The organism is Desulfonatronum sp. SC1, from assembly GCF_003046795.1.
Lineage (GTDB): Bacteria > Desulfobacterota > Desulfovibrionia > Desulfovibrionales > Desulfonatronaceae > Desulfonatronum.
Genome location: NZ_PZKN01000030.1, coordinates 1 through 53,134, shown reverse-complemented (window position 1 = coordinate 53,134; position 53,134 = coordinate 1). Strand labels below are relative to the sequence as shown.

Here is a 53,134-nt window from a genome sequence, read left to right as displayed (position 1 = left end):
GGGTGGGGAGGGGTGCCTGACGTTGTTGGTCATGTGTGGCTTGGAACAAAAAAAATGAGTGACATCGGAAACTGAATGGAAGCGGCACAGGAGAGTTCAAACGGTGACGGATATAAAAATGATGTTATTTTTGATACCTATAGTTGATCATAACTGCTGAAGTTTGATTTAATTGATTCATGTTCGTTTAGAATTTTTGGGAGACTTGTTTGCTCAGTTTCGATTAGTGTATTTCTTGAAAAGAAAGAAATGAGTTCACTGCTATACACTTCAAGTGGATAATTTGAGCAGTTTTTGTATTCTTGATAGTGTTCAATTTTTGACAATTCTAGTGCATCATGCTTTATGTTGTATTGAAATTTTGGATAATCTGAAATCAAATTTGTAAAAATTGAAAGAAAAGCAACACAATTGTAATTTTTTTCAGAATTATTGCTTATAATTCTTAATGTGTCAATTGTTGCATATACGAATAAAAGAATATCAATATATGCAAATTCATTTACATAAAGTTCATTATTTATTCTCAATTTAAATGTCGCTAAGAGAAAGCCAAGTGTGTCTCTAAATGATGAATCCTCACTTAGTTGCTCGCGGAAGCTTTTCCACTGGCCTTTCCACACTCTGTTGACAGCTGTGTATCTATTATAACGTCGAACTTCATATGCTTGAGCATGTTTGTTTGAGAAAAGTTTGTAGCCTTTTTTGTAAACCTCTTGAGAAAACCATATGTCTTCTGACAGTATACCTTTGAACTTGCTGAATCCTCCAGAAATATTCCAGACATCTTTTTGAAAGAGCCATGCTCCTCCATTGTTCAGTTTTTCAGTATATTCGGTTGCTGGATATCTTATGTAAAATTTTATGTATCTATCGACAATAGTTTCATGAAAAAAATAGGCTATTCCAGACGTGACGATGCCGATATCTTGACGAGCCGCAAATTGAATATTGTTATATAACCATTCTGTATTTAAACGTATATCGCAATCCAAAGAAAGCACAAATTTTCCTGTGACAGCTGAAATTCCAGCCTGTTTTGCCTCTGCAAATCCATGATTGCTTGAAAGCCTGATGACGGTTGCTTTGTCAGTTAAATAGCTTGGAGTGGAACCATCATCGACAACAATGATTCGAGATGGCCGCAGTGTCCATGAGCTAATGCTTTCAAGCAAATCATCAACTAAAGCATGGTCATTATAGGTGTATGTCACCATTGTGACATCAGGTGGAAAGGATTTCGATTTCAACGAATGTCCCATCAAAAAGAAAAATATTGATCAAAGTCCTGTATTCGCAGGGTGATCATGGCTCAAGGCTTCAGCTATTGTCCTGTGGGGCCGCGAAGAGAGCGAGATCTGGACGTGCTGTTTACTGCCTTCCCGTGATCATCCCTTCTTGGCCCGAAGCACAGCCCGTAAACGATCACGCTCCGCGGTGGCTCGGAGCAGTTCAAGGTCGATCTCGTCCTTGCGGGGAGGTGAGGCCTGTTCCAGTTCATGACTCAGGCGTTCCACCTTCCGCTCCAGGGCGTAGAGTTCTTGGGCAAGGGTGCGTACGGACATTCCGGGAGGTTATCGGTCAAGTGATCATCAAGCCGGGGCGCGCCGTTCCGGCACGTATTCGTGTGGAATCCTTTCTTCGTTCCAGTCCTGGGAGACGTAGAGGCCGCAGTAGCAACTGCCGTACTCCTTGACGTCCGGTTCCCGGTAGACGCAGGGGCAGATGATGTCCTTGTCCTGATCCTGGTCTCCGGAAGCCAGGCGGCAGGGACAGACCATGTAGCCGTGGCGCTCTTTGTTGGCCAGGAGAGAGGCCATCAGTTCCAGGATCATTTCCTTGTCCTTGTTGAAGAAATAGCCTTTGGGCTCCTGGATCTTGCGCAGGGTTTCGTAAAGCTGCTCGGGGGTCATGACGCGGAGGGCTCCCTGCCCAGGGCTTTTTCGATTTCTTCCTTCTTGAAGCCGACGATCACCGTGTCGCCGATGAGGATGGTCGGGAAACTCTGGGCCGGGTTGTGTTGTTTCATTTCCGTCAGGGCGTCGGTGCGTTCCTGGCCGGTCATCCAGTCCAGATGGACCGGGGTGTATTCCACGCCGCACTGGTCCAAAAATTCCTTGGCGCGTTTGCAGTGGATGCAGGTACTCAGGGCGTAGACGCGAATGGGGTCGGACATGAGGGAGGCTCCTTGTTGAGGTCGTTTTAACGTCAGACAATGGCTGGGCTGGGGCTTTACTCCGATGAAACGGGCTGATTGACCACGTTGGTGGGCCGACCTGACAGAAAGGCCTTGATGTTTTCCACCGTGGCTTCCAGGAGGCGTTTGCGGGAACTCAGGCTGGCCCAGGCCATGTGCGGGGTGATGAGGCAGTTTTTGGCGGAGAGCAGCGGGTTGTCCGGGCGGATGGGCTCCTCGGAGACCACGTCCACCGCGGCTCCGGCCAGGGCTCCGCTGTTCAGGGCTTCGGCCAGGTCGGACTCGCTGACCAGAGCGCCTCGGGAGGTGTTGATGAAAAATGCCGATTTTTTCATTCGGGCCAGCAAGGTTTTGTCAACAAAGCCGACGTTGTCTGGCTTCAGGGGGCAATGCAAGCTGATCACGTCCGCTTCCGCGAACACGTCCTCCAAGGCCTTCCAGGCAAAAGGCTTGTAAGAAGGTGTTTCCCTGATCCGAGGGGTGTAGACCTGGATGTCCATGCCCAGGGTGTGGGCCAGTTCGGCCACCAGGCGTCCGGTGCGGCCAAAGCCGATGATGCCCATTATCAGGCCGGAGAGTTCGATCTGCGGGGTCTTCCAAAAGCAGAAGTCCCTGGCCTTGGTCCATTCGCCGGCTCTGACCTCCCGGTCGTGCAGGGCCACCTGGTGGCAGTGTTCCAGGATCAGGGCCAGGACGAACTGAGCCACGGATTGGGCGGCGTAGCTGGGCACGTTGGAGACGGGAATACCGCGTCTAGAAGCGGCGTCCAGGTCCACCACGTCGTAGCCCGTGGCCATCACGGCGATGAATCGCAGCTTGTCCAGCTTGGCCAGGGTGTCCGCCCGTAGCGGGGTCTTGTTGGTCAGGAGGATGTCCGCGGACAGGGCCCGGGGCAGGATGTCTTTTGCAGCGGTGCGGTCATGGACCGTCAATGCGCCCAAGGTTTCCAGGGGCGTCCAGGGATTATCGCCGGGATTGATGGTCTTACCGTCCAGCACGACGATGTTCATAAGCGATCTCCAGGTTAGGTAAGGGCTTCAGGCGTATTGGAAGTTCGGAGCTCTGTTGTTGCTCGGCGTTCTATAATTGGGCTACCATCGATGAATGGTGAATATCAAGCGTCGGTGGATCGAGCGGCGGGGTAATACGACCAAGCTCTCAAATTACCAGGAAAATATTCCGCGGTTCGAACCCAAGCCCGAACGACCTCGATTCCTGGGGGTTGTGCCCGGTATGCGGGGGCGGTAAGAAAGCGTCGCCTTTGGCGCGATTGCCATGGATGCAAGGAACAACACTTTTGTGAAGGAGATCAATTCGTCATGAATTTATGTATTGTCGGTACGGGATACGTGGGGTTGGTGACCGCGGCTTGTTTCGCGGAAATGGGCAACAACGTGGTTTGCGTGGACGTGAACCCGGAGATCGTCAAAAATCTGACTCAGGGCAAAATCCATATCTTCGAGCCGGGGTTGGAAGAGATCGTGCAGCGGAACACGGAGCAGGGCCGGTTGCGCTTCACCACGGAACTGACGGATGGTCTGGATTCGGCCTTGTTCGTGATGATCTGCGTGGGGACCCCTTCCCGGCCCGATGGCAGTTGCGACCTGCGTTTCGTCCACCAGGTGGCCCGAGACGTGGGCAAGCTCATGAAGGAGTACAAGGTCGTGGTGAACAAATCCACGGTCCCGGTGGGCACGGCCGATCAGGTGCGGGCGCTGATCCTGGAAGAACAGCAGGCCCGCGGGGTGAGCATCGAGTTCGACGTGGTCTCCAATCCGGAATTCCTCAAGGAAGGCGACGCGGTCAACGATTTCATGAAACCGGATCGGGTGGTGGTGGGCACGGACAACGTCCGGGTGGGCGAACTGCTCAAGGCCCTGTACGCGCCGTTCGCTCGCAGCCGGGAAAAGCTGATCATCATGGGCGTGCGTAGTTCGGAGATGACCAAGTACGCTGCCAACTGCATGCTGGCCACCAAGATTTCGTTCATCAACGAAATCGCCAATATCTGCGAACGGGTCGGCGCGGACGTCAACGACGTACGCATGGGCATCGGTTCGGATTCGCGCATTGGTCGGCACTTCATCTACCCGGGCCTGGGGTACGGCGGCTCCTGCTTTCCCAAGGACGTCCGCGCCCTGATCGACACGGCCGCTAGCAGTGGCTACGAACCCGGGGTGCTCAAGGCCGTGGACGGGTTGAACATGCGTCAGAAGCGGAGCTTGGTGGACAAGATTTCCGCTTACTTCGCTCAGCAAGGCGGGGTGCGGGACAAGACCCTGGCCTTGTGGGGCGTGGCCTTCAAGCCGAACACGGACGACATCCGCGAGGCCCCGGCCCTGGAACTGATTGCGGAATTGACCTCGGCCGGGATGCGGGTCCGGGCCTTTGATCCGGCGGCGGGGGAAAAGGCTCGCGAGGCCTTGGCGGACAATCCGCTGGTATCCTTTCATGCCAACCAGTACGAAGTGCTGGACGGCGCGGACGTGTTGGCCGTGGCCACTGAGTGGAACCAGTTCCGCAATCCGGATTTTCAGCGGATTCGCAAAAACCTGACCGAGGCGATTATTTTCGACGGCCGGAATCTGTATGATCCGGAATTTCTGAAGCGCTTCGATCTGGAGTACGTCTGCATCGGACGGGGGCACTTGGCAGGCAGGGCGGTGTCGTAGTGCTATGCTGATGGAAGCACGGCACGCCAACGTAGGGGCACGGCGCGCCGTGCCCCTACTACGTTGCGTGCCGTTTCATTGAGGATGAGTGCACCGGGCAAGGCAAACCCGGAGTGGGCAATTAAGGCGGATTCAGAATGGGCAGGGCGTTTCGATTCGTGGATGGGTGGCGAAGGGTTGGCCTCGCTGGCAGAAGCGTAGCTGCAGTTCCTGCAAAATGAGCCGTTCATAATTCTCCACCGGCAGTTCCGGGTAGATGTCGTGCTCGTGAAAAAAACCTTCCATGAATTGGCTTTCTTCCCAAAAATCCAAAAGATCCTCATCGCCGAGCATCTTGACGTGTTCGTCCAGGGAGACAGATACGGCGGAATGTTCGTGGTAATAAGCCATGCTGCTGGATGACCTCCGATGGGTTTTGCTGGGCGCGCGGCGACGCTCCCGGATCGCGACAGGGCGCAGTTGTAATGAACTGGGAGATTTTTGCAACCGGGAAATTTTTGGGAACCGCTCGCTTCGCTCAGGGCGCAAAGCGAGCCAAGGTAACTGTTCAGCACAGAGTAATGCCATTGCCGGGGTCGGAGTCGGAATCGGAATCGGGATCGAAAACGCTGGGGTGTGTTCTTATTTTTTTCTGTTCCGATCCCGATTCCGACCCCGATTTCGATTGCCGGAGTAAGAGCAGACACAAAATGTGCAAAGTAGATACCCGCCAAGAAGAGATTTCTCCAGAAATGATGGGCAATGTTTTGGAAAGAAAGTGCTTTCGACGATGAACAATAGAGGTGACGGTTCGTGTATTTGACCAAGGACGTTCAAGAGTTTTTACGAGGGCGGAAGGATGCGCTGTACGTGCACAAAAGCGGTCCGGCGACCCAGGCCTACCTGGCCGAGTCTTTGTTGGCCAAAGGGCAAAACGTTGTGTTGGTGGTGCCGGAGGCCAAGCAGGTTCCGGAAATGGAGGCCCTGGTCCGATTGTTTTCCCGGGACGAGCAGGACCTGTTCTGGAAGCGGCGTTGGTTCTCCCTGCCCGCCTATCCGCCCGAGGACCCGTTGCACGCGGACCCCGGCGCTTGGAGCAGGCGATGGTTGACCCTCTTCGCGCTGCACGGCGCGGTGCGTCCCTTTGGCCTGGTGCTGAGCGTGGAGAATTTTTTGTCCAAATGGCCGCCCCGGGAGGAGGTGGAGAACGCGTTTCTGCACCTGAGCGTGGGCGAGGAAATCTCTCCGGACCTGATCCTGGAACAACTGATTTCCTGGGGCTACCGCCGGTCGTCCATGGTTGGCGCCGTTGGCGAGATCGCCCGACGCGGCGACATCCTGGACGTGTTTCCGCCGGGCTTCGAGATTCCGTTGCGGATGGAGTTTTTCGGTGAGCACCTGGAGAGCATGCGCCTGTTCGAACCCTTGCGCCAGCGCTCCATGGAGGATGTTCCGGACGCGATCATCCTGCCGGTGGCCCCGGCTCTGCTGAGCCCGGAGTCCATGTCCCGAGCCCAGGCTTGCTGGCAGCGCTTCGACGCCACCGGCGAGGTCTCGGACCGTGGCCACGGGGCCTTGCTGCGGGCTTTGGAGCGCGGCGACGGGCGGATGGCGCCGGGGGTGTACTACGAGCGGTTTTCGACCCTGAACCAATGGATACCCGAGAATACCACGTTTCTGCTTTCCGGGTCGTCCCAACTGCGGCCGCGACTGGAAGAGGGCGAGTGGGCCTGGCAGGCGTTTCTTGAGGAGACGGCACGGGAAAACGACTGCGAAGCCGAGGTCCGCTGGCTGCGGTCCAGTGTGATCCAACCCGCTTCCTCGGCCAGACTGGCGTGGCACAACCAGCCCCAGATGGTTTTCGAGGACTTGCTCATCGGTGTGGATCGCCAGGGCGTCGATCTGCCGGAAAAGACTTTCGGCTCGTTCCAGGAACTGTTCTGGCGTCCCGAGGCCCGGCAACGTCCTTGGAGCACGCTGATGCAGGCCCTGCGCACGTGGCAAGATGAGCGGCCCCAGGTGCTGATCGCATTTCATTCGGATCATTCCAGGAACCGGTTCGGCACGCGGTTGGCCGAAGAAGGTATCTCCTTTGGTGAATCCTTCGATCCCCGAGGGCAGGGGGTAGCCCTGGTTCGCTCCTCCCTGCGCAAGGGACTGGATCTGGAATGGAACGGCCTGTTGCTTTTGGCCGAGGACGTACTTCAGCCCGACGAAAAGAAAGGCCCGGCCCGCCAGGCCCATAAAAAGGGCTTTGCCGGGCTGGACTCCTTTGACGAATTGTCCGCCGGGGATCTGCTGGTGCACCGGGATTACGGCCTGGGCCGCTTCGACGGGCTGCACCGGGTGCGGATCGGGGACGCGGCCAACGATTATCTGCTGATTGAATATGCTGGGGAGGACAAGCTGTATTTGCCCGTGGACCGCCTGAACCTGGTCCAGCGCTACAAGGGGCCCGAGAGCGCGTCCCCGAGTCTGGACCGGCTGGGCGGGGCGCAGTGGTCCAAGACCAAGGAACGGGCGCGTAAGGCCATTGAAAAGATCGCTCAGGATCTGGTGGAAATCTATGCCTATCGTCGGGTCGCCAAGGGCTACGCCTACAGTCCGATGAACGAGATGTACCGGGATTTCGAGGCTTCTTTTGGGTACGAGGAGACTCCGGACCAGTCCCGGGCCATCGACGACGTACTTGCGGACATGGATTTGCCTCAGCCGATGGACCGTCTGGTCTGCGGGGACGTGGGCTTCGGCAAGACCGAGGTGGCCATGCGCTCGGCCTTCCGGGCGGTGATGGACGGCAAGCAGGTGGCCCTGCTCTGCCCGACCACGGTCCTGGCCGAGCAGCACTACCAGAATTTCCGGATGCGCATGGAACACTTTCCGGTCCAGGTGGCCATGCTCAGCCGCTTCGTGCCCAAGGTCCGCCAGAAGCAGGTTCTGGAGGCAGCGGCCCGGGGCCGAGTGGACATTCTCATCGGCACCCATCGGCTGATCTCCGACGACGTGCACCTGCCCAACCTGGGCCTGCTGATCCTGGACGAGGAACAGCGTTTCGGGGTCAAGCACAAGGAAAAGCTCAAGAAACTGCGGAAGAACGTGGACGTGCTGACCCTCACGGCCACGCCCATCCCCCGGACCCTCCAGCTTTCTCTTTCCGGAATCCGCTCTCTGAGTGTCATCGAGACCCCGCCCGTGGACCGCAAACCGGTGCAGACCTTTCTTCTGGAACGCGACGCCGGAATGCTCCGCCGGGCTCTGGCCCAGGAACTGGAACGCGGCGGCCAGGCGTTCTGGGTGCACAACCGGGTCCAGGGGCTGGAGCAGGTGGTGGAATACGTGCGTTCCTTGGCCCCGGAGGCCCGAATCGGCATGGCCCACGGTCAGATGAGCGCGACCATGTTGGAGGAGGCCATGCATAAATTCTGGCACGGCGAGCTGGACATCCTGGTCTGCACCGCGATCATCGAGTCCGGCCTGGACTTTCCCCGGGCCAACACATTGATCGTGGACCAAGCTCAGATGTTTGGGCTGGGACAGCTCTATCAGTTGCGGGGGCGAGTGGGCCGAAGCGAGCGCCAAGCCTCCGCCTATTTCGTGGTGAATAACCTGAACGGCCTGCCGGAATCCACCCGCAAGCGGCTGCAGGTCATCCTGGACATGGATTATCTGGGCGCGGGCTTTTTCGTGGCCATGGAAGACCTGCGGCTGCGCGGGGCCGGGAACATCCTGGGCGAGACCCAGTCAGGGACCATTTCCAAGGTTGGGCTGGAGTTGTTTTTGGAGATGCTGGAGAACGAAGTCCGACGTCTCAAGGGCGAAGCTCCCCGGGAGGATGCGCAAACCGAGATGAACGTCCTGTATCCGGCGCATATTCCAGAGGGCTATATTCCAGAAGCCCGGGACCGGCTGCATTTCTACAAGGCCTTATCTTCGGCGGGCACGAACCAGGCGGCTTTGGAGATCGAGGGGGAGGTCAAGGACCGATTCGGGAGTTTTCCCGAGGAACTGCGAACCTTTTTGGAGGTCGTCCGGCTGAAACGGTTGTTGTCCTCCCTGAAAGCGGTCAAGGCCGACCTGCTGCCGGGCAAGGTGGTCGTGGCTTGGCCGGATGGGACCAATGGGAGAAAGGACGAGCCCGGCGATTCAGGTGGGTTGGACTTGGCCGTCCTGGATGCCATCGTTCCCTGGGTTCTTCAACACCAGGACCAGGCACGGCTGCTCCCGCCCAATCGGGTGGAGTTGCGCTTTGCGGACAAGGCGGCTAACTATAGGCATTTGCAACAAGCCACGACCTTGCTTTCCGAGCTGACGCCGTCGCGTCCCGCTTCGTCATGATCTCCATGCGTCAATACTCCTTGCACCCCAACGCCTACCAGGCTTCAGTCCCACCCGTCTTCCCGACCGCTTCTTTGGTTGGATTTCGGGGCGCCTTTTCTGCCGCTTCCCTGGCTGCTTTCTTGGGCATGATCATGCTGTTGTTCCTGATTTTGGGATGCTCCGCGCCGTTGGACGAGCAGGGCGTCGTGGCACGGGTCAACGGCGAAGCCGTGTTCCTCTCTGAAATCGAGGCCGTGCATGATCTGAAATACTTGGCGGGCATGACACACCAAGTGAACTCTTTGCCTCGTCTGCGGGAAGAGTACGGCGCCGTGCTGACCGAGATTCTGATCCAGCGCTTAGTGGCCCGTTATCTGGCTGATCACGGCCTGGCCGTGACCGACGAGGAAATGGAAGCGGCGGAGATGGTGGTCCGTGCCGACTATCCGGAAGGGGCTTTCGAGCAGATGCTGATCGAGGAATATATTCATCTGGATCGCTGGCGGGAGCAGCTCCGGGCCGGACTGAATCAAAATAAGCTGGTCCAGAAGGTGCTGCGGCCTTCCATATCCATTGATTATCTGGAAGTGGACGCCTATTATCGGGAGCGTATCGCCGACTTTTACCTGCGACCCCGGGTGCGGTTTTTGTTGGTCCAAGGCCAGGAACGGGACTTGGTGGAGAAGGTGCTGGAACTCTCCGCCACCGAGCCTGATCCTGACGTGCTGGGGCAGCGCTTTGACAGGGTGGACGTGCATGCTTATGCCTTGAGAGAGGACAACATCCCTGGAGACTGGCAGGCGTTGCTGTCCGGCTTGGAACCCAAGCAGGCGACGAGCATCCTGTCGCGCAACCCGGACGGATACCAGGTTCTGGTTTTACTGGAGCGAACCGAGGGGCGAATTGTCGATCCGGCCCAGGCCTATCCGTTGGTGGAACGGATTCTGCTCGAGAGCAAACTTCGGGAGGCCTTTGACGCATGGCTCACCGAGGCGTTGCGGTCCGCCAGCATTCAGGTCAACCATCAATTATTGGCACGGGAATGATCCAACTCTGAACTGAAGTCTCTGCGTGGAGAAACGGAATGCGATATTTTTGGGAGATTGTGATACTGTGTGCTGTTTTCTTCCTGTCGGCAACCGCTGGAACTGCTTCGGCTCGAGACGTGGTGGACCGGATCGTCGCCGTGGTCAACGGCGATGTCATCACCTTGTTTGAGCTGAATCAACGTTTTCGGCCTTTCGTTGAGCAATTTCAGGGGCAGGAGCTGGGCGAGGCGGAGAAGCGCATGCTTCTGGACGCTAAGCGCCAACTCTTGGATCGAATGATCGACGAAGTTCTTTTGCGCCAGGAGGCCCAGCGCCTGGAAATCACCGTGACGGACCTGGAGGTCCAGACCCAGGCGCGACAGTTGCGCGAACGGGCGGGGTTGAGCGAGCGTCAGTTTCAGGAGCAGTTGACCATTCAAGGGCTTAACCGGGAGCAGTACGAGCGCCGGTTGCGGGAAGAAATGCTTCGACATCGACTGCTGGGCTTCATGGTCCGCCGCAAGGTCGTGGTCACTTCGGATGAGGTTCGGTCCTTTTACGAGGCCAACAAAGAAGAATTCGCTCAGCAGCGTCGGGTTCGTCTCGGCCTGATTCTGTTCGACTCTCAGACTCTGGCCGAGGAGATTCTTGCCGAGATTCAGGCTGGAGATATGTCATTTGGCGAAGCCGCTGGGCGATATTCCAGAGGCCCCGGAGCTGAGCAAGGCGGAGACATGGGAATGTTCGCTTGGGGAGACTTGTCGCCGAACTGGCGCGGGGCCGTGGAACCATTGCGCGTTGGGGACGTTTCCGCGGTTGTTCTGATCCAGGACCGCCCGGCCGTAATCAAGCTGCTGGAAGAGGAAGCAGGTGAATTGAAAACCCTGGCCGATGTGGAGGAGCAAATCCGCGAGACGTTAATGGAACCACTCCTGGATGAGCGTTATGATGTTTATATGGAGAATCTGCGGAACAGGGCCTTGATCGATGTTCGGCTCTAGCTATTCATAATAATGCGGTTATTCCCGACGCGGGCGCGTTCATGCCTCGGTGGGGCACGGTGAAGGCCAGGCACTGAAAGCGGATACGCTGTTTTGGAGAACACTATGGATCTGAAGGAATTCGGTCGACTGCTGAAAGAAGAGCGTCTCCGGCAGGGCTTGGAAATCACGGACGTGATGGACAAGACCAAGATCAGTCGGATGAACTTGACGGCCATTGAAGAGGGAAACGAACAGGCCCTGCCGCACCCGGTCTACGCCAAGGGATTCGTCAAGAATTACGCTCGGTTTTTGGGAATGGACGCAGATAAGATGGGCAATACCCTGGCCCAGATCTATGTTTCCAAGGACGAGTCGGATTATGATGATTTGGTTTTGGCCGATGCCGAGAAACTGCCGGCCGTGCGGGAGGGCTGGCCACGGTTTGTCGGTATTTTCGTTGGAGTTCTGCTGCTTCTGGTGCTCATCGGGTCCGGAGTCTGGTTTTTCAAGGGTGATATTTTCGGAATATTTTCCACTGACGCCTCGCAAGACGCTTCATCCGTGACCACAGGTCGTCCCGGTTCGGAGCGGTTCCTGGGCCCCGCGCCTCACGGTGAGCCTTTTGTGAGAGAAGGCGATCTCGGGATTGGAACAGAACCTGGGTCCCTGGCTTTTCCTTCCTTGGCCGAGGAACCAATTAGCGAGACCCCGGAAGACGCCGGCTTGCCGGAGTTGGAGTCCCAGGCGATAGTAGACACGGTTCAGGATCGTCCTGTTCCAGAAACCGGGCCTCGAACTCCGCCCGTCGCGGAGGCTCCCCGAGAAACTCCCCCGGCAACGACCCCGGAATCCCCCTCAACGCCAGACCCGGCTCCCGCACCCGAATCCGTTGCCGAAACGGGTCAAACCGAAGCTCCAGGCCAAGCGCGACGTCCCGAGGAGGCTCGGGTTGCTCAAGAACCCGCGCTTGCTCCGGCGGGAGTCGAGAAGACACTGGAAATTCGGGCCACGGAAAATTGTTGGCTCTCCGCCCAAGCCGACGGCGCTCGCCCTCGGGAAGCATTTTTACGGCCCGGGGAACGCTTCGTGATCACGTTTGAAAACACCCTGGAAGTCCGCTTGGGCAATGCCGGAGGAGTGGTTCTGTATATGGACGGCAATCCGTGGCCCTTCTCGGCTCGCTCCGGTGAAGTCATGTCCTTGCGTTTTCCCTGACAAGTATCACACGTGGCTTCCTCTTAATAAAGGTGCGTCGTGTACCGGGAGTGGACCGGCGAAGGCCTGATTTTCAAAGTCGGCAGGTTTCGCGAGATCGACTGCTGGGTGCGTTTTTTTTCTCCGAGTCACGGAATGGTTACGGCCATGGCCTTCGGTGGCGCCAAGAGTCGACGCCGCTTTTGCGGCTGCCTGGACGCCTTGAACAGCGTGCTGCTCAAGGTGCGTTTTTTTCCGGCCAAGGGTCGCCATGTACTGGAGGAAGCGACCCTGCTGCGTGGATTTTCGCGGTTGCGTCACGATGCGAGCCGGGCCGGACTGGCGGCGAATTGCCTGCAATTCGTCCAGGCTTTGCGGATCAGTTCTGATGAGGCCTCGGCGATACATGGGCTGCTGTTGGAAACCTTGGACGTCCTGAATCAGGCCGAAGATGTTCCTCCTGTATTCGCCCAGCTTTTTCGGGCCAAGATCTGTTTCACCCAAGGCTACGCTCCGGAGTTGAGCACGTGTTCGATATGCGGACGGACAATGGCCGAGCCGCAATGTGGAGAACGGGTCGAGCCACAAGCCGTAAGGATGGCTGATCACCCTGGAATGACCTTGGCAATGGAGACCGGTGGGATATATTGCGCCCACTGTCCTCCAACTGGTGGGCACCAACTCCGGATCGGGCCGGAGACCCGTTCTATCTTGAACAACCTGTCTTCCAACGGCCCTCGACAGTGGGCGGCCCTGTCCATGTCTCCGGCCACGCGAGGGGAGTTGTTTCAGATGGTGGACGGGTACGTGCGACGTCATCTCGGGCTGCGCTGGCGCAATGGTCGGTTCGTCTCGGAGTGAAAGCCGGGGCAAGAGGTGGAAGGGCAATTGATTTGACTTCCAATAACTTTATCAAACCAGGAACCGCAATGTATTTTCAAGACATCATTTTTGCCTTGCAAACCTATTGGGGGCAACGGGGGTGCGTGGTGCAGCAGCCCTATGACATTGAAATGGGGGCGGGGACGTTCAATCCGGCTACCTTCTTGCGAGTCATTGGGCCGGAACCCTGGAACGTGGCCTACGTGGAGCCCTCCCGCAGGCCAACTGACGGTCGGTACGGCGAGAATCCGAATCGCTTGCAGCACTATTATCAATTTCAGGTTATCATGAAACCGTCCCCCAACCGCATTCAGGAAATGTACCTGGAAAGCTTGGCCGTCTTGGGCATCCGGGCCGACGAACACGACATCCGGTTCGTGGAGGACGACTGGGAGTCTCCCACGTTGGGGGCCTGGGGTCTGGGTTGGGAAGTCTGGCTCAACGGCATGGAGGTGACCCAGTTCACCTATTTTCAGCAGGTCGGGGGCATCGACCTTAAGCCGGTCAGCGTGGAAATCACCTATGGTCTGGAACGATTGGCCATGTATCTCCAGGAAAAGGAATCGGTCTACGATTTGCAATGGAATCAGACCGTCACCTACGGTCAGGTGCATCATCAAGGCGAGGTGGAACACTCCCGGTACAATTTCGAGGCCGCGGACGCGGATATGCTGGCCCGCCTTTTCGAAATGTACGAGGCGGAAAGCACCCGTTTGGGCGAGGCCGGGCTGCCCTGGCCGGCTTATGACTACTGCTTGAAGTGTTCGCACACCTTCAACTTATTGGACGCGCGAGGCGCCATCTCCATTACGGAACGGACCGGATATATCGCCCGAGTGCGCAAACTGGCTTCCCGTGTGGCTCGGTTGTACGCGGCCCAGCGCGAAGAACTGGGCCTGCCCATGCTTGCGCCGGCGGGCCAGTCCGGTTCGCGGCCAGAGTCCCAGCCCGATGCTTTAAGAGGTGCGTCATGACCGGCGCGCCGTTTGTTCTGGAATTGGGGACCGAGGAAATGCCGGCCGGATTCCTGGCCCCTTTGGAGCGTCAGTTGGCCGAGGGGGTGAGTCAGGCCCTGGAGACGGCTCGGATTCAGGCCGCTCCGGTGCGGACCGCTTCGACACCCAGACGGCTGACCGTTTTCTGTCCAAGCGTGGATCAGCACCAGCAGGTGATGGAGGAACTGTTCATCGGGCCGCCTTGGAAAGCCGCCTTTGGACCGGACGGCCAACCTCTGAAGCCGGCCTTGGGGTTTGCCGCGGGATACGGAGTGGAGCCCTCTCAACTGTTCGCCTACGACACCCCCAAGGGGGCCTATGCCGCGGTGCGCAAGCAGGTGGGCGGCGGTCGAAGCACGGACATCCTGCCCGGGCTGTTGGCCGAAATCATCGCCGGCCTGAGCTTTCCCAAGAAAATGCGCTGGGCCGACGGGGATACGGCGTTTGGTCGTCCGCTGCGCTGGATTCTCTGCCTGCTCGGGGCGAACGTGGTGGACGTTCGATTCGCCGGGGTCGTCGCGGACCGCATGACGTACGGGCACCGGGTCATGGGTCGCGGCCCTTGGAATATCCGGGAGGCCGGGGATTTTTTTTCGATCCTGGCGGAGCAGGGGCACGTCGTTCTGGAGAGCGCCGTTAGACGGGAGACCGTTGTTGCGCAAGGCGACGACTTGGCGGCCCTGAGTGGGGCGCGGGTCGTCTGGAAAGATCGACTTTTGGAGGAAGTGATCCAGCTCGTGGAGCACCCGGTGGCCGTGCTGGCCGAGTTTGATCCTTCTTTCCTGGAACTGCCCCGCGAGGTATTGCTGACCAGCATGGAGCAGCACCAGAAAAGTTTCGGCGTAGAGGACGAATCCGGCAACCTGCTGCCGAATTTTCTGACCGTGATCAACCTGCGGCCCAAGGACGAGCATCTGGTGCGCAAGGGCTGGGAGCGGGTGCTTCGGGCTCGATTGGAAGACGCCCGGTTCTTTTTTCATGTCGATTGCCGGGCTTCCTCCACGACGTGGCTGAACATGCTGGAGAGCGTCGTCTTTTTGGCGCCGTTGGGCAGCATGGGCGACAAGTGTCGGCGGTTGGAGCGTTTGACCGGGGTCCTGGCCGATAGGTTCCTGCCCGAAAGCCGGGCACGGGCCGCAAGGGCCGGACTTTTGGCCAAAATGGACCTGGTCTCGGAGATGGTCAAGGAGTTCGCCGAACTGCAAGGGACCATGGGCGGGATCTACGCCCGTCTGCAGGGAGAGGCGGAGGAGGTGGCCCAGGCCGTTGCCGAGCACTATCTGCCCGCCGGGCCGGACAGCCCGGTCCCGACCACTCGTCTGGGAGCATTGCTGGCCATGGCGGAAAAAGCCGACACCCTGGCCGGATGTTTCGGCCTGGACATGACCCCCACCGGGGCCAATGATCCTTACGCCCTGCGCCGGGCCGCCCTGGGGATCTGCCGGATCATCATGGAACACGGCCTGCGCCTGGATCTGGAGAAGCTGCTGGCGGACGCCCAGGAGGCTTATGGGCCGACTTCGTGGAAAATCGAGCCCGAGGTGAGCCGGGCCAAGCTGCTGGACTTTTTTGGCCAGCGCCTGAAAGCCTATTTCCAAGGTCAGGGCTATCCCACTCGGATCGTGGACGCAGCGGTTGGGGCCGGGTTCGCGGATGTCTGGGCCCTGCGGGCCAGGGTCGAGGCATTGTTGCGCTTCAGCAAGGAGCCGGAGTTTACGGCCTCGGTGCAGACCTTCAAGCGGGCCGCGAACATCATCCGCAAGCAGGCCGTGGACAGCGCGGACGGTCCAAGCCTCAGCGGCGTCTGCGACGATGCGTTGCTCACTGAATCTCAAGAGAAGGCTCTGGCCGGGGCCTGGCGGGCCATCGTTCCACGCTGGGAGGAAATGGCGGCCCAGGATCGGTACGCGGATATGCTGGCCCTGCTTCTGGAAATCAAACCATATGTGGACGACCTGTTCGACCATGTCATGGTCATGTGTCCGGAGACGGAATTGCGGAATAATCGTCTGAACTTACTCAAGTCCCTAGTGGACCGGTTCGACGCGCTTGCCGACTTTCCGGCCTTGCAGGTTTAGCGACAAAAAACACTGACCCGTGAAGATAATTCCTTGACAACTTGACGCTCTTTTGCGTAGGAATCTTTTTTTGCCATGTGAGACAATTCGAAAGGCACAACGTGCCGCCCATATTCAAATTTTATCGATTCTACATCCTTGAGGAGGAAAGACATTGGCTAATCATGCATCGGCACTCAAGCGGCACCGTCAGAGCCTGAAGGCTCAGGCCCGCAATAAGGCGACCAAGACCCGGATCAAGAATGCCGTGAAGGCGGTCCGTCAGGCCGTGGAGCAAAAGGATTTGGAACAAGCCCAGGCCCAATTGACGCAGGCCACCACCGTTCTGGACAAGGCCGCGGGAAAAAAAGTTATTCACTGGGGGTGCGCGGCCCGAAAGGTGTCCCGACTGACCCTGGCTGTTAATAAGTTGAAAGACTGATCCTTCTTTTCGTTTTTTTTACCAATTTAAGCCCGTCGCGGATTGTCGTGACGGGCTTTTTTCGTTTAACCACTCCAACATCCAATATTTTGATCGTCCACGGACGCCGTGCAGCTGTCGGCGGCTTGGGGGAGACGGTTTGCAATGTCGGCTTGAACGGGTAATAATTTTGGCTGTTCACGGACCCGGAGAACTCATGAAGATGTGGCGGTTCAGGGTTCGTGTTTTGTTTGCCGATTTTAGCGCAAAGCGCACACACCTGACGGATTGGAGCAATCATGTCGGAGAAACGGATATTGGTCACCGGGGCGAACGGTTTCGTGGGGCGGGCGCTGTGTTCTGCTTTGCGTGATCAGGGTCATGCGGTCCGCGCCGCCGTGCGCACACGAAGCGTTTTGGACGACGCCTTGCCTTTGAAGTCGGAAGGCGTGAGCGACGAGGACGTCGTCGAGGTTGGCGATATTGACGGGGAAACGGACTGGTCCGATGCCTTGACCGGGGTCCAGGTCGTGGTGCATCTGGCCGGGCGGGCGCACAGGATTCAGGACAAGGCCAAGGCTCTGAGCGCCTATCGGGTGGTGAATCTGGACGGCACGGAGAATATGACTCGCCAAGCCGTGAAGAGCGGGGTGGGGCGGGTGGTCTTTGTCAGCTCGATCAAGGTCAACGGGGAGCAGACCCATGGTCGCCCCTTTACCGAGGACGATCCGCCCGGACCCGAGGATCCCTACGGGATCACCAAATGGGAGGCCGAACAGGTTCTGGCCGAGGCATCCGCCGCCACCGGCCTGGAAGTGACGATTCTTCGTCCGCCCCTGGTGCACGGCCCCGGGGTCAAGGGCAACCTGTTGCGGCTGATGGACGGCATCCGTCAGGGCCGGACCTTGCCCCTGGGCGCGGTCCGGAACAAGCGAAGCATGCTCGGTTTGGAGAATCTCTGCTCCGCGCTGAGTCTGTGCGTCGCTCATTCGACGACTGGAACCTATCTCCTGGCGGACGCGGAAACGATTTCGTCTCGTGATTTGGTCCAGATCCTGGCTGAGGGCATGGACCGCAAGGCCAAGCTGTTCTCCGTGCCCGTGGCCTGGATGGAGGTGGCGGCCAAGTTCGCCGGGCGACAATCCGAATTCCGGCGACTGACCGGTTCCCTGGAGGTGGACGCGGGAAAAATCCGGCGCGAACTGGGCTGGGCCCCGACCAAAAGCCTTGAAGACGGCCTGCTGGATATGGCCCGTTGGTATATGGCCGCGAAAGCGGCTTGACGCAACGTTGACGCAAAGTTGACTCTGAAATGAGCTTTGGCCCCGGCTTGTCTTTCCTCGCGCCCGTATTCGCGGCGCTCTTCTCCAGCGCGGTCCTGACCGCTTACCTGACATCCGGCAGGGCTCGGTTGCGCATCCTGGACCATCCCAACGAGCGTTCCCTGCACCATACCCCCGTGCCGCGGACCGGAGGGTTGGCCATCCTGGCCGGTCTGGCCGTCGGCATGATCGTCGCCTTGGCCATGGACGTCCTTGCCCTTGGAGCATCCGGCGAGTGGGAGACGGAGATGCTGATCCGCGGAGCGTTTCCGGAACTGCTTTGGTTGGTGGGCGGGGCATTGCTGGTGGCCATGGTTTCCTTTGTCGACGACCGCAAAGGCGTTGGAGTGGTTCCCCGGTTTGCCGTGCACGTCGCGGCCGCGTTCGTTCTTCTGGCTGGAGGCTTGGCGCCGCGAGCCCTGGACCTGGGCGTTTGGGTTTGGGCTTGGCCGATGAGCCTGGGGGTTCTTTTTTCCGGCCTCTTCATGGTCTGGATGACTAATCTCTACAATTTCATGGACGGCATGGACGGTTTTGCCGGGGGCATGGGGCTGATCGGGTTCGGCTTTCTGGGTCTGTTCGGCTTGCTGGCCGGCGAGTCCGGTTACGCCCTGGTTTGCTGGAGCACGGCCCTGGCTTGCCTGGGGTTTCTCGTCTTCAATTACCCTCCGGCCAGGATATTCATGGGCGACACCGGGGCCTCCTCCCTGGGATTTTGGGCCGGAGCGCTGATTCTCTGGGCCGACGGCCGGGGGATGTTTCCGTTCTGGGCCGGGGTCTTGGTCTTTTCCCCGTTCATCGTGGACGCCACCGTGACCTTGCTGCGGCGTCTGCTGGCCGGAGAAAAGGTCTGGCAAGCCCATCGCAGCCATTATTACCAACGCCTGGTCCAATTGGGTTGGGGACACCGCAAAACCGTGCTGGCGGAGTACGCCGTGATGCTGGCCGCCGGGCTATCCGGTTTGTTCCTGCTTCAACTCGGAAACACAGTATGGGTTTTACCCGGTCTGACCTGCTGGACATTGATTTATCTTGTCTTGGCGATGCTGGTGGGGCGGATGGAGCGGCGGCTGTCGAGCAAAAACCGGGCGGGAATCGTTTGACGTCGATGTAATCGCTCGGATATCCCATTACGGTAATAAAAAAACAGGCCGACCCTTTCACGCTGACCTCTGACAAAGCATCCTGCTTGAAAAGGAATTTTCATGAAAAACCATGACTTCACTCTGGAAATGTCCGTTCGGGACTATGAATGCGACATGCAAGGGATCGTGAACAACGCCATTTATCAAAATTATCTCGAACATGCCCGCCATGAATGCATGAAGTCAGTGGGCATTGATTTCAAGCAATATACCATGATGGGGGTCTATTTCGTCGTGGTCCGGGCGGAAATCGACTACAAGAGCGCCCTGACCAGCGGGGATTCCTTTGTCGTCGGCCTGAGCCTGATCAAGGAGTCCCGGCTGCGGATGGTTTTTTACCAGGACATCCACCGCCTTCCGGACCAAAAGCTCGTGCTCAAGGCAAAGATCACCGCCACGGCCCTGAACCAACAGGGCAAGCCGGAAATCCCCAAAGAGGTGGAGGACGTTATCAAGGCGCGTTTTCAGCGCGAATGATCCGGCTCCGGAGTCCGTTGCCGGTGCAGGTCGTGCTTGACGAGCTTCAGGAAGAGTTGGGCGAAGTGGGCGAGGTTGCGTTCCAATGCGCCGAGGCGGCTGAGGAAGTAGTTGTAGAACAGGGTCGCCGGAATGGCCACCAGCAGACCGACGATAGTGGTTCCCAGGGCTTCGCCCAGCCCCTGGCCTACGATCATCAAATTGGCGGCCCGGCTGAGTTCGCTGAAGCCCTGAAAGGAATGGAAGATGCCCCAGACCGTGCCGAACAGGCCCATCAGGGGCGCGGCATTGGCGCAGACGCCCAGAAAGGTCAGGGGGCGAAAACCGGCGTCGGCCTGTCGGCGGACTTCATCCCGGAGCGTATGCCGCAAGCTCTCCAGGACGATCTGGGCGCGTTCGCCCTGAGGCAGGCCTAGCCCCTGGAGTTCCAGGTACTCGTCGTGTCCGGCCTGGGCCAACGTCTGGGTGATGGAGCCCGGGGAGAGGTTGAGAAAGGCGGCCTGAAGCTCCCTGGCCTCCCGCAATGTCTCCGTGTCTTCGGTCACGGTTTTGGACAAGCGGCGAAATTGGATCAGCTTGGCGAAGACCAGCCCCCAGCAGATCACGGACATTGTTCCCAGCAGAAGATACACGCCCTGGATGATCCAGGATGCGCGAAGGAAGATGTGCAGGTAGGCGATGTCGGGCATGAGAGGTTGGTCTCCGCGAAGCCTGGAAAGCGGCTGCCTGAAGGCGGATCAAGGACTGAGCCTCATGGGACGGTCCGGAGTCAACCTAGCGAGCAACCACCGGGAAAGCAATCAGGCCGGGGTATGATCCAGGGCAATTTTGTTCTCTGTGAAACTTCAGAAATCCCAGTATAGTAGACGATTGAGTGTTCAGGGCGTGTCCCCAGGGTGGGCCGGCATCAGTTGAAATCGAAATCGCTATTGAAATCGGAAAGTTATCAGAAATCGATTTCGATCACGATTTCGATCACGATTTCGATCACGATTTCGATCACGATTTCGATCACGATTTCGATCACGATTTCGATCACGATTTCGATCACGATTTCGATTTCGATACCGATCCGGATAGCACCCGAGGATCGAGTACAAATCTGTCCTGGGGGATGACCACGTTCAGGGCAAAAGGAGATGTTCATGGCTGAGCAACGCGTGTTGGTCACCGGGGCCACGGGGTACATCGGCGGGAGGCTGATCAAAAAGCTGCTGGATCGGGGGCACGCGGTCACGGCCATGGCCCGTTCCCTGGGCAAGCTTGGATGCCGACCCTGGGCCGGACATCCGCTGGTGCGGCTGGCCCAGGGCGACGTCATGGACCAGGCTTCCCTGGAGCGGGCCATGGAGGGCTGCTCCGCGGCGTACTACCTGGTGCATTCCATGACGCCGGGCGCCAGGGATTTCGCTTCGACGGACAGGGTCGCGGCGGAGAACATGGCCCGGGCCGCCGAGACTCAGGGGCTTTCGCGGATCATCTACCTGGGCGGCCTGGGGGATGAGAGCGACGCGCATCTGAGCAAGCATCTGCGCTCCCGGTTGGAGGTGGCCAGGGTGTTGCGGGAGGGGCGCGTGCCCGTGACCTTCCTGCGGGCGGCCATGATCATCGGGTCGGGCAGTGCGTCGTTTGAAATCTTGCGCTATCTGACCGAGCGCTTGCCGGTGATGATCACCCCGCGCTGGGTGCGTACCGAATGCCAACCCATCGCCGTGTCCAACGTCATCGAGTACCTTTCGGGCTGTCTGGAACATCCGGAAACCACCGGCCAGACGTACGACATCGGCGGTCCGGACGTACTGACCTATGCCCAAATGTTTCAATTGTACGCCGAAATCGCCGGATTGCCGAAACGCCTGCTGATCCCGGTCCCCCTGCTCACCCCGCACCTCTCATCCTTGTGGATCAATTTCGTGACACCGATTCCCACGATTTTGGCCAAGCCTCTGGTTCTGGGGCTGCGTAACCGGGTGGTCTGCGCGGAGAACCGGATACGGGAGATCATCCCCCAGCCGCTTTTGACCTGTCGGGAGGCCATTGCCACGGCGTTGCAGAAGGTCCAGCAGCTGGACGTGGAAACCTGCTGGAGCGACGCCGGGTTTCAGCCGCCTCCGGAATGGCTGGATTGCGGCGACGCTCCGTATGCCGGAGGCACGCTGCTGGGGGTGTCCTACCACATCAAGATCGCGGCCAGGCCGGAGGAGGTCTGGCCGGTAGTGGCCGCTTTGGGCGGGGAAACCGGCTGGTACTATGGAGACTGGCTCTGGCGGTTGCGCGGGTTCATGGATCGAATTGTCGGCGGAGTGGGGCTGCGGCGCGGGCGACGCCATCCATCCGAAATCCGGGTCGGCGACGCCCTGGACTTCTGGCGGGTGCTCCAACTGGAACCCGGCCGACGCTTGCGGCTTCTGGCCGAGATGAAGGTGCCCGGGGATGCCCTGTTGGATTTTGAACTGCGTCCCGCCGGTCCGGAAGGAGAGCATACGGAAATCATCGAGCGTTCCCGATTTTTGCCGAAAGGACTGTGGGGCTTGGTCTACTGGTACGCCACCTATCCGTTCCACATCCTGATCTTCAAGGGCATGCTGGAAAGAATCGCCCGTCAGACCGGCCGGGCGGCGGGACCGGCCAAGCCGCTGGGCCCCTCGTCCACAACGAGTTGCGCCTTGCCCGGCGGACCATAGCAGTCCGTTACCCCTTGTATCCTGAACCTTGAACTCAAAATCGATTGACCTCGTCATGAAAACGGCCTACCGGAAGCAGATTTTATCCGTATTTCGCGGAGGGCGAGAATATGCTCATGGAGGACGATGTCTTTTTTTCGGACATCAAGTTGGACCCTGAAGTTTCATATTTTTTGTACATCGGTGAAATCAAGACGGACTGCCTGAACCAGTTCGTCAAGGAGACCCTGTCCAAGATCCACGGGAGGCCTTTTGATTTCATCTCCATCCTGTCGGACGTGCTGGAATCCTACCCGCACAAGAACACCCTGGTGATCAATCCCATGGCCAGGGAACTGTACCGGGCCAAAGGGCGCAAGGTCAGTTTCCGGATCGCCCCGAGAACCTTCGCTTCCCTGGTCTCGGCTTCCGCCGCGGTCAACGACCTGGTCCGGCAACTCCTGGACAAGCAGGGGCAGGTGTTCATCCACGTTTTTGAATCCGTTCCGGAGTTGACCCTGGCTTTGATTCCCGACGTGCGCATCCTCGGGCCCAGCGGGCATATCGCCAATATCTGGAACAACAAGCTTTACCAGTTGCAGATGCTCAAGGGTACGGCTCCCCTGATCGACTACCGGGTTTGCGCGGACGCGGAGCACATGCTGGAAACGGCACGGGATCTCTGGGGGGAATGGCCGGACGGCATTTTCGTCAGCCAGCCCTATTCCGCGGCCGGGGTGAACAGCTTTCTGGCCACGACTCAGGAGGAGATCGAGACCAAAGCCGCCCACCTAAAGGGGAAATTCTTCATCAGCCGCTATATTCCCCATCTCGACGACCCCACCGTGCTTGGCGTCGTGGCCGGCCCCGCGGACGTGTTCATCGCGGCCATCGCGGACCAAGAGATTCAGGACGGGAACAAGTTTCGCGGATCGACATTCCCGTCGGCGCTGTCTTCCGCCTTGCAGGGGGAGTTGCGGGAGATCACCCGCAAGGTGGGGCAGGTCATGGGCCGCAGCGGGTATCGTGGGATTTTCGGTTGCGATTACGTTGTCGACGGCCAGGGCCGGATTTTTTTCGTGGAAGTCAATGCCCGGAAACAGGGCACCACCATGGAAATGTGCTGTACTCTGGAAAACGCTTTGCCGGCGGATACGCCCGGCTTATTGGAACTGGAGTACCACGCCGTGATGCATAACCGTTTTCCGGAAAACAAGATGGAAATCGTCGACGCCTTGGGCGACATCTGTTGGCGGACCTACAACTACAAACTGGACGAGGAAGCCGAAACCAATCAGATCGTGCCCGTGGACGAGGATGAACGAACCCTGTTTCGGGAGGTCAAGGCCGGCAGGCAGGACCACGGCGTGATCGTGGTGGAACATGTCGGCGGCAGGCTTGCCGTGCAGCCGGGGACATTCCTGGGCCGCGTGGTGGCCGTCGGTCACACCCGGGCGCAGTTGGAGGAGGATATCCGTCTGGGCATCAAACAGCTCAAGGAATCCATTTTCGAAACGCTTCAGACCCAAACCACAACGAAGGATGAATGATCATGAGCAGCATGACGCCGTATGTCTTGGATTCGTTTACCGAGGAGTTTTTTGAGGGCTTGTTCATCGCCGAGGAGGAGACTTCCGCATCAGAAGAACAGCGCGCCGCCGTGGCCGAGTTGAAGAACACGGCCCTGACCCAGGAACGCACCGGTCCCATTGTCGAACTGTTCGTGGAATTGGCTCGGATTCATGGCGAGCAGGACCTGACACCGGAACGACTTGGCCTGACCCGGGAGGAACTTGTAACTTTGGCGGACAAGCATGCCAAATTGGATGAGCACGGAGTGACCGTGGGCGGTCGAGTGGGCAAGGCCCTGCCCATTGTCGTCGAGGCCAAGGCCCGGATCGCCGACTACCTGGACCGCCACGCCGTTGAAGCGCCCAGCGGGAGCGAGGTTTGGGAGCGGATTCAGGAGAACCAGGCGCGGATCAAGCGCGTTCTGGGCATGACGGATGCGGACTGGAACTCCTATTCCGGGCAGTTGCGCCATGCCATTGAGAGCGTGGACGCGTTGGCCTCGGTGCTGGACCTGCCGGCCAAGGCCGTGGAGGAGGTCCGCCGGGTCACCCAAACCTATCGGATGCGCCTGACCCCATACTATGCCAGTCTGATCCTGCCGGATAGGAGCAACGATCCCGTGCTGCTCCAGGCCGTGCCCACCGCGGAAATGATCGACAACGCCGGGGTGGAGATCCCACCGGTGGCCGCGGATCATTCCCCGGCCCGGCTGATCGACCAATTCTATCCCCGGGTGGTGACCATCAAGGCCACCAATATGTGCGCCATGTACTGCACCCACTGTCTGCGCATCGCGCATATCGGCGCCAAGGACCGGATCTACAGCAAGGAGGCCTACGGCGAGGCCCTGGACTACATCCGGGCCAACCCGGAAATCCGGGACGTGCTGGTCACCGGCGGGGACGCATTCGTGCTGCCCAACTCCATGTTGGAATGGCTTCTGGGCGAGTTGGACTCCATCGAGCACGTGAGGATGAAGCGCCTGGGCACCAGGATTCCGGTCACCACGCCGCAGCGTGTGGAAGAGGAATTGCTGGACATCCTGGAGGCCAGCAACGACCGCAAACCGATACGCGTGGTTACCCAGATCAACACGGCCCAGGAGATAACTCCGGTGTCCAGGGCCGCTTTCAAGGCGATTTCTAGGCGGGTTATGGCAGTGATGAACCAGGCCGTGCTGCTCAAAGGCATCAACGATACGAAGATCAAGATGTGGAAGCTGTGCGAAACCATCCAGGAGGCCTATGTTCGCCCCTACTACGTGTTCAATTGCAGCTACCGCAACCCACAGTTCGCCCATTTGCGCGTTCCCGTGGCCACGGGCCAGGAGATCATCGAGAGCATGTACGGCAACATCTCCGGCGACGCCATCCCCCGGTACATCGCCACGGCCGGCGGTAAGATCCCCCTGCACAAGACCAACCTTCTCGGGCGCAAGGACGGCAACCTGCGGATGCACAAGCCCTGGAACGAGGAGCGGGTGATGTACCCGGACGCCGATCCCGGTGAGTATGCCCGCCGGGATTTCGGGTTCGCCAGGTATCAGGCTGACACGGAAGAATAGTCCTTCCATGCGCGATCAAATTGCCGCCTACCTGGCGGACCGGGAAACCGAAGCCGTTGAACTGCTGCGGCGTTTGGTGGAGATCCAGAGCGGCAGTCGGAACAAGTCGGGTCTGGACCTTATGGCCGAGGCCATGAGCGAGGTACTGGGACAGGTCTTGCCGGATGTCCGAATCCTGCCCTTTGCCGACTACGGGAACATGGTCCAGGCCTCATCCGGGCCATGGATCACCGGCGAATCCGGCTTCGTCCTGGTGGGGCACATGGATACCGTGTTCCCACCTGACACGACGTTCACCGTCTTTCAGGAAGACGGCGATATCTGCCGCGGGCCCGGGGTTTACGACATGAAGGGCGGCTTGGTGGTTGGCGTTTACGCGCTCAAGGCGCTCCGGAGCCTGGGCGTTTTGAATGACATGCCGGTGACGTTTTTGTGTAATTCCGACGAGGAGATCGGCTCTCCGGCTTCCCGGCCCTGGATCGAGGAGCAAGCCGGGCGTTGTCTGGCCTGTTTGGTGTTTGAAGGCGGGGGGCTGAACCGGGAAGTGGTCACGGGCCGCAAGGGCAGATTGGGGTTGCGGGTGACGGTCCGCGGAAGGGCCGGACACGCGGCCAAGGGCGGTTCCAAGGCCAGCGCGATCCTGGAACTGGCCCACAAGATCACGGCCTTGGAAGCCTTGAACGACGACGCGGAAGTCACCGTGAACGTGGGCTACGTGGAGGGCGGAATCGGGCCGAACACCGTCCCGGAACTGGCCCAGGCCCTGGTGGACGCCCGGTTTCTCTCGCCTGGAGGCCAGTCCCGGCTGCGGGAATCGTTGGCGGCTCTTTTCGCGGATCAAACCGTTCCCGGCACTTCCTGCGAGTATGTCGAAACCTCGGGCCGCTCGGCCATGCCCCAATCCGAGGCGAACAAGGGCCTGTACGCGGCGGCCCGGAGGCAGGCGGCGCTGTTGGGATACGACTTGCCCGACGAGCTGCGTTTCGGAGTTTCCGACGCCAACTTCATTGCCGACCGAGGCGTTCCGGTTCTGGACGGGCTGGGGCCGCTAGGTGACCTGGACCACAGTGACAGAGAGTACATTGTCAGGTGCAGTCTGATGGAGCGCTCCGCCTTGGTCGCCTCATTGTTGCTGGATTTGTGGACCAATCGGGCCCACTGATTGTGAATCCGCGGCGTTTGACATCAGTACCCAACTTCGGCATATCACTTCAGACAAGATTGGTGAGAGGTGAAATTGTTCGATTTTTAACATTTTTGTTATGGAGGTGTGAGTATGGTAGGAAAGAAATGGTTCGTAGCCTTGGTCGTCGCCCTTGGACTGGCATTGTCCGCGCCCCAGGCCATGGCGAAGCAGGACATTCTGTTCGGCGGAGCGTCCATTACCGGAGTTTACTATCAGGTCGCCCTGCAGATCAGCAACATGATGAACAAGCATATGGGCGGAGAGTACAACTACATCGGCCGGCCCACCGGTGGCTCGGTGTTCAACATCAACGCCCTGGATCGCGGAGCGTTTGATTTCGCCGTGGCCCAGTCCGACAGGAATTTCCAGGGCTACAACGGCACCGCTGACTGGGAAGGCAAGCCGGTCACGGGGTTGCGCAGCGTCTTCAGCATGCATCCCGAGACCGTCATGTTGGTCACTCGGAAAGATACGGGCATTACCACTGTTGAAAGCTTGAAGGGCAAGCGGGTGAACATCGGCAATCCCGGCTCGGGTCAGCGTGGCAACGCGGAGGACGTGTTGCGCATGTACGGGCTGGACTTCAACACGGATTTCCGGGCCGAGGCGTTGCAGCAGCATGAAGCTTCCCGTGCACTGGTGGACCGCAACATTGATGCTTTTTTCTACACCGTGGGTAACCCCAGCGCGGCCATCGAAGAGCCTGCCCAGTCCGTGGATCTGGACATGGTTCCCCTGAATTCCGACGCCGTCAAGGCGTTCGTGGCCGAGCACCCCTTTTACATCACGACCAGCATCCCCGCCGGCACGTACCGCGGCATTGACCGGGACATCGAGACCTACGCCGTGACCGCCACCGTGGTCACCAACGACTCCGTCTCCGAGCAGGTGGTCTACGACATGGTCAAGACGGTTTTTGACAACCTGGATGAACTGCGTGCTTCCCACGCAGCGTTCCGCAACCTGAACCCCGAGGAAATGCTGCAGGGCCTGTCCGCTCCGCTGCATCCCGGCGCTGAAAAGTACTACAAGGAAAAAGGCTGGATGTAGCCTATCTCGTTTGTTCAGGGGCGGTTTGCGAACCGCCCCTGTTTTTTCCTCCCTCCGCATCGTCCTTACAAGCACTAAAGGTCCGCCATGACCGATCAGGAACGTACCGAAGCCATGCCGCTGGGCGTTGAGCGCGCCGCCGAATCACACGCAGATGGGTCGCGCAAGAAAACCCGGGTTCGCCAGTCCGCCGAAGACATGGTGGCCATGGTCGAAGCCGGGGCCCGGGAGCCAAAGCATCCCGTGGCCGCCTGGATCATCACCCTGTTGTGTCTGGGATGGTCCGGTTTTCAGCTCTATCTGGCTTATCAGCCGATGAACTCCCACATCGCCCGTTCCTGGCACCTGGGATTCGCCATCTGTCTCGCTTTCCTGGCCTACCCGGCCTACAAGCAGTACAGCCCGCCCATGTGGGTCACCTGGACCCAAAAGATGATTCCCAGCTTCGCTCGCCGCTCCATCCGGACGCATATTCCGCTTTACGACATCCTGCTGGCCATCCTGGCCACGGCCGGGGCCCTGTACATTTGGTGGGACTACAGCGGAATCATCACCCGGATGGGTCTGCCCTCGCAACTGGACATCTGGATGGGCGTGATCCTGATTGTGCTGTTGCTGGAAGCGGCAAGGCGCGCTCTGGGGCCGGCCCTGGCAGTTCTGGCGGCCATTTTCTTGCTGTACACCATTATTGGTCCTCATTTGCCCGCGCTGTTCCGCCACCGGGGCGTCCCCCTGGATTTCATCATCAGTGACATGTACCTGACCACCACGGGCATTTTCGGCGTCCCTCTGGGCGTATCCACGGACTTCGTCTTTCTGTTCGTCCTCTTCGGGGCGCTTCTGGACCGAGCCGGAGGCGGCAAATATTTCATCGATGTGGCCTTTTCGGCCCTGGGCACCTTCCGGGGCGGTCCGGCCAAGGCCGCGGTCATGGCCTCCGGGTTGACCGGCTTGGTTTCCGGCTCCTCCATCGCCAACACCGTGACCACCGGAACCTTCACCATCCCGCTGATGAAGAAGGTCGGCTTTCCGGCGCACAAGGCCGCCGCCATTGAAGTGGCTTCCTCGGTCAACGGGCAGCTCATGCCGCCGATCATGGGCGCCGCGGCGTTCATCATGGCCGAGATCATCGGGATCCCGTACCTGGACGTGGTTCGCGCGGCCTTGTTTCCGGCCCTGATTGCGTATCTGGCCTTGCTGTACATCGTGCACCTGGAGGCCCTGAAAATGGGCATCAAGGCCCTGCCGCGCAAGGAACTGCCCAAATTCGGCAGGACCGTGCTCCGGGGCTGTCATTTCATCATTCCCCTGGGCGTGCTGATCTTCTATCTGGTGATCATGCGCCGCTCCCCCATTGCTTCGGCTTTGTACGCCATTGAAAGCCTGGTCGTGATCATGCTCGTCCAGCGGCCGATCATCGCCTTCCTGTCCCTGGGCGTACACAAGCGGGCTGGGACCCTGGACCCGAGTATCGACCTGAAGCGCTTTTTGCTGACCGCCACGTGGCAGGGTCTGCACGATGTCTGGAGCGGGATGATCATGGGAGCGCGGAACATGGTTTCCGTGGGCGTGGCCACGGCCACGGCCGGGATCATCGTCGGCGTGGTGACCATCACCGGTCTTGTGGGCCGCTTCATCACCATCATCGCTACCCTGTCCATGGGCAACATCGTGCTGATGCTGGTCTTCACGGCCATTACCAGCCTGATCCTGGGCATGGGCATGCCCACCACGGCCAACTACATCATCATGGCCACCCTGACCGCGCCGGTAATCATTCAGCTCGGCGGCGACGCCGGTTTGATTTTCCCGCTGATCGCGGCCCATTTGTTCGTCTTTTATTTCGGCATCCTGGCCGACGTGACTCCGCCGGTGGGCTTGGCGGCCTACGCCGGAGCGGCCATCGCCCGCACGGACCCGATCAAGACCGGGGTCCAAGGGTTCGCCTACAGCCTGCGCACGGCCATCCTGCCGTTCATTTTCCTGTTCAACACCGATCTGTTGATGATTTCCGGGGTGACCGACACCGGCAAGGTGATCTGGCTTGAGGACCCTTGGTATCTGACCTGGGTTTTCTTCTCCGGCCTGATCGCCATGTTCGCCTTTGCCTCGGCTCTACAAGGCTGGCTGGTCACGCGCTGCAACTGGTTGGAGCGGCTGTTCCTGCTGTCCGTCTGCGCCACTACCTTCCGCCCAGGCGTCTTCGCGGCCTATCTGCCCTTTGATCGGCTGGGCATGCAGATCCTCGGCGTGGCCATGTACTTCTCCCTGTTCGCCTGGCAGATGTACCGGTCAAAACGGGTGGGCGGCGACGCTTCGCCGTCTCCGGCCTGAGGCATCGCACTCCTAAAATAACGAGAACTCGGCCTCGCTTTTTTACTGCTGCCCCCTTATACCAATTCGAATTCGATAATGTGTTATTCGCTTAAGAAAATACAGTTATCGGGGTCGGAATCGGCATCGGAATCGAAAATGTTTGAATGCGCATAGCCTGACTTCGACCCCGATAGCGAAGCGCCGATTCCAATAGCGACGCCGATAGAGAATCATTGAATTAGAAATGGTATTAACTGTTGAACCGTGAACCGTTGAACCCTGACCCCCCAACCCGAATCGCGGAGCCGACATGTACAAGCGCATCCTTGTTCCCATTGATATCCAGGAAGGCGAACGCACCCGAAAGATGAGTCTTGAGCGCGCTGCCGAGTTATGCCGGTTTTATGATGCGAAGTTGTTTGCCCTGACCGTGGTTCCGGACATGGGCATGCCCATCGTGGCCGACTACTTTCCCTCCGACGCCGGCGACAAGATCGTGGCCGACGCGGAAAACCTCCTGCATGAGTTAGTGGACGCCCATATCCCCGACGACATCGACGTCCAGCACCTCGTGGCCCAGGGCTCCATCTATCGCCGGATTCTGCGTATGGCCGAAAAAGTCGAGGCCGACCTGATCATTATGCCCGCTCACCGCATCAAACTTCAGGACTACCTCCTCGGCACCAACACCTCCAAGGTCGTCCGCCACGCCAAGTGCTCGGTTCTCGTGCTGCGATCTGAAAGTTGAGTTTGTTCGGAGAGACGGCTGGTTCAATTTTTCAAGTCAATTCCTCTCCGATAGCATGCCGGGGGCTGTGAGGCCCCCGGCATCTCATTTCTCCGGTCTAAAAACTCCAACTAACCTTGGCCTCGAACCCCAAAGTCGCGTCCAGGTCGTGGCTTCGGCGTTTGTCGCCGCCGGAGTCGTAGACTTCCAGCCTTCGGCTGAAGTTGTAGGTCGGGCCAAAGCGCAGGAGCAGGGTGGGGGAGGGGGTGACGTCCAGGTAGAGGCCGGTGGTGAACATCCGTGATCGGACATATCCTCTGGGCATGACGGTACTGTCGTCGGCCAGGCGGTAGGTGTCCGAGTTGACGCCGAAGCCCAGCCAGGTGGACCAGACCGGGGACACGGTGTAGCGCAGTTCGCTTTTCGGGAATCCGAGGCGGCCGGAGAAACCCGGGGCGCGAGAATTGCGGTACTGCACGAAGGGGCCGGCCATGGCGAAGGTGCTGGAAAAGGCGAATTTTGTGGTGGGATCCACCCCGACGAAGCCGCCCAGGCCCACGGTCCAGTCTTCACTCCAGGCATAGACCAAGCCGCCGTTGGCCGCCACGCCCACGGACCTGGAGACTTCCTTTTCAAACCCGGAGCGAATCGCTCCCTGGACGAAGTAGGACCAGCGCTGTGAAAGAAGCCCGCGCTGATTGACCATGAAGGTGAGCACGTGCAGCGAATCCCATGGGGCATCCTGTCCGTTTCCAAAGGGCAGGGCATTCTTGTCCTCCCAGGAATACCAGTTGGAGTGCCAGCCCAGACTGATGCGGGACCAGGAGGCGTCCGCGCGGGTCTGGGTCACGGATATTTTGCCTTGGTCGTCTTTGAAAGCGCTGTTGAACAAATGGTAGCCGCTTACATCCAGGTTTGCGGCGGGAGCCCCTCGGAAGCCTGGTTCGGTCGGTCCGTCCGGTGAAGCAGCGGGTGGAGCTTCCTGGCTGCGGGCTGGAGCGGCGAATATGAAGATGGCCGTGATGAGTAGGGCGACGAAAACAGGTGAAGCGAGTCTGGCCGACAGCAGGGAGAGTCGGAGCGTGCTGGGTGCGAACATGGGAACGATGACCTCCGGATACGCGACACGGTATGGGTATCGGGCAAAAAAAATCCCGCCATGCGCGAGCATGGCGGGAGCGGGAAAAGTCAGCTAGGCGCGGCATCTCCAGGATTGTTCCTCGCCTTGGGCGAGGCGCTGGATGTTGTCCCTATGCCGCGAGTAAACCAGGGCCATGATGGTCAAGGTCACCGGAAGCAGGCTGTAGGATTCGGTCAGCAGCATGAAGATGGGCATCAGGGTGACCAGGACTAGGGAGCCCAGGGAGACGTACCCGCCCAGCTTGATCACGGTGAGGCAGACGATCAGGGCCAGCACGGCTGGCCAGAAAGCCAATCCCAGGAATATGCCCACGGTGGTGGCCACGCCTTTACCGCCTTTGCCGTCCAGAAACACGGAGAACATGTGCCCGAGGAGCACGGCCAGGGCGGTGAGGGACAGAAACAGCCAGGAATCGCTGAAGGAGGCGGCAACGCCTACGGCGAAGAGGCCTTTAAGGGCGTCCAGGATCAGCGTCGCCGCGCCACAGCATGTTCCGCAAACCCGGGCCACGTTGGTCGCGCCCATGTTTTTGCTGCCGTGCAGACGCGGGTCGGGCAGGCCACGCATTTTGGTCAACAGCAGGCCAAAGGGAATGGCCCCGATCAGATAACTCATGCCCAGCCATAAAATGCTCAACATCGTCTACTCCTTTTGCTCGGTTTGATTATCAATAATCTCCACCACCTTGATTTCGTTCAGTAATGGATCAATCCTTCCCAGGCGGAGTCCGAAGTTTCCACCGATGAGAAACTTGTCCCCCAGCAGGCGTTTGGGCGCTCGGACCTGCACCTGCTCGGCGGGTAGAGAGAATACCGCCTGAGTCGGGGTTTCGTCCACTAAAATCGCGGCCCAAATTTTGTTATTGGCGCTTTGTTGGCGTAAGTACTCCAGTTTCCAGTAGCGCGACCGGGTTCGTTGCACTCGGCTCACCGCCTCCATCCTGGCCCGCCAGAAGGGGAGGGCGGCGTCCAGGTCCCGCTTGCTCAGTCGGGGCGTTCCTTGGTCCAGCCGGGAGGCCACCTGGGCCAGGTTGATGAAGTCCACGTAGCGCCGCAACGGCGAGGTGACGGAGGCGTAGGCCGGGACCCCGAGGCTGGCGTGGGGCGCGGGCTTGGTCTGGATGGCGGCGTTGGCCAGCATGCGGGACATCCGGTACATGTCCTCCGGTCGCGTGTAGCAACCGCCGATATCCGGTGGAAGGGCGACGTTCTGGGTCCGAAAAAGCAGGGGAACTTCGCGGTCCCGGGCCCACCTGGCCAGCTCCGTGTTGGCCAGGACCATGAATTCGCTGACCAGAAGCTGCGCCTTGGGGGCCGCCGGCTTCTCCTCCCGCACGACCCGGATGTCCGCTCCCTCGCCGACCAGTTTCAGATGCGGGTCCTGCTGATCGAAGACCACGGCGTTGGCGGCGATGCGGTGGTCACGAAGCTTTTCCGACAAAAGATGGGCCGAGGCGAAGGGTTCGACCCCGGCCAGGATGTCCGCTTCCACCTGTTCGTAGTGAGTATTGGCATGCACCCGGACCCAGCCCAGACGTGGTTCGATTGATCGGACCCGTGCCTCGGGGTCCAGGTCCAATTCCAGAAGCAGGGCCGGTCGCTCCATGTTCTGGCGCAGGCTGAACAGTTCGACGCCCAACCATTCCGGAAGCATGTGGCTGACCCCTTCGAGCAGATAGAGGCTGGATGCGCGTTGGGATACAGCTTGGTCCAGTTCCGAGAGCCAGGACCATTCCAGGCAGGGTCGGGCAATCGCCAGGGTCAGACGAAAGCCCTGGTCCGCGGTCCGTTCCAGGGTGAAGGCGTCGTCGATGTCCCGGGTGGACGGGGAGTCAACGCTGAACAGCGTAAGGGGTTCCGGAGGTGCGGCGTGGCCTCGAACCGCTTCTTCCAAACGCTGAATATCCGGCAGGAATCCCCGGCTCCAATCGTCTTGCCAATCGTAGCCAGCCTGGGCCAGCAGATAGTTGTGGTGGATCGGTACGAGCCTCCAGGCTTGGCCCAGGAGCAGGGCTTGCTGAGGGTGGTCCGGAATGCGTTTGGTCAGGTTGCGCCAGAGGTCGTCCGTGGCCGGGTCCTCGGGGTGATTCATGCGTCGCAGCAACAGTTCCCTGAGTTTTGTGGCAGTGGGTTCCGGAGGGGGCGGGAAGGATGCATCAGGTTCGCCGGAGGCCTTGGAGATCCCGATTTTCCACAAGTGGTGGAAAAAGTCCTGTCCGGCCGCAACCAGTTCCTGGTGTTCACGGGCCGCTTCCAGCTCCGCCAGCCGAGCCAGGACGGTTTGCTCCGGATAGATCAAAAAGGAAGGTGGCTGAAACTTGAAGTGGGTCTTGGCCTCCAGCAGAACGCGACCCAGGGCCGAACGCTGATCCGGCCCGGGTTCTTCCCAAAGCAGGTCGGCGAACCATTCCAAGGGGGCCGCGTCCAGTTCGCCCTGGGCCAGGTTCCAGATTTCCATGACATCGATGGATTCGGCCAGGGTCTTGCGCGTTCCCAGATGGCGGGCCAGTCGTTCTTCATGTTCGGCCCGTGTGGCCGGGAGGGGATACTTCGGGCCGTGCCAGGGCAGGAGTCTGACCGCGGGCAGGTTCATTTCCCGGCCTCTCTGGGTGAACAGACGCGTTCGCCCGCCATGTTCCTCCAGTATCACGGCCAGATTGACCTGATTGTCCTGCAGGTATTCGACCAGGGCTCCGGGGGCGGGGGGCAATGCGGGGGAAGATTGGGATATGGTCAAAATGAGTTCCAGATTATATCAATGCCGAAAGGAGCGCTGCCCGGTGAATACCATGGCCACCTGGGGATCGGCTTGGTTTACAGCGGTGATCACTTCGTAATCGCGAATAGAGCCGCCGGGTTGGGCGATGGCCGTGACGCCCTGGGCAACGGCCAGGTCCACGCCGTCCCGAAAGGGGAAGAAGCCGTCGGAAACCAGGACCGTTCCGGGCAGGCCGCCCTTGGCCGTCGCCGTTCGGCTCTGGATGTCCTCCAGGATGCGACGCGCTTCCGGGTCGGTCTCGGCCTTGGCCTGAAGTTCATAAAGGGAAACGCCCTGTTCGGTGAAGCAGAGCCAGTCCGCATACTTGGTATAGGCCTTGTAAATGGTCAGCTGGACGCACCCGACCCGGTCCTGTTCGCCGGTGCCCACGGCCACTGTGGCCCCGTCGCGGACAAAGAGCACGGAGTTGGAGGTGACCCCGGCTTCTACGGCCCAGGCAAAGAGGAGGTCGTCCATTTCCTTGGCATTGGGCGTCCTGGCCTGGACCAGGGTGCCGTCACGCTCGGCCTTGGCCTGCAGGAAATCCTGAGGTCCGCGGATGCGACTTCGAAACGAGAACTGGACGATCAATCCGCCGTCGGCCAAGGATTTGACGTCCAAAAACGGCTTGTCCGCGAAAGTTTCCAACTCCGCAAGGCCGGGAATGCGCAGAATACGAAGGTTCTTGCGTTTTTTGAGCATGTCCAGGGCCTCGGGAGCATAGTCCGGAGCCGCCACCACCTCGAAGTAGGACTCGTTGATGAACGCGGCGCAGGCCGCGTCCACGCCGCGATTGACCACTACCGTGCCTCCGAAGGCCGCGATCCGGTCGCTCCAGAAGGCTTTTTTCAGGGCGGTCTCCAGCCCCTGGTCGTTCCAGGCCGCGCCGCAGGGGTTGTTGTGTTTGAGAATGACCGCGGCGGGCTTGGCGTGCAGGTACTGGAGGATGTTGATCCCGTTGTCCACGTCCGTGAGGTTGATCTTGCCGGGGTGCTTCCCGGCCTGGAGCATGTGTGCCTCGGTCAGGGTGGAAACCAAGCCGTCCCCGGCCTCGCGAAAAGTCACGCCGTCCAGTTCCAGGGTCCCTTGGATCAGAGCGTACAGGGCCGCCGGCTGGTCCGGGTTTTCCCCGTACCGCAGCCCCCGATCCTCCCCGTCGATGCGCCAGGTGCGCTTCTCGAATTTCAATTCCTGGTCGCCCAGGATGATGGTCATGGTCCGGGGAAACGGGTCCGCGGACAAGGTGCGGTAGATGGATTTCAGGTCAGACATGGTCGCTCCTCATACTGCTTGGGGTGTGGCTTGGGTTGATGTTCAGACCGGCTTTCGCCTCTGGCCTCTCGACATTTCACCTTGAAAACATCGGACGGACGGCATAGAAAAACGGATTGCGGCCGTGTGCGGTATTTCTGAATGGTGAACCGTGAACCCTTATAAACAAACGAAGGAAGGGCATTACTCGTGGAAAAGGTGTTAATCAAGCTGGCCGACCAGCTTGCCCAGTTTGATGAGGCGTCGTTGACGTCGTTGATGGACAAGTATGAAGGAATGGCCGGTGAGTTTCAGCCCACGAAAAAGTGGGAGCAGGCCGTGATGGTCCTGGGGTTGATCCAATTGGTCCGCTGGAAGAATCATCTCTTCAATTATCACTGGGCCGAGCAGCAAAAACCCCGGAAGACGTTGGAGGCTCCGGCCTTGCCGCTGACCGCGTCAGGAAAGAAGGCCCGGACGCCCAAGCCGGCCAAGGTGCTTCCCTTCCGGTCGTTCAAGAACCAGGAGCCCGTGTAGGACGTAATAGTAGTACCGAATCGCCTCGACGTGGGCCACGGCTTCGAAGCCCCTGGTGTAGCCGTGGCGCGCCTTGCTGTAATAGTCGCGCTGGCTGAGCAGGGGAAAGACGCGTTTCACGTCGTTCCAACTCGTTTCCTTCAGCCCGAGGCTTCCGGCCAGGGCCATGGCGTCCCAGGTATGTCCGAGACCCTGGTTGTAGGCGGACAAGGCTAGGAACCAGCGATCCCACTCGGAAAGGTCCGGATGGTCCAGTCGGTTCCATATTTGGCGCAGATACCGCGCTCCGGCCAGGATGCTTTTGGTAGGATTCATGGGGTCGTCCAGGCCGAGTTCCCTGGCCGTGACCTGGGTGATCTGCATGATTCCGCGCACCCCGGTGCGGCTGACCGCCTCGGAGTCGAACCGGGATTCGTGATAGATCAGGGCGATGAGCAGCAGGGGGTCGATTTCGTAACGCTGGGCCGCCTTGAGGATGGTCTTGCCGTGCCGGGGCAGTTCGCGCTGGAGGGTTTCCAGCAGGTGCAGCAGGGCGAAGCGGTCGCTGCTTTCCGGAAGGAATCCGAGATATTTATCCTGAATCCGCTCCAGCTCATTGTCCTGGATCATATTATTCCAGAACTCGGTCAGCTTGGGGGCGAGCAGGTTGCGGTCGTCGCGCCAGAACCAGCGGTATTCCAGAGTCGTTTCCAGGCTGTGGGCCAGTTGGAAGTCGGCGTAGAACGGCCCCCAAAGAGAGAAACGCCCGGTGTCCACGAGGGTGAAGCGGGCCTCGGTTTCGACCATGGCCGCGAGCTGCACCGGAAGCGATGCTTCCTTGGTCAGCAGTGGGGCCTCGGAGCAAGTCGTATCGTCCAGGCTCAGGCCGTTCCGGTCTACGTCGTCCAGCAACTGGAGGAAGGTCAGGCGCAGGAGCGGGTTTTCCGGGAGCAAGACCTTGCGGCGGCAGAGGTCCGACGGGTCCTGGGGAGGGTGGTGGCGACGCTGATGGACCACCCCCACGGGATGGCGGGCGTAGATGGGCCCGGAGGCTACAGGGGTCACCAGGGAGTCCAGGAAGGGCCGGGACGGTGCGTATCCGACACCGACCAGCAAGTCGGCCCGGTGATGGCGCAGTTCGTCCCAGGCGGCTCCGGGGCCGTCCATGTGCAGCCAGATCGGATGCACCCCGGCCTGCTCGGCGAACAGTTCCACCAGTTCCCGCTCCAGCCCCGGGCCGTAAGGCGAAATTCGGGAGTGGACCAATTCGGACTCTGGAGCCAACACACGGACCACCGGCTTGATCAAACCGGGAGGGTGGGCGTCCCAGAGCAGTTTGTTCACCAGGACCAACTGAGCGAACACCAGGAGAAAGACTAAAAGACGCCAATGTCTGATAAGCAAGAGATAGTGGATTCGTTTCATTGCGAGAGAGTGAGCCGAGCGGCGTGGGCCGCGCCGGAGCAAGAAGGCGTCGGAACGCCGCATGTCGTGGAAAAGCGGAAGACAGCAGAAAACTTCATGACGTGCATTGACTTTGCGGACGGCCTTTTTTAGGGAGATGGGTCGTCTTGCGCAAACGCTAAGATATACTTTCAAGGAGCGGTTCATGTCAAACATCGTCGTGGTGGGCACCCAATGGGGTGATGAAGGCAAGGGTAAGATCGTTGATTTGCTGACGGAACGGGCGGACCTGATCGTCCGGTTTCAGGGCGGAAACAACGCTGGTCACACCCTGGTCGTCGGCGATAAGACCTTCATCCTGCATCTGATTCCCTCGGGAATATTGCACCCCGGCAAGGTCTGCCTGATCGGCAACGGCGTGGTGCTGGACCCGGAGGTCTTTTGCCAAGAACTGGACGCCCTGGCCGACCGCGGACTGGACGTGGGTCCGGAGCGGATTCTAATTAGTCCCAAGACCCATGTGATCATGCCCTACCACAAGGTTCTGGACAAACTCCGCGAGGAGAAGCGCACCGGCGAAAAGATCGGCACCACGGGCAGGGGCATCGGACCGTGCTACGAGGATAAGGCGGCCCGGGTGGGTGTCCGGGTCGGGGACTTCCACGCGCCGGATTTGGTGCGGAGTAAGATCGTTCAGGCCCTTGCTGAAAAGAACGCCTTGTTCACCCATTATTACAGGGCTCAGGCCATGGACGTGGACGCTGTGCTGGAAGAGGTTCTGGAGTCCGGCAAACGGCTGACGGCTCATGTTGGGGACGTTTCGGAGCGCATCGCCCAGGCCGTCGCGGACGGGCGCGGCGTGCTCTTCGAGGGCGCCCAGGGGACCCACCTGGACATTGATCACGGTACCTATCCCTTCGTAACCTCCTCCAACACCGTGGCCGGCAACGTGGCCGCCGGAGCGGGGTGCTCGCCGAGGCTGCTGGGCACGGTCATGGGCATCGTCAAGGCCTACACCACCCGGGTCGGCTCCGGCCCCTTTCCCACGGAACTCTTCGACTCCGTGGGCGATCATTTGCAGCGACAGGGCGGCGAGTTCGGCGCGACCACGGGCCGCAAACGACGCTGCGGCTGGCTGGATCTGCCCTTGCTGCGCGAATCCATCCGCTTGAACGGTGTGTCGGAGATCGTCCTGACCAAGCTGGACGTGCTCAGCGGCCTGGACCAAATCCGGATCTGCGTCGGGTACGAGCTGAATGGCCGGGAACTGGCGTATCCTCCCCAGGGCGAAGGGCTGCTGGCAGCGGTGAAGCCCATTTATGTGGACGTACCGGGCTGGTCCGAGGACATCGGCAAGGTCGCGGCCTGGGATGACCTTCCGGATGCCGCGCGAGCCTACATCCTGCGGCTGGAACAGGAACTCGGGGTTCCGGTGTCCATCGTCTCCGTGGGGCCGGATCGCCAGCAGACCTTCGAACGTTGCACGTAACGGAGGCTGTTTATGGCCAAGGCGGCCTCCCAGGCCCGGACCAAGGGCCAAACCAAAAAGCAGACCCAGGACGAGGCCCAGGAATGGGCCCCGCGGGTCGTGCCGGACATGTACCGGATTCCGGGCCAGGAGCGAGTGGTAGGCATCCTGGCCCGCCTGCTTTCCCGCACCCCCCGTGTGCTTCTCCTGGAGGGCGGAACCGCCGAAGAGCGCGAAAAGCTCGCTCTCTATTGGACGGCCCTGCTCAACTGTACGGCGCTTCCGGCTCCCTCCCTCCTCCCTCCTTCTCTCAACGACTCTCCTTTCGATTCGCCCGACGGCCCCGAACTTCCTGGTCCGGACGCCTCGCTCCCTGTCGACGGCCCGAGGCCCTGTGAGCATTGCCCCGCGTGCAGCCGGATTCGGGACGGCGTGTTTCTGGATCTGATCTATCTGGACGGCAGGGAAGGGCGGATCGGCATCGATACGGTCCGGGAGCTGCGCGGCCTGTTGGGTCAGGCGCCCCGGGACGCGAAGCGCCGGGTGGTGGCTCTGGGCGAGGCCCAGGAATTGACAGAAGAGGCGGCCAACGCCCTGCTCAAGTCCATGGAGGACACCGAAACCCGCAACGCCTACGTCCTGCTGGCCCCTCAACGGGAGCGCCTGTTGCGCACCCTGGTCTCCAGAAGCTGGGTGGCGACCCTGTCCTGGGACCTGGACGGGATTCAGGAACGGGAAGGAGGGCCGGATACGGAATGGGGCGAAGCCCTGGCCCGATTCCTGACGACCGGCCGGGGCTGGTTCGGCCGGACCCTGATCAAGGGCCAGGTGGACCGACCGCTGGCCTTTCATATGGTCCACACCTGCCGCCGGGGTCTGATCCGGGCCTGCCAGGGCCGACCGGATTCGTCTCTGGCTCGGGTGTTCCGCGAACAAGGGAGCCCCGCAGCCTGGCGGGCCGTTGACCTGCACCTGGACGAGGCCGAGCAGGCCCTGCGAGCACAGGTCGCCCCAACCTTGGTTCTGGACTGGCTGGCCGTGGGGCTGCGCGGAGCGCTGCGAGCACCGCTTCGCTGAGCACGATTGGAAGATTTGTGGCAAGTTTGGTTAGGGTTTTCGCGAAAGCGGAAATCCAGGGGCAGGGTAACGTTCAGACTCCGCCCTCCCATTTTTGATCGGATATGGAAATGAAGTCCCTGGTGCGGCGAAAGCAGGTTGCGGGGTTGACATTGAAACTGCTTATCAGTAGTTATTCAGCATCCAGCGCCACTGACTTAGCCTCATTGAGGTTTTGTGGGCCATGGGTTGGAATCTTCGTGAGCGTCCTCAACAAACAAGGAGAATGAAGCCATGTTGCATCGTTTCCGGAAACAAAAAGCCATGCCGGTCCAAGAGTGCCCTTCCTGTGCGCATACCACGCAGGGCGGCAATGGGGAGGATCAGACCCTGACCAACGTGGCCAACGGGTGCCGATGCCGCATCCGACGACACAGGGCCCACGGGGCCATCCGGCAGCGCCTGCTGGACCTGGGCTTTGTTCCCAACGCCGAGATTGAAATGGTCCGTTGCGCCACGCTGGGCGACCCACTGGAGCTGCGCGTCGGCGATTACTATGTCACACTACGCAAGCGGGAGGCGGATTTGATCGACGTGCGGGCGGCCTAGTCGGGCTCGCTCACGTTATGTGCAGGACTATGTCGAGTATCCTGGTGTTGAGTTGATCTTGAAAATCACTTTGGTACTTACTGAGATTTTTACGCCATTCCAAATAGTTTCCTGATAGAGACGGCCACCCGTGGTCTTTTGGGAAATGCACGATCTTCTGAAGGATAGCATGTCACCCGCCAAGAAAAACATCATGATCGGACTGGCCGGTCAGCAAAACGCCGGCAAGTCGACCATCTTCAACATGCTCACCGGGGCGAACCAGCATATCGCCAACTACCCCGGCGTGACCGTGGACAAGAAGACCGGCAATTATCGTGACGAACTGGGTCGGGTGGAGGTCGTGGACCTGCCCGGGACCTACAGTCTGACCTCCTTTTCCCTGGAAGAGCGGGTGGCAAGGGATTTTTTGTTGCGGGAACGACCCGACGCCATCCTCAACGTCATCGACGCCTCCAGTCTGCGCCGGGGGCTGTACTTCACCTTCCAGATTCTGGAAATGTCGTTTCCCGTGGTCATGGCTCTGAACATGGTGGACGTGGCCACGGCCCAAGGGCGTAAGATCGATCACGAAAAGCTGGGTCGGCTATTGGGCATCGAGGTCGTGCCCACTGTGGGCCGCAAGGGCCGGGGGAAGCTGGAACTGCGCCAGGCCCTGCGCCGCGCGGCTCGTGAGGAACGGGGGGAGGATGAAGGATTCCAGGATCAGCATGGTTTGCGGATCATTTACGAAGAGTTGGAAGAACACATTGCCTCTGTCCACGAGCAGCTGCTGGAATCGGAAAATCTGGTCAAGGCCGTCCCCTTGCGTTGGATGGCGGTCAAGCTCCTGGAGGGCGACTCCGAGGCCTTGAAGCTGTTGCGACGACACCATGCTCGGGCTGATGCCGTAATGGACGCGGTATCCGCGGCCACCGCCGTGTTTCAGGGGAAGATGGACATCACCCCGGCGGACTATATAGTCACGTGTCGAGACCGCTTGGCCGCCTCCCTGGTGGAGCAGTGCGTGGAGGTGACCAGGGCGGACACGGTGCGCTTTTCCGAAAAAATCGACAGGGTGCTCCTGCACCGGGCCTTTGCCCCGATCTTTCTGGTGCTCACGGTCTACATGATCTACGAGTTGTCCATCGTCCAGGGCTATAAGCTGACCTTCCTGACCTGGCCCGCCCTGGCCTGGGTGCGGACCGTCGTTGCCGGACTCCTGCCCGACCCCGGGCTGCTCCACGATACCATCCTCCGCTCCATGTCCCTGTGGATGGTGGACAGCGTAAACACCCTGCTCAACTATGTGCCCATCTTCCTGATTCTCTTCGCCCTGATCGCGATCCTGGAAGACTCCGGATACATGGCCCGGATCGCCTTCATCCTGGATCGGGTCTTTCAGAGTTTCGGCCTGCACGGCCAGTCCACCCTGCCGTTCATTCTGGGAGGGGTGTTCACAGGCGGCTGCGCCGTGCCCGGGATCATGGCCACCAAGGGCATTCCGGACGAGCGTTCTCGATTGGCCACGATTCTAACCGTTCCGTACATGAACTGCCTGGCCAAAATTCCCCTGTACACCCTGTTGGTCTCCATCTATTTCGCGGCCTATAAATCTTACCTGATGCTGTTCATCTCCACGATCACCATCATCATGGCCATGATCATCGCCAAGCTGCTCACCTCGACCATCCTGCGCGGTCGGGAAACGGCCCCGTTCGTCATGGAGATGCCCAACTACCACATGCCCACGCTGATGGGCGTGCTGCGCCGCGCCGTTGATCGGACCTGGGTCTACATCAAAAAGGTGGGGACCATCGTGGTGGCCGTGGCCGTTGTGGTCTATGTCCTTTTGCAGTTTCCCGGTCTGCCGGAGGAACGCATGTCCTATTTCGACGCCCGCATGGACGAGGCCATCGCCACCTTTCGCGGGAACATCCAGGAGACGCCCTACGCGGAGATTCTTGCCGACGACCAAGCCGTGCTCAACCTGCTGAACATCGCCAACACCTACCGCGAGGCCAAGCTGGCAGCTTCCACCCAGGAGGCCTCTTCCGCCGTGGACGACCGCTACGAAGCCCTGCATCCTGAGATCTTCCCCTTGCTGCGCCCCAGGGACGCGGATGCCCGCACCATCAGCCGGCATCTGCGCGGTTTGTCCTCCGAACGATCCAATCTGCGCACGGCCATCCGCGAGGAAACCATTGTCTACAGTTACTTCGGCACCGTGGGCCGGGCCCTGGAGCCAGTGACGCAGTATGCCGGGTTCGACTGGAAGATCAACGTGGCCCTGATCAGTTCCTTCGCGGCCCGGGAATCCAGCGTGGCCACACTGGGCGTCTTGTTCCAGGAAGGCGCCGACGAGTCGTTGTCCCTGGAAGAGCGTATGGAGAGGTCTGGTGAAGCCACCGGGTTCACCCCTCTGCATGCTTTTGCCCTGATTCTCTTTTTCGCCTTGTACCCGCCTTGCCTTGCCACCACGATCATGGTCAAGGTTCAGACCGGTTCCTACAAATGGATGTTCTTCTCAATCATCTTCCCAACGGTATTCGGTCTGGCCGTGGCCAGCGGGGTGTTCACCATCAGCACCTGGCTCGGCCTGAGCGGCATCCAGGCCATGGTCGGGTTCTACTTCCTGGCCCTGGGCACGGCCATCGGCCTGTCCTTTCTGCCTGATCCGGCCTGGAAAGAGCCCAAAGCCGCTCTCACTCGTGCCAAGGAGGTCTGATCATGCTCTGGGAATACCTGATTCTGGGAGTTCTGTTGGCTTGGGCTGTCTTTTATATTTGGAAAACGTTTTTCAGAAGGAAAGGGTGCTCCTGCGATTCTTGTCCGTCGGCCCTGAAGTTGCCGAGTCAGGATGGGATCGGGGATTTGCGGGGGGAGGGGAAAGAGAAGGAGAAAGAGCTGAAGGATGAGATAAAGGGATGAGGGGTGAAACCTGAGACCTGAGGGAACCCACCCCTGACCCCTCCCAGGAGGGGATTGGACCGAAGGGTGACGGGAATTCAGGTTCACGTTTAAATTTTTACAAGAGTATCATTTTTTCAGCGATGAACGAAGAACAAGGAACCAAGAACGTTTCTCAGGTCTCAGGTTTCATCCCTCATCTCCCATTCTCCTCTTGGGAGGGGCCAGGGGTGGTTAGCAAAAACCTTTAAACCAGTTTTTAATAGTGGAGGATACTGACATGTTGCGACGCGGATTGATTTTGTTTGTTTTGGTGGGATTTCTGACGGTCGCGGGAACGGTTTCGGCGCATACGCCGCTGTTCTCCTGCTTCGACAACGCCGACGGGACCATCTACTGCGAAGGCGGGTTTTCCGACGGTTCCAGTGCCGCCGGGGTTCCGATCATTGTCAAGGACGCATCCGGAGAGGTGATTTTGTCTCTCCAATTGTCCGGAAACAGCGATGTGGAGTTCGACAAGCCCGAGGACGAGTATTCCGTGCTGTTCGACGGCGGCGAGGGGCATGACATTTTGATCCCTGGTTCGCAGATTTTCGAGTAGGAAATGTTCGAGCCGCGATGTCTGTTTTGGCTCGATTTTTCATTTGGTCAATATGAGAAGGATTGTTATTTTTAACATTGTGTAAACCTGAAATGGAGGAAGAAATGAAACGTGGTTTGTTACTTGCCGGATTGTTGACCCTGTTCCTGAGCGCCCCGGCCCTGGCCCATTTTCAAATGCTCTACACTCCGGAAAGCGCTTTGAACCAGGGTGGAGAGATGAGCATGAAGCTGGTCTTCACCCATCCTTTTGAGGGTGATCATATCATGGACATGGACCCGGTCCAGGAGTTCTACATGGTACATCAGCGCGGCGAGGAAGGTGAACCCCAGAAGACCGACCTGAAGGAATATCTCTCGGAGATCACCTGGAAGGGGCTGGGCGACGCCGCGGGCAAGGCTTTTGACGCCACTCTTCCGGCTCGCGTGGTCCGCTCCATGGGCGACTATGTTTTCGTGCTGGTTCCGACTCCCTACTATGAAAAGGCCGATGAAGGATACATCCAACAGTTCACCAAGATGATCATGAACGTGGGCGGCATGCCCGGCAACTGGCATGAGCCTTTGGGTTTGCCCGCCGAGATCGTGCCTCGGAACAAGCCCTACGCCAATTGGACCGGCGGAGTGTTCACCGGCGTGGTCATGTCCAATGGCGAGCCGGTTCCGAACATCGAGGTCGAGATCGAGTACCTGAACGTGGACGTGGACATGGCCGGCAACGCCTTTGTCGGCGAGCCCAAGATCGAGGCTCCGCATCCGGCTTTTGAAACCATGACCGTCCTGGCCAACGACAAGGGTGAATTCACCATCGGTCTGCCCAAGGCCGGCTGGTGGGGCATCGCCGTGCCTGACGTGGTCGAACTGGAGCACGAAGGCAAGGAATTGGTCCAGGAAGCCGTGCTTTGGATTCAGGTCACGGATATCCCGTAAGCCCCCTCCTGAAGCGCCCCGGCTTCATCATCCATCACGTGGGGTGATGGAGTCGGGGCGGTTGTTGTTTCTGGTTGCGCTGGGAGCGTTTTTTTTTGTAAGTGTCCAAAAATTCGATGTGTTATGGTTTGTATAGGATAACCCGGGAGGTGCGAAATGAACGAAATGATGCGAAGTGGATTGTGGTTGCTAGCCGGTGTCGTGATCGGCGCGGCCGGGGCCAGCCTCATGGCTCGGCAGGACAGCCCCTTGCGGGGGGCGGTGGTGGGCACCTTGGCCCAAGGTCTAGCCGTAAAGGACAAGATGATGACGTCCCTGGAAAAGGCCAAGGAAAACGTGGAGGATTTGGTGGCCGAGGCCAAGCAGGCCAAACCTGTCGCCGTGGCGCAGGAAAAATCCAAATAATCATCATCCACCCTGGTCGTCTTGCGGCCAGGGTGACCTCATGATTTTGAATTTTCTTTCTGACTCCTGACTCCTAAACCTCACTATCTCAGGATTTCCCCATGGGCAGACCTCCAAAACGCTTGCTCGTCGTACTCGTCCACGCCTTGCCCGGCCGGTTTCGACTCCGCCTTGATCACGTTCCGGACCAGGCCACCATGGACATGATCCAGCGCGGCCTGATCGGTCATCACGGGGTGCGGGAAACGCGGATATCTTCACGTACGGGCAGTATTCTGGTTTTTCATGACGAAAGCGTCGCCTTGGAAAGACTGTTAAGCTTGTTTCTGGATCAAGGCTTGGCCTTGCGCGAACTGAGCGAGACGCCGCAACCGTCTTCCGCTCGGTCGGCCATGGACATGACCGCCGAGGATGCGCCAGACCAACCCTCTTTCCTGCGCACCCTGGCCTTTCCCGGACTGTTGTTACGCCCCTTCCTGCCGCCCTGGGTTCGGTTGATCATGGCCGCTCGTCGTGCCCTGCCGTTTCTGCTCAAGGGGCTTGCATCCCTGTTGCGCGGGCGGTTGAACATCGACGTGCTGGATGGCCTGGCCATCGGCATTTCCCTGGCCCGTCGGGATTTGCGCTCGGTGATGATCATCACCACGCTCTTGTCCCTGGGCGAATTTCTGGAGCAATGGACCCGCAAGCGCTCCCGTGACCAACTGGCCCAGGACCTGCTGCACTTGCCGCCCACGGTCTGGGTCAAAAACGGCGACCAGATGGAGGAGCGGCCTCTGGAAAAGGTCCGCGCTGGCGATTTGGTGGTTGTCCAGGCCGGATCGCGGATCGCCGTGGACGGCGTGGTGGTGGAGGGCGAAGCCATGGTCAACCAGGCATCGTTGACCGGAGAACCCTTGGCCGTGGCCAAGGGCCTGGGTATTTCGGTTTTTGCCGGGACCGCCGTGGAGGAGGGGACCATCGTCATCCGGGCCGATCAGGTGGGCGACGCTACACGGGTACACAAGATCGTCAAGATTCTGGAACAGTCCGAGCGGCTCAAGGCCGGCTTGCAGGCCCGAGCCGAACAATGGGCCGACCGGGTCGTGCCGCTGACCCTGGGCTTGAGTCTGTTGACCTGGTTTCTGACCCGGAATCTGAACCGGGCCGTGTCCGTGCTGCTGGTGGATTTTTCCTGCGCCATCAAGCTTTCCACGCCCCTGACCATGCTTGCAGCCATGCGCGAGGCTTCCACCAAGGGCGTGCTGATCAAGGGCGGTAGGTTTTTGGAAAAACTCGACCAAGCCGACACGTATGTTTTCGACAAGACCGGGACCCTGACCGAGGCCCATCCCCAGGGCCTGGAGGTAATCCCCTTCAATGGTCATGAAGCCCGCGAAGTCTTGCGCGTCGCGGCCTGTCTGGAGGAGCACTTCCCGCATCCCCTGGCCCGGGCCGTGGTGACCATGGCGGATCGGGAAGGCTTGTCCCACAAGGAAGAACATGCTGAACTGGAGTATATTCTTGCCCACGGGATAGCCTCCAAACTCAAGGGGCAACGTGTCCTGGTCGGCAGTCGCCATTTTCTCCAGGAGCACGGCAAAATCGATTTGGCCCGGGCCGCGGATGCCGTGGCCCGGGCCGCGGAGCAGGGCTGTTCCGTGCTCTACGTGGGTATGGGGCAGGACTTGGCCGGGGTCATTCTTTTGGAGGACCCGGTACGCCGTGACGCGGGCCTGTTTCTGCAACTGCTGCGTCAGGGCGGCGTCAAGCGGGTCTTGATGCTCACCGGAGATGGCGAGGAGAGTGCGGCCAGCGTGTCCCGACGGCTGAACATCGACGAATTTCATTCCCAGTTGCTGCCCGAGGACAAGGTCCGCATTGTTCAAGATCTGCGTTCCTCAGGCCACGTGGTGGCCATGGTCGGTGACGGGATCAACGACACCCCGGCCCTGTCCGCGGCGGACGTGGGCGTTTCCATGAAGTCCGGGGCGGACATCGCCCATGAAGTTTGCGACGTCTTGTTGACCAACGCCGACCTGGACGGCATTCTCACCGCCAGGGCCATCTCGTCCCGGGCCATGTCCCGGCTGCGCTGGAACTATTCGGCGGCCGTGGGCATCAACGGTGCTCTTGTGCTGCTCGGATTGGCCGGGCGGATTTCGCCCGCTGTATCGGCCTTGGTCCACAATCTGGCGACCATCTTGGTCACGGTGAACAGTCTGCGCCCCTACGATGACGGTATGCGGTAGGGGCACGGCGCGCTCGTGCCCCAAGGGGTGTGTTTCGCGAAAACCGCTACCAAAGGAGGCAGTCACGATGTACGTCAGCTCCATTCCCGGAAGACTCCGGATTCGAACCGAGGATCAGACCGCGTTACACCGTTTGACCGAGTCCGTCGCCAAACTGGGTGGCGTTTTCGATGTTCAACACAACCCACGTACCGGAAGCCTGTTGATCCATTACATGGACGATCCCAAGGTCGAGGCCGCGCTGCACAAGGCCCTGAAGAAAGTCCCCGGCTCTGACGCCGCCCTGGAGCCCAAATCTACGCCCAAGGCGTCGAACAAGGCCGCCAACATGACCATTGCCAAGCGAGGCATGCTCTCCAGCCTCGGCCTGGCAATGCTTTTCGCCCTCATTGATAGGGAAGATGGGCACATCTTCACCGGCGCAATGTTTCTCGGATTCCTGAGTTACCATCTTTACGGGTATCGGAAGCGGGTGCTGGCGTAAGGGACGTTCTGGGTACGGTGTTCTTCGTTAGCCGTTCCTGGTTCTTCGTTCTTTGTTGGGAATGACGCGGAGGATCCGGTTTTGCGCCACTTTTCTCCGTGAGAGCAAAGGGCGGGTCAGTCAGGTTCAACCGGGTAACAGCAACGAACGTCGAACCAGGAACGAAGAACCAAAAACGTCTAACGAAGAACGTCGAACCAAGAACCAAAAAAACAAGAACTGAAAAAATGCAGCTATCCGATCTTGCCGGACTTCGTCATTACCTGACCATCAAGCACCATATTCCCGGACGCATCCGACTGTTTTTCAGTCCGGCCCTGGTATCCCGGCCCGAGGTTCGGGAGTTGACCGCGTCGCACTCGGAACTGCCGCCGGGCGTGCTTTCCGTTCGGGTCAACGTCATGGCCCTGTCCGTGATCATCGAGTACGATCCGGAGCGCGTCGCTCCGGCCTTGTTAAATGAACTGTTCACCGGCAACGAGGACCGCGTCGTGGATGTTCTGCGTGAGCTGCATGAAAGATTGACGGTGTAATGTTCGGCTCGGCTCACGACGAACCGTGATTCCTCAAACTCACCATTTAGTTAGATCAAAAGCATGGACAAATCTTCAGTTATCGGTTCCCTGAACGAGAGCATCACGGAACTGCACAAGAAGGTCGACGACCAGGGACGCATCCTGGCGAAACTGACCATACTACAAGCAAGTATTGATATTGATGGTCAGTCTTGTTACCTTTGTGACTATCACCGAGAGAAGCATCTGGAAGGAGCCATTCGCGAGGCGATTCTGGTTCTGGAGCAGAGCAAGCGCAGTTTTCGCTCCAAGCAGCTTGAAACACTACGTAAACGCCTCATGGAAGCGCTGCTGGACGCTGATTCCGAAGCACTGGATAACGCACCATGTCCCACGACTTTTCCGTCTCCACGGAGCTGATCTCCGGAGAACTGCGGATCAAGGCCCGCGGCGAGTTCGACCGCAAAGCCGCGCATGTGCTGCTCGATTTGCTCCGGGATCATGAATCCGGGCAGGAGCGGCTGGTCATCGATACCAGGGAGCTCTGGCGGGTGCATACTCTCGCTTGCACGGTCTTCAGGGAAGGAATGCACCAATGCCGACGCATCGGGCCCCGGTTGATGTTCATCGGAAGCAAGGGGAGAGCCATGGCCGAATGCCGGGAGGCGGTGATGTATAGCGAGCATGGCGACGGGAGCCACGCATGACTGGCGTGGCGGCGAGTCCTTCGGCCTGGGGCGGCAAACGGCTAGTGGTTCTGGTCCTGATCCTGTTGCTGGTGGCCACGGTATATTTTGGATCGGACGGTTCACGGGGTGGAACAGGCGGACCACCGCCCGGTGCAGCGGGAAAGGTCGCTTTGCTTCAGTTGACCGCCGAGCATTGCCCGGCCTGCCGAGACATGGAGCCGACTCTGGAGATGATCCGGCAAAGCCATGGGGAGCGAGTGTTTATCCGCCAAGTGGACGTCTTCCAACAGGCGGGGACGGCCTCGGGCTACGGCGTGACCACGATTCCGGCTCATTTGTTCTTCGATCACCAGGGCCGCGAGCGGTATCGCCACGAAGGCGTGATGGACCGGGAGGCCGTGGCCAGGGTCCTTGACGAACTATTGTCGGAACTGGACGGCTGATCCCCGCAATTCCAACATCGATAAGATTACGGAGGTGGACGATGGTAAACAGACTCAGCGCTTTGGTGCGTCGAAGATGGAGCGGCTTTGTCGAAGATGGTGTTTGCAGTTCCAAGCGGCCCGTCGATGTCCCGAAGAAGCCTTCCGAAGAGGTGCTGCGGGCCGTCGAATCCGGTACTGTTCGTCCCAGTCTCCAGGCCCGCTCTCGTGAGGATTGCCTGGCCGCTGAACCGGTCATGGTCTGGCCGGCGGATGCCTGCCGCGTGGTTCGACAACTCAATGCCAGGGTCGCGGAATTGGAGGAAAGTAATGCGACGCTCCGGCGGAAAGACGAGGCGTTTCGGCTTCGCGTACCGCGGGAAACGTCCTCCGCCGTGAGAGACTTGCTCGACGAGGCCCGGTGCTTCGTGGATGAGACCAAGGCTCTTAAGTGCGAGTTTTTGCGCACCGTGAACCATGAATTGCGGACCCCGCTCAACGGGGTGAAAGGGATGTTGCAGGTGCTGCGGGAGACGAGCCTGGACGCGGAGCAGCTGGAGTACGTCGACCAGGGGCTGGTTTCTTGCGAGACATTGGACCGAGCGGTCCGGGATATCTTGGATTACAACACCTTGAATCCAGGCTGCGTCCAGTTGGAACGCAAACCGTTAAATATGGCCGACATCCTGCGTGATGTCGAGCAGAAGTATACTCCAGCCTGTGTAGAAAAGGGGCTGGATTTCGTGGTCAGCAAGGATTTTTCCGTCAGGGAACCGCTTTTGGGAGACGCTGTAAGATTGAAACAGATTCTTCGTCATCTGTTGGACAATGCCCTACGATTTACTCCTTCAGGTGAAATTCGCGTCGAGGCTTCTTGTTTGTCCGAGACGAGGAACGGTCGGGTTCGGGTTTGCATGAGCGTCCATGACACGGGCATGGGGATTCCCGAGAATTGCTTGGAACGTGTTCTCGAGCCATTTGATCAGGTTGAATCGGGATTGACCAAGAAATTTTATGGTTGCGGGCTGGGTCTGGCCATGGTCAGGAAGCTGGTCGGGTTGATGGACGGACAATTTCGGTTGGAGAGCCTTGAAGGGGTGTACACTTCGGCCTATTGCATCTTGAGCCTGGAGCGATTGCCTGGAGAGGATGACTGCTGAATGGCCGAAATGGGGAAGATGAAAAAAAGTGAAAAATCTAGTTGATAAAAAAAATCAATTTCTATATCTTCCTTCTCAAGCCGGATCGAAAGCCCAGAAGAGTGGATTGAACCTGTAATCCGACCATTGTTCCGCCACGGATAATATCTTTGAAACTGCTCTGCAAGCGAAATTTGTAAAATGATAGGGCTGTTGAACACCACGAAAAACAACTGGATTCCGACCTGCACCGGAATGGCGGATGAAGCTGGTCGATATATGTTGAAGTCATAACGGCGAAGGCCGGTATCCATTTCTTTAACTTGTATACTGAGTAGTTATATAATTCACAGGCCGGACAACCTTTAAAGGAGATACCATCATGAATTCGACGTTTCGGATGCGGACCAGAAAAAGCATGGGCAACCTGCATGTGCGATTGGAGGGCGTTTTGGACCCCCATTCTGCGACTTCTCTGGCTCTCGTCTTGCGCGAGGAAGCCACGGCCTGCCGGAAGTTTTTCATCAACACTGAAGGCCTGGAGCGTGTTGAACCACTGGGAGCGTCCACGTTGCGAACGTTCATGAGGGAGTTCGAGCAGCATTCCGCCGAGGATGTGAGTACGAGGATCTACTTCAAGGGGAAGAACGGCGCTCAGGTCGCCATGGAAGGTCAACGGGTGCTCCAGACCAAGCCGGCTTCCGGGTGCAAGTGCTCCGGTAAATGCAAGGTCTGCAAGTGCGCCCAGCGGATTGAAGGGAGTCCTCATCGATCATCGTGTCACGGATGACGTTCGTGTTGATTCGATTGATGAAGAAGACTTTTATCGATTTTGAATGATATCGAGTTTCAATTGCATTTTTAACTAGATTGGAGATTATCATATGTGCGCGACATTGATCGGCGGCATGGACCGTCTGAAGCCGAATTATCTGCAGACCGCCAAAAAAGCGGGGATCAGTCTGAAAATTTTTACCGGCAAGGAAAACTCCATCGCCTCCTCTCTGGGGGACAGTGAAATGATCATTATCTTTACCAACAAAGTCTCTCACCAGGCCCGCAACGAGGCCATGCAGGTGGCCAAGACCCGGAACATCCCCGTGCATATGCTGCATTCATGCGGTGTTTCCAGTCTGAAAAAATGTTTGCAGGGAACGGCGTAATAAAAAGGTTTTCAGTAACTATTCAGCTCATCCGAGTAAATGAGGCCTGGATACCCGCCTTCGCGGGTATGACTGATTCGGATACGCCATGAAAAGACGCGTCATTCCCGCGAAGGCGGAATCCAGCCACGGCATGAGGTTCTCCCAGGCTGTGCTGAATATTTACAGTTTTAACAGTAATTGAGTCACAAAGGAGAAAGCATCATGAGCAAGGTTTTGATCGTTTACGGCTCCACCACCGGGAACACCGAGCACGTCGCCGAGGTGGTCGGGGAGGTGCTGCGGAAGTCGGACCACGAGGTCGTGGTCAAAAACGTTACGGATACCAAGGTCGAAGAACTGGGTGGCGAATACGACGCGACCTTGCTGGGCGTGTCTACTTGGGGAGACGAGGAGATCGAGTTTCAGGAGGATTTCGAATTGTTCTACCAGGACATGGACGACGCCAAGCTGGAGGGGAAGAAGGTCGCGTTGTTCGGTTGCGGGGACTCCAGCTACGAACACTTCTGCGGGGCCGTGGTGCTGTTGCGGCAAAAGGTGGAAGCACTGTCCGCGGATCTGGTCAACGAGCCCCTGCTCATCGACGGCGACCCGTCCGTGTTGCGGTCCGAGATTGAAGAGTGGGCCGAGGAAGTTGGGAGGGCGGCGTGAGCGGAAAGGGCTGAGACTTGAGACCTGAGGGGATGTTCTTCGTTCTTTGTTCTTCGTTGGGGGGGGT

General features: G+C 59.1%; 51 protein-coding genes. 38 read left to right on the top strand and 13 right to left on the bottom strand.

Features of this window, described 5'->3' with window-relative positions; translation table 11 throughout:
- Positions 1-137: 137 nt before the first annotated feature.
- From C6366_RS14885 to C6366_RS14870, 5 genes are all read right to left on the bottom strand, one after another.
- Positions 138-1,217 carry a glycosyltransferase gene (locus C6366_RS14885; RefSeq protein WP_158269808.1) on the bottom strand — a complete coding sequence of 360 codons (1,080 nt, stop codon included), beginning with the start codon at positions 1,215-1,217 and terminating at the stop codon, positions 138-140.
- 171 nt (positions 1,218-1,388) lie between these two features.
- Entirely contained in the window at positions 1,389-1,565 is a 177-nt protein-coding gene (locus tag C6366_RS19685) for a hypothetical protein (RefSeq protein WP_158269807.1), read from the bottom strand.
- 27 nt (positions 1,566-1,592) lie between these two features.
- Positions 1,593-1,913 carry a ferredoxin-thioredoxin reductase catalytic domain-containing protein gene (locus C6366_RS14880; RefSeq protein ID WP_107739272.1) on the bottom strand — a complete coding sequence of 107 codons (321 nt, stop codon included), beginning with the start codon at positions 1,911-1,913 and terminating at the stop codon, positions 1,593-1,595.
- Entirely contained in the window at positions 1,910-2,176 is a 267-nt protein-coding gene (locus C6366_RS14875) for a glutaredoxin family protein (RefSeq protein WP_107739270.1), read from the bottom strand. The genes C6366_RS14880 and C6366_RS14875 overlap by 4 nt, the downstream gene beginning before the upstream one ends.
- A 56-nt stretch (positions 2,177-2,232) precedes the next feature.
- Positions 2,233-3,207, bottom strand: coding sequence for a D-2-hydroxyacid dehydrogenase (locus tag C6366_RS14870; RefSeq protein ID WP_107739268.1), 975 nt, complete (start codon positions 3,205-3,207; stop codon positions 2,233-2,235).
- A 309-nt stretch (positions 3,208-3,516) separates the two neighbouring features.
- On the opposite strand from C6366_RS14870, the gene C6366_RS14865 reads away from it, so the two are divergent.
- Positions 3,517-4,869, top strand: coding sequence for a UDP-glucose/GDP-mannose dehydrogenase family protein (locus C6366_RS14865; RefSeq protein WP_107739266.1), 1,353 nt, complete (start codon positions 3,517-3,519; stop codon positions 4,867-4,869).
- Positions 4,870-5,001: 132 nt separating this feature from the next.
- Here C6366_RS14865 and C6366_RS14860 read toward each other — a convergent pair whose 3' ends face one another.
- Entirely contained in the window at positions 5,002-5,259 is a 258-nt protein-coding gene (locus tag C6366_RS14860; protein WP_107739264.1) for a hypothetical protein, read from the bottom strand.
- A gap of 402 nt (positions 5,260-5,661) precedes the next feature.
- On the opposite strand from C6366_RS14860, the gene mfd reads away from it, so the two are divergent.
- The 11 genes from mfd to C6366_RS14805 all read left to right on the top strand — a co-directional run bounded on the left by mfd (position 5,662) and on the right by C6366_RS14805 (position 19,669).
- Entirely contained in the window at positions 5,662-9,183 is a 3,522-nt protein-coding gene (gene mfd, locus C6366_RS14855; protein WP_233248520.1) for a transcription-repair coupling factor, read from the top strand.
- Entirely contained in the window at positions 9,180-10,211 is a 1,032-nt protein-coding gene (locus C6366_RS14850; RefSeq protein WP_107739262.1) for a peptidylprolyl isomerase, read from the top strand. Before mfd ends, C6366_RS14850 begins: the two co-directional genes overlap by 4 nt.
- Before the next feature lie 38 nt (positions 10,212-10,249).
- Positions 10,250-11,194 (top strand): SurA N-terminal domain-containing protein, encoded by a 945-nt coding sequence (locus tag C6366_RS14845; RefSeq protein ID WP_107739260.1) that lies wholly within the window; start codon positions 10,250-10,252, stop codon positions 11,192-11,194.
- Positions 11,195-11,299: 105 nt separating this feature from the next.
- Positions 11,300-12,391 (top strand): RodZ domain-containing protein, encoded by a 1,092-nt coding sequence (locus C6366_RS14840; RefSeq protein WP_107739258.1) that lies wholly within the window; start codon positions 11,300-11,302, stop codon positions 12,389-12,391.
- A gap of 39 nt (positions 12,392-12,430) precedes the next feature.
- Entirely contained in the window at positions 12,431-13,231 is an 801-nt protein-coding gene (gene recO / locus C6366_RS14835) for a DNA repair protein RecO (protein ID WP_107739256.1), read from the top strand.
- 68 nt (positions 13,232-13,299) lie between these two features.
- Positions 13,300-14,226, top strand: coding sequence for a glycine--tRNA ligase subunit alpha (glyQ, locus tag C6366_RS14830; RefSeq protein ID WP_107739254.1), 927 nt, complete (start codon positions 13,300-13,302; stop codon positions 14,224-14,226).
- A complete protein-coding gene (gene glyS, locus C6366_RS14825; RefSeq protein ID WP_107739252.1) occupies positions 14,223-16,325 on the top strand; it encodes a glycine--tRNA ligase subunit beta in 2,103 nt (700 codons plus the stop codon). Before glyQ ends, glyS begins: the two co-directional genes overlap by 4 nt.
- Before the next feature lie 154 nt (positions 16,326-16,479).
- Positions 16,480-16,746 carry a 30S ribosomal protein S20 gene (gene rpsT, locus C6366_RS14820; protein WP_107739250.1) on the top strand — a complete coding sequence of 89 codons (267 nt, stop codon included), beginning with the start codon at positions 16,480-16,482 and terminating at the stop codon, positions 16,744-16,746.
- Positions 16,747-17,024: 278 nt separating this feature from the next.
- On the top strand, positions 17,025-18,008 hold the full coding sequence (locus tag C6366_RS14815; RefSeq protein WP_107739248.1) for an SDR family oxidoreductase: 984 nt from the start codon (positions 17,025-17,027) through the stop codon (positions 18,006-18,008).
- Positions 18,009-18,037: 29 nt separating this feature from the next.
- Positions 18,038-19,150, top strand: coding sequence for a glycosyltransferase family 4 protein (locus C6366_RS14810; RefSeq protein ID WP_107739246.1), 1,113 nt, complete (start codon positions 18,038-18,040; stop codon positions 19,148-19,150).
- Positions 19,151-19,252: 102 nt separating this feature from the next.
- Positions 19,253-19,669, top strand: coding sequence for a thioesterase family protein (locus C6366_RS14805; protein ID WP_107739244.1), 417 nt, complete (start codon positions 19,253-19,255; stop codon positions 19,667-19,669).
- Here C6366_RS14805 and C6366_RS14800 read toward each other — a convergent pair.
- Positions 19,657-20,358, bottom strand: a complete 702-nt coding sequence (locus tag C6366_RS14800) for a MotA/TolQ/ExbB proton channel family protein (RefSeq protein ID WP_107739242.1) — start codon at positions 20,356-20,358, stop codon at positions 19,657-19,659. The two genes, C6366_RS14805 and C6366_RS14800, sit on opposite strands and share 13 nt — an antisense overlap.
- Positions 20,359-20,814: 456 nt before the next feature.
- Here C6366_RS14800 and C6366_RS14795 point away from each other — a divergent pair, with 456 nt between their 5' ends.
- The 7 genes from C6366_RS14795 (at position 20,815) to C6366_RS14765 (ending at position 30,768) form a co-directional block, all read left to right on the top strand.
- Positions 20,815-22,353, top strand: coding sequence for an SDR family oxidoreductase (locus C6366_RS14795; protein WP_107739240.1), 1,539 nt, complete (start codon positions 20,815-20,817; stop codon positions 22,351-22,353).
- 110 nt (positions 22,354-22,463) lie between these two features.
- Complete coding sequence (locus C6366_RS14790; protein ID WP_107739238.1) at positions 22,464-23,882, top strand: hypothetical protein; 1,419 nt, start codon at positions 22,464-22,466, stop codon at positions 23,880-23,882.
- Positions 23,883-23,884: 2 nt separating this feature from the next.
- The gene (locus C6366_RS14785; RefSeq protein WP_233248519.1) at positions 23,885-25,468 is read left to right on the top strand and encodes a KamA family radical SAM protein; all 1,584 of its coding nucleotides are present in this window, start codon (positions 23,885-23,887) and stop codon (positions 25,466-25,468) included.
- 7 nt (positions 25,469-25,475) lie between these two features.
- Positions 25,476-26,630: a M20 family metallopeptidase gene (locus tag C6366_RS14780; protein WP_158269804.1), complete on the top strand. Its 1,155-nt coding sequence runs from the start codon at positions 25,476-25,478 to the stop codon at positions 26,628-26,630.
- A gap of 114 nt (positions 26,631-26,744) precedes the next feature.
- A complete protein-coding gene (locus tag C6366_RS14775; protein WP_107739234.1) occupies positions 26,745-27,704 on the top strand; it encodes a TAXI family TRAP transporter solute-binding subunit in 960 nt (319 codons plus the stop codon).
- Positions 27,705-27,791: 87 nt separating this feature from the next.
- Positions 27,792-30,038, top strand: coding sequence for a TRAP transporter permease (locus C6366_RS14770; RefSeq protein WP_233248518.1), 2,247 nt, complete (start codon positions 27,792-27,794; stop codon positions 30,036-30,038).
- 292 nt (positions 30,039-30,330) lie between these two features.
- A complete protein-coding gene (locus tag C6366_RS14765; protein WP_107739232.1) occupies positions 30,331-30,768 on the top strand; it encodes a universal stress protein in 438 nt (145 codons plus the stop codon).
- 97 nt (positions 30,769-30,865) lie between these two features.
- Here C6366_RS14765 and C6366_RS14760 read toward each other — a convergent pair whose 3' ends face one another.
- The 4 genes from C6366_RS14760 to C6366_RS14745 form a co-directional block, all read right to left on the bottom strand.
- A complete protein-coding gene (locus C6366_RS14760; protein WP_146164876.1) occupies positions 30,866-31,846 on the bottom strand; it encodes a hypothetical protein in 981 nt (326 codons plus the stop codon).
- 93 nt (positions 31,847-31,939) lie between these two features.
- Positions 31,940-32,527 carry a glycerol-3-phosphate 1-O-acyltransferase PlsY gene (plsY, locus tag C6366_RS14755; RefSeq protein WP_107739228.1) on the bottom strand — a complete coding sequence of 196 codons (588 nt, stop codon included), beginning with the start codon at positions 32,525-32,527 and terminating at the stop codon, positions 31,940-31,942.
- Between the two features lie 3 nt (positions 32,528-32,530).
- Positions 32,531-34,624 (bottom strand): RNB domain-containing ribonuclease, encoded by a 2,094-nt coding sequence (locus C6366_RS14750; RefSeq protein WP_146164875.1) that lies wholly within the window; start codon positions 34,622-34,624, stop codon positions 32,531-32,533.
- Between the two features lie 18 nt (positions 34,625-34,642).
- Complete coding sequence (locus C6366_RS14745) at positions 34,643-35,917, bottom strand: IMP cyclohydrolase (RefSeq protein WP_107739224.1); 1,275 nt, start codon at positions 35,915-35,917, stop codon at positions 34,643-34,645.
- Between the two features lie 189 nt (positions 35,918-36,106).
- On the opposite strand from C6366_RS14745, the gene C6366_RS14740 reads away from it, so the two are divergent.
- Positions 36,107-36,433 (top strand): hypothetical protein, encoded by a 327-nt coding sequence (locus C6366_RS14740; RefSeq protein WP_107739222.1) that lies wholly within the window; start codon positions 36,107-36,109, stop codon positions 36,431-36,433.
- On the opposite strand, the gene C6366_RS14735 is transcribed toward C6366_RS14740, so the two are convergent.
- The gene (locus C6366_RS14735; protein ID WP_107739220.1) at positions 36,356-37,816 is read right to left on the bottom strand and encodes a transglycosylase SLT domain-containing protein; all 1,461 of its coding nucleotides are present in this window, start codon (positions 37,814-37,816) and stop codon (positions 36,356-36,358) included. The two genes, C6366_RS14740 and C6366_RS14735, sit on opposite strands and share 78 nt — an antisense overlap.
- Before the next feature lie 205 nt (positions 37,817-38,021).
- On the opposite strand from C6366_RS14735, the gene C6366_RS14730 reads away from it, so the two are divergent.
- From C6366_RS14730 to C6366_RS14660, 15 genes are all read left to right on the top strand, one after another.
- Positions 38,022-39,305: an adenylosuccinate synthase gene (locus tag C6366_RS14730; protein WP_107739218.1), complete on the top strand. Its 1,284-nt coding sequence runs from the start codon at positions 38,022-38,024 to the stop codon at positions 39,303-39,305.
- Positions 39,306-39,317: 12 nt separating this feature from the next.
- Complete coding sequence (locus C6366_RS14725; RefSeq protein WP_233248517.1) at positions 39,318-40,361, top strand: DNA polymerase III subunit delta'; 1,044 nt, start codon at positions 39,318-39,320, stop codon at positions 40,359-40,361.
- 273 nt (positions 40,362-40,634) lie between these two features.
- Complete coding sequence (locus C6366_RS14720) at positions 40,635-40,949, top strand: ferrous iron transport protein A (RefSeq protein WP_233248516.1); 315 nt, start codon at positions 40,635-40,637, stop codon at positions 40,947-40,949.
- 169 nt (positions 40,950-41,118) lie between these two features.
- Positions 41,119-43,656, top strand: coding sequence for a ferrous iron transport protein B (gene feoB, locus C6366_RS14715; RefSeq protein WP_199221524.1), 2,538 nt, complete (start codon positions 41,119-41,121; stop codon positions 43,654-43,656).
- 2 nt (positions 43,657-43,658) lie between these two features.
- Complete coding sequence (locus tag C6366_RS14710; RefSeq protein WP_107739216.1) at positions 43,659-43,859, top strand: hypothetical protein; 201 nt, start codon at positions 43,659-43,661, stop codon at positions 43,857-43,859.
- Between the two features lie 259 nt (positions 43,860-44,118).
- Positions 44,119-44,439 (top strand): hypothetical protein, encoded by a 321-nt coding sequence (locus tag C6366_RS14705; RefSeq protein WP_107739215.1) that lies wholly within the window; start codon positions 44,119-44,121, stop codon positions 44,437-44,439.
- A 104-nt stretch (positions 44,440-44,543) separates the two neighbouring features.
- Positions 44,544-45,368: a DUF4198 domain-containing protein gene (locus C6366_RS14700; RefSeq protein ID WP_107739279.1), complete on the top strand. Its 825-nt coding sequence runs from the start codon at positions 44,544-44,546 to the stop codon at positions 45,366-45,368.
- A gap of 156 nt (positions 45,369-45,524) precedes the next feature.
- Positions 45,525-45,773 (top strand): DUF6110 family protein, encoded by a 249-nt coding sequence (locus C6366_RS14695; protein ID WP_107739213.1) that lies wholly within the window; start codon positions 45,525-45,527, stop codon positions 45,771-45,773.
- A 101-nt stretch (positions 45,774-45,874) separates the two neighbouring features.
- Entirely contained in the window at positions 45,875-48,004 is a 2,130-nt protein-coding gene (locus C6366_RS14690) for a heavy metal translocating P-type ATPase (protein WP_199221523.1), read from the top strand.
- A 67-nt stretch (positions 48,005-48,071) separates the two neighbouring features.
- Positions 48,072-48,488: an HMA2 domain-containing protein gene (locus C6366_RS14685; protein WP_107739211.1), complete on the top strand. Its 417-nt coding sequence runs from the start codon at positions 48,072-48,074 to the stop codon at positions 48,486-48,488.
- Positions 48,489-48,715: 227 nt separating this feature from the next.
- Positions 48,716-49,021: an HMA2 domain-containing protein gene (locus C6366_RS14680; protein WP_107739209.1), complete on the top strand. Its 306-nt coding sequence runs from the start codon at positions 48,716-48,718 to the stop codon at positions 49,019-49,021.
- A 63-nt stretch (positions 49,022-49,084) separates the two neighbouring features.
- Positions 49,085-49,423, top strand: coding sequence for a hypothetical protein (locus tag C6366_RS14675; RefSeq protein WP_107739207.1), 339 nt, complete (start codon positions 49,085-49,087; stop codon positions 49,421-49,423).
- Positions 49,390-49,710, top strand: coding sequence for a hypothetical protein (locus tag C6366_RS14670; protein ID WP_107739205.1), 321 nt, complete (start codon positions 49,390-49,392; stop codon positions 49,708-49,710). Before C6366_RS14675 ends, C6366_RS14670 begins: the two co-directional genes overlap by 34 nt.
- Entirely contained in the window at positions 49,707-50,135 is a 429-nt protein-coding gene (locus tag C6366_RS14665) for a co-chaperone YbbN (RefSeq protein ID WP_107739203.1), read from the top strand. Before C6366_RS14670 ends, C6366_RS14665 begins: the two co-directional genes overlap by 4 nt.
- Before the next feature lie 41 nt (positions 50,136-50,176).
- Positions 50,177-51,274, top strand: a complete 1,098-nt coding sequence (locus tag C6366_RS14660; RefSeq protein ID WP_107739201.1) for a HAMP domain-containing sensor histidine kinase — start codon at positions 50,177-50,179, stop codon at positions 51,272-51,274.
- On the opposite strand, the gene C6366_RS19375 is transcribed toward C6366_RS14660, so the two are convergent.
- Positions 51,226-51,567, bottom strand: coding sequence for a hypothetical protein (locus tag C6366_RS19375; RefSeq protein WP_146164874.1), 342 nt, complete (start codon positions 51,565-51,567; stop codon positions 51,226-51,228). The genes C6366_RS14660 and C6366_RS19375 overlap by 49 nt on opposite strands.
- A 68-nt stretch (positions 51,568-51,635) precedes the next feature.
- Here C6366_RS19375 and C6366_RS14655 point away from each other — a divergent pair, with 68 nt between their 5' ends.
- From C6366_RS14655 to C6366_RS14645, 3 genes are all read left to right on the top strand, one after another.
- Positions 51,636-52,043 carry a hypothetical protein gene (locus tag C6366_RS14655; RefSeq protein ID WP_107739199.1) on the top strand — a complete coding sequence of 136 codons (408 nt, stop codon included), beginning with the start codon at positions 51,636-51,638 and terminating at the stop codon, positions 52,041-52,043.
- 94 nt (positions 52,044-52,137) lie between these two features.
- Positions 52,138-52,416: a DUF2325 domain-containing protein gene (locus tag C6366_RS14650; protein WP_107739197.1), complete on the top strand. Its 279-nt coding sequence runs from the start codon at positions 52,138-52,140 to the stop codon at positions 52,414-52,416.
- 204 nt (positions 52,417-52,620) lie between these two features.
- Positions 52,621-53,067 (top strand): flavodoxin, encoded by a 447-nt coding sequence (locus tag C6366_RS14645; protein ID WP_107739195.1) that lies wholly within the window; start codon positions 52,621-52,623, stop codon positions 53,065-53,067.
- Positions 53,068-53,134 lie beyond the last annotated feature (67 nt).

Coding starts and splice junctions, on each gene's coding strand:
- C6366_RS14885 (WP_158269808.1), bottom strand. CDS start 1,217: ATGGTGACATACACCTATAATGACCATGCTTTAGTTGATGATTTGCTT.
- C6366_RS19685 (WP_158269807.1), bottom strand. CDS start 1,565: ATGTCCGTACGCACCCTTGCCCAAGAACTCTACGCCCTGGAGCGGAAG.
- C6366_RS14880 (WP_107739272.1), bottom strand. CDS start 1,913: ATGACCCCCGAGCAGCTTTACGAAACCCTGCGCAAGATCCAGGAGCCC.
- C6366_RS14875 (WP_107739270.1), bottom strand. CDS start 2,176: ATGTCCGACCCCATTCGCGTCTACGCCCTGAGTACCTGCATCCACTGC.
- C6366_RS14870 (WP_107739268.1), bottom strand. CDS start 3,207: ATGAACATCGTCGTGCTGGACGGTAAGACCATCAATCCCGGCGATAAT.
- C6366_RS14865 (WP_107739266.1), top strand. CDS start 3,517: ATGAATTTATGTATTGTCGGTACGGGATACGTGGGGTTGGTGACCGCG.
- C6366_RS14860 (WP_107739264.1), bottom strand. CDS start 5,259: ATGGCTTATTACCACGAACATTCCGCCGTATCTGTCTCCCTGGACGAA.
- C6366_RS14850 (WP_107739262.1), top strand. CDS start 9,180: ATGATCTCCATGCGTCAATACTCCTTGCACCCCAACGCCTACCAGGCT.
- C6366_RS14845 (WP_107739260.1), top strand. CDS start 10,250: ATGCGATATTTTTGGGAGATTGTGATACTGTGTGCTGTTTTCTTCCTG.
- C6366_RS14840 (WP_107739258.1), top strand. CDS start 11,300: ATGGATCTGAAGGAATTCGGTCGACTGCTGAAAGAAGAGCGTCTCCGG.
- glyQ (WP_107739254.1), top strand. CDS start 13,300: ATGTATTTTCAAGACATCATTTTTGCCTTGCAAACCTATTGGGGGCAA.
- glyS (WP_107739252.1), top strand. CDS start 14,223: ATGACCGGCGCGCCGTTTGTTCTGGAATTGGGGACCGAGGAAATGCCG.
- C6366_RS14815 (WP_107739248.1), top strand. CDS start 17,025: ATGTCGGAGAAACGGATATTGGTCACCGGGGCGAACGGTTTCGTGGGG.
- C6366_RS14810 (WP_107739246.1), top strand. CDS start 18,038: ATGAGCTTTGGCCCCGGCTTGTCTTTCCTCGCGCCCGTATTCGCGGCG.
- C6366_RS14805 (WP_107739244.1), top strand. CDS start 19,253: ATGAAAAACCATGACTTCACTCTGGAAATGTCCGTTCGGGACTATGAA.
- C6366_RS14800 (WP_107739242.1), bottom strand. CDS start 20,358: ATGCCCGACATCGCCTACCTGCACATCTTCCTTCGCGCATCCTGGATC.
- C6366_RS14795 (WP_107739240.1), top strand. CDS start 20,815: ATGGCTGAGCAACGCGTGTTGGTCACCGGGGCCACGGGGTACATCGGC.
- C6366_RS14790 (WP_107739238.1), top strand. CDS start 22,464: ATGCTCATGGAGGACGATGTCTTTTTTTCGGACATCAAGTTGGACCCT.
- C6366_RS14785 (WP_233248519.1), top strand. CDS start 23,885: ATGAGCAGCATGACGCCGTATGTCTTGGATTCGTTTACCGAGGAGTTT.
- C6366_RS14780 (WP_158269804.1), top strand. CDS start 25,476: ATGCGCGATCAAATTGCCGCCTACCTGGCGGACCGGGAAACCGAAGCC.
- C6366_RS14775 (WP_107739234.1), top strand. CDS start 26,745: ATGGTAGGAAAGAAATGGTTCGTAGCCTTGGTCGTCGCCCTTGGACTG.
- C6366_RS14770 (WP_233248518.1), top strand. CDS start 27,792: ATGACCGATCAGGAACGTACCGAAGCCATGCCGCTGGGCGTTGAGCGC.
- C6366_RS14765 (WP_107739232.1), top strand. CDS start 30,331: ATGTACAAGCGCATCCTTGTTCCCATTGATATCCAGGAAGGCGAACGC.
- C6366_RS14760 (WP_146164876.1), bottom strand. CDS start 31,846: ATGTTCGCACCCAGCACGCTCCGACTCTCCCTGCTGTCGGCCAGACTC.
- plsY (WP_107739228.1), bottom strand. CDS start 32,527: ATGTTGAGCATTTTATGGCTGGGCATGAGTTATCTGATCGGGGCCATT.
- C6366_RS14745 (WP_107739224.1), bottom strand. CDS start 35,917: ATGTCTGACCTGAAATCCATCTACCGCACCTTGTCCGCGGACCCGTTT.
- C6366_RS14730 (WP_107739218.1), top strand. CDS start 38,022: ATGTCAAACATCGTCGTGGTGGGCACCCAATGGGGTGATGAAGGCAAG.
- C6366_RS14725 (WP_233248517.1), top strand. CDS start 39,318: ATGGCCAAGGCGGCCTCCCAGGCCCGGACCAAGGGCCAAACCAAAAAG.
- C6366_RS14720 (WP_233248516.1), top strand. CDS start 40,635: ATGTTGCATCGTTTCCGGAAACAAAAAGCCATGCCGGTCCAAGAGTGC.
- feoB (WP_199221524.1), top strand. CDS start 41,119: ATGTCACCCGCCAAGAAAAACATCATGATCGGACTGGCCGGTCAGCAA.
- C6366_RS14710 (WP_107739216.1), top strand. CDS start 43,659: ATGCTCTGGGAATACCTGATTCTGGGAGTTCTGTTGGCTTGGGCTGTC.
- C6366_RS14705 (WP_107739215.1), top strand. CDS start 44,119: ATGTTGCGACGCGGATTGATTTTGTTTGTTTTGGTGGGATTTCTGACG.
- C6366_RS14700 (WP_107739279.1), top strand. CDS start 44,544: ATGAAACGTGGTTTGTTACTTGCCGGATTGTTGACCCTGTTCCTGAGC.
- C6366_RS14695 (WP_107739213.1), top strand. CDS start 45,525: ATGAACGAAATGATGCGAAGTGGATTGTGGTTGCTAGCCGGTGTCGTG.
- C6366_RS14690 (WP_199221523.1), top strand. CDS start 45,875: ATGGGCAGACCTCCAAAACGCTTGCTCGTCGTACTCGTCCACGCCTTG.
- C6366_RS14685 (WP_107739211.1), top strand. CDS start 48,072: ATGTACGTCAGCTCCATTCCCGGAAGACTCCGGATTCGAACCGAGGAT.
- C6366_RS14680 (WP_107739209.1), top strand. CDS start 48,716: ATGCAGCTATCCGATCTTGCCGGACTTCGTCATTACCTGACCATCAAG.
- C6366_RS14675 (WP_107739207.1), top strand. CDS start 49,085: ATGGACAAATCTTCAGTTATCGGTTCCCTGAACGAGAGCATCACGGAA.
- C6366_RS14670 (WP_107739205.1), top strand. CDS start 49,390: ATGTCCCACGACTTTTCCGTCTCCACGGAGCTGATCTCCGGAGAACTG.
- C6366_RS14665 (WP_107739203.1), top strand. CDS start 49,707: ATGACTGGCGTGGCGGCGAGTCCTTCGGCCTGGGGCGGCAAACGGCTA.
- C6366_RS14660 (WP_107739201.1), top strand. CDS start 50,177: ATGGTAAACAGACTCAGCGCTTTGGTGCGTCGAAGATGGAGCGGCTTT.
- C6366_RS19375 (WP_146164874.1), bottom strand. CDS start 51,567: ATGGATACCGGCCTTCGCCGTTATGACTTCAACATATATCGACCAGCT.
- C6366_RS14655 (WP_107739199.1), top strand. CDS start 51,636: ATGAATTCGACGTTTCGGATGCGGACCAGAAAAAGCATGGGCAACCTG.
- C6366_RS14650 (WP_107739197.1), top strand. CDS start 52,138: ATGTGCGCGACATTGATCGGCGGCATGGACCGTCTGAAGCCGAATTAT.
- C6366_RS14645 (WP_107739195.1), top strand. CDS start 52,621: ATGAGCAAGGTTTTGATCGTTTACGGCTCCACCACCGGGAACACCGAG.